This is a genomic window from Streptomyces sp. NPDC047043 (assembly GCF_040644055.1).
GTDB lineage: Bacteria > Actinomycetota > Actinomycetes > Streptomycetales > Streptomycetaceae > Streptomyces.
In genome coordinates, this window is the sequence record NZ_JBEYVO010000016.1 from 204344 (window position 1) to 252990 (window position 48647).

Annotated in this window: 46 protein-coding genes; 21 read left to right on the top strand and 25 right to left on the bottom strand. The window is 70.7% G+C overall.

Annotated elements, in window-relative coordinates:
• Positions 1-297 precede the first annotated feature (297 nt).
• The 5 genes from ABZ880_RS25760 to ABZ880_RS25780 all read right to left on the bottom strand — a co-directional run bounded on the left by ABZ880_RS25760 (position 298) and on the right by ABZ880_RS25780 (position 5436).
• A complete protein-coding gene (locus ABZ880_RS25760; RefSeq protein WP_361267022.1) occupies positions 298-1566 on the bottom strand; it encodes an NAD(P)/FAD-dependent oxidoreductase in 1269 nt (422 codons plus the stop codon).
• Entirely contained in the window at positions 1563-1970 is a 408-nt protein-coding gene (locus ABZ880_RS25765; protein ID WP_361267024.1) for a GtrA family protein, read from the bottom strand. The genes ABZ880_RS25760 and ABZ880_RS25765 overlap by 4 nt, the downstream gene beginning before the upstream one ends.
• Complete coding sequence (locus ABZ880_RS25770; RefSeq protein ID WP_361267026.1) at positions 1960-2982, bottom strand: glycosyltransferase family 2 protein; 1023 nt, start codon at positions 2980-2982, stop codon at positions 1960-1962. The genes ABZ880_RS25765 and ABZ880_RS25770 overlap by 11 nt, the downstream gene beginning before the upstream one ends.
• Positions 2983-3112: 130 nt before the next feature.
• Positions 3113-4450 carry an alpha-2,8-polysialyltransferase family protein gene (locus ABZ880_RS25775; protein ID WP_361267028.1) on the bottom strand — a complete coding sequence of 446 codons (1338 nt, stop codon included), beginning with the start codon at positions 4448-4450 and terminating at the stop codon, positions 3113-3115.
• Positions 4450-5436: a glycosyltransferase family 2 protein gene (locus ABZ880_RS25780; RefSeq protein WP_361267030.1), complete on the bottom strand. Its 987-nt coding sequence runs from the start codon at positions 5434-5436 to the stop codon at positions 4450-4452. Before ABZ880_RS25780 ends, ABZ880_RS25775 begins: the two co-directional genes overlap by 1 nt.
• A gap of 198 nt (positions 5437-5634) precedes the next feature.
• Here ABZ880_RS25780 and ABZ880_RS25785 point away from each other — a divergent pair, with 198 nt between their 5' ends.
• From ABZ880_RS25785 to ABZ880_RS25800, 4 genes are all read left to right on the top strand, one after another.
• Complete coding sequence (locus ABZ880_RS25785) at positions 5635-6978, top strand: DUF6716 putative glycosyltransferase (RefSeq protein WP_361267032.1); 1344 nt, start codon at positions 5635-5637, stop codon at positions 6976-6978.
• Between the two features lie 296 nt (positions 6979-7274).
• The gene (locus ABZ880_RS25790; protein ID WP_361267034.1) at positions 7275-8540 is read left to right on the top strand and encodes an N-acylneuraminate cytidylyltransferase; all 1266 of its coding nucleotides are present in this window, start codon (positions 7275-7277) and stop codon (positions 8538-8540) included.
• Between the two features lie 14 nt (positions 8541-8554).
• Positions 8555-9493 (top strand): N-acetylneuraminate synthase family protein, encoded by a 939-nt coding sequence (locus ABZ880_RS25795; protein WP_361267036.1) that lies wholly within the window; start codon positions 8555-8557, stop codon positions 9491-9493.
• Between the two features lie 31 nt (positions 9494-9524).
• Positions 9525-10595 (top strand): hypothetical protein, encoded by a 1071-nt coding sequence (locus tag ABZ880_RS25800; protein WP_361267038.1) that lies wholly within the window; start codon positions 9525-9527, stop codon positions 10593-10595.
• Here the strand turns inward: ABZ880_RS25800 and ABZ880_RS25805 are convergent.
• Entirely contained in the window at positions 10579-11256 is a 678-nt protein-coding gene (locus ABZ880_RS25805; RefSeq protein WP_361267040.1) for a class I SAM-dependent methyltransferase, read from the bottom strand. The genes ABZ880_RS25800 and ABZ880_RS25805 overlap by 17 nt on opposite strands.
• Positions 11257-11502: 246 nt before the next feature.
• Between ABZ880_RS25805 and ABZ880_RS25810 the strand changes: the two genes are divergently transcribed.
• The 7 genes from ABZ880_RS25810 to ABZ880_RS25840 all read left to right on the top strand — a co-directional run bounded on the left by ABZ880_RS25810 (position 11503) and on the right by ABZ880_RS25840 (position 19984).
• The gene (locus ABZ880_RS25810; protein WP_361267128.1) at positions 11503-12723 is read left to right on the top strand and encodes a M20 family metallopeptidase; all 1221 of its coding nucleotides are present in this window, start codon (positions 11503-11505) and stop codon (positions 12721-12723) included.
• A 288-nt stretch (positions 12724-13011) separates the two neighbouring features.
• A complete protein-coding gene (locus ABZ880_RS25815; RefSeq protein ID WP_361267042.1) occupies positions 13012-14070 on the top strand; it encodes a BMP family ABC transporter substrate-binding protein in 1059 nt (352 codons plus the stop codon).
• A 201-nt stretch (positions 14071-14271) separates the two neighbouring features.
• Complete coding sequence (locus tag ABZ880_RS25820) at positions 14272-15807, top strand: ABC transporter ATP-binding protein (protein WP_361267130.1); 1536 nt, start codon at positions 14272-14274, stop codon at positions 15805-15807.
• Positions 15804-16931 carry an ABC transporter permease gene (locus ABZ880_RS25825; protein ID WP_361267044.1) on the top strand — a complete coding sequence of 376 codons (1128 nt, stop codon included), beginning with the start codon at positions 15804-15806 and terminating at the stop codon, positions 16929-16931. Before ABZ880_RS25820 ends, ABZ880_RS25825 begins: the two co-directional genes overlap by 4 nt.
• Positions 16931-18217: an ABC transporter permease gene (locus ABZ880_RS25830; protein ID WP_361267046.1), complete on the top strand. Its 1287-nt coding sequence runs from the start codon at positions 16931-16933 to the stop codon at positions 18215-18217. Before ABZ880_RS25825 ends, ABZ880_RS25830 begins: the two co-directional genes overlap by 1 nt.
• Complete coding sequence (locus ABZ880_RS25835) at positions 18214-18615, top strand: cytidine deaminase (RefSeq protein ID WP_361267048.1); 402 nt, start codon at positions 18214-18216, stop codon at positions 18613-18615. Before ABZ880_RS25830 ends, ABZ880_RS25835 begins: the two co-directional genes overlap by 4 nt.
• Positions 18616-18706: 91 nt before the next feature.
• Positions 18707-19984, top strand: coding sequence for a thymidine phosphorylase (locus ABZ880_RS25840; protein WP_361267132.1), 1278 nt, complete (start codon positions 18707-18709; stop codon positions 19982-19984).
• 63 nt (positions 19985-20047) lie between these two features.
• Here the strand turns inward: ABZ880_RS25840 and ABZ880_RS25845 are convergent, their stop codons facing one another.
• The gene (locus ABZ880_RS25845) at positions 20048-20968 is read right to left on the bottom strand and encodes an AEC family transporter (RefSeq protein ID WP_361267050.1); all 921 of its coding nucleotides are present in this window, start codon (positions 20966-20968) and stop codon (positions 20048-20050) included.
• Between the two features lie 147 nt (positions 20969-21115).
• On the opposite strand from ABZ880_RS25845, the gene ABZ880_RS25850 reads away from it, so the two are divergent.
• On the top strand, positions 21116-21505 hold the full coding sequence (locus tag ABZ880_RS25850; RefSeq protein ID WP_361267052.1) for an STAS domain-containing protein: 390 nt from the start codon (positions 21116-21118) through the stop codon (positions 21503-21505).
• Here the strand turns inward: ABZ880_RS25850 and ABZ880_RS25855 are convergent.
• Both ABZ880_RS25855 and ABZ880_RS25860 read right to left on the bottom strand, forming a co-directional pair.
• Complete coding sequence (locus ABZ880_RS25855; protein WP_361267054.1) at positions 21389-22411, bottom strand: sigma-70 family RNA polymerase sigma factor; 1023 nt, start codon at positions 22409-22411, stop codon at positions 21389-21391. The genes ABZ880_RS25850 and ABZ880_RS25855 overlap by 117 nt on opposite strands.
• A gap of 174 nt (positions 22412-22585) precedes the next feature.
• Positions 22586-23866, bottom strand: a complete 1281-nt coding sequence (locus ABZ880_RS25860; protein WP_361267056.1) for an MFS transporter — start codon at positions 23864-23866, stop codon at positions 22586-22588.
• A gap of 63 nt (positions 23867-23929) precedes the next feature.
• Here ABZ880_RS25860 and ABZ880_RS25865 point away from each other — a divergent pair, with 63 nt between their 5' ends.
• On the top strand, positions 23930-24892 hold the full coding sequence (locus tag ABZ880_RS25865) for a LysR substrate-binding domain-containing protein (RefSeq protein WP_361267058.1): 963 nt from the start codon (positions 23930-23932) through the stop codon (positions 24890-24892).
• A 114-nt stretch (positions 24893-25006) separates the two neighbouring features.
• Here ABZ880_RS25865 and ABZ880_RS25870 read toward each other — a convergent pair whose 3' ends face one another.
• Positions 25007-25768 (bottom strand): alpha/beta hydrolase, encoded by a 762-nt coding sequence (locus ABZ880_RS25870; protein ID WP_361267060.1) that lies wholly within the window; start codon positions 25766-25768, stop codon positions 25007-25009.
• Positions 25769-25881: 113 nt separating this feature from the next.
• Between ABZ880_RS25870 and ABZ880_RS25875 the strand changes: the two genes are divergently transcribed.
• Positions 25882-27045, top strand: coding sequence for an adenosine deaminase (locus tag ABZ880_RS25875; protein ID WP_361267062.1), 1164 nt, complete (start codon positions 25882-25884; stop codon positions 27043-27045).
• Between the two features lie 138 nt (positions 27046-27183).
• Positions 27184-27528 (top strand): ATP-binding protein, encoded by a 345-nt coding sequence (locus tag ABZ880_RS25880; RefSeq protein WP_361267064.1) that lies wholly within the window; start codon positions 27184-27186, stop codon positions 27526-27528.
• 75 nt (positions 27529-27603) lie between these two features.
• On the opposite strand, the gene ABZ880_RS25885 is transcribed toward ABZ880_RS25880, so the two are convergent.
• The 5 genes from ABZ880_RS25885 to afsQ1 all read right to left on the bottom strand — a co-directional run bounded on the left by ABZ880_RS25885 (position 27604) and on the right by afsQ1 (position 31371).
• The gene (locus tag ABZ880_RS25885) at positions 27604-27807 is read right to left on the bottom strand and encodes a PspC domain-containing protein (RefSeq protein WP_266520687.1); all 204 of its coding nucleotides are present in this window, start codon (positions 27805-27807) and stop codon (positions 27604-27606) included.
• 94 nt (positions 27808-27901) lie between these two features.
• Positions 27902-28453 carry a VanZ family protein gene (locus tag ABZ880_RS25890; RefSeq protein ID WP_361267066.1) on the bottom strand — a complete coding sequence of 184 codons (552 nt, stop codon included), beginning with the start codon at positions 28451-28453 and terminating at the stop codon, positions 27902-27904.
• 82 nt (positions 28454-28535) lie between these two features.
• Positions 28536-29138: a hypothetical protein gene (locus ABZ880_RS25895; protein WP_361267068.1), complete on the bottom strand. Its 603-nt coding sequence runs from the start codon at positions 29136-29138 to the stop codon at positions 28536-28538.
• Positions 29138-30697, bottom strand: coding sequence for a HAMP domain-containing sensor histidine kinase (locus tag ABZ880_RS25900; RefSeq protein WP_361267070.1), 1560 nt, complete (start codon positions 30695-30697; stop codon positions 29138-29140). The genes ABZ880_RS25895 and ABZ880_RS25900 overlap by 1 nt, the downstream gene beginning before the upstream one ends.
• Complete coding sequence (afsQ1, locus tag ABZ880_RS25905) at positions 30694-31371, bottom strand: two-component system response regulator AfsQ1 (RefSeq protein ID WP_020141253.1); 678 nt, start codon at positions 31369-31371, stop codon at positions 30694-30696. The genes ABZ880_RS25900 and afsQ1 overlap by 4 nt, the downstream gene beginning before the upstream one ends.
• Positions 31372-31601: 230 nt before the next feature.
• Here afsQ1 and ABZ880_RS25910 point away from each other — a divergent pair, with 230 nt between their 5' ends.
• Complete coding sequence (locus tag ABZ880_RS25910) at positions 31602-32345, top strand: SigE family RNA polymerase sigma factor (protein WP_361267072.1); 744 nt, start codon at positions 31602-31604, stop codon at positions 32343-32345.
• A 203-nt stretch (positions 32346-32548) separates the two neighbouring features.
• Here the strand turns inward: ABZ880_RS25910 and ABZ880_RS25915 are convergent, their stop codons facing one another.
• Positions 32549-33184 (bottom strand): uridine kinase, encoded by a 636-nt coding sequence (locus tag ABZ880_RS25915; RefSeq protein WP_361267074.1) that lies wholly within the window; start codon positions 33182-33184, stop codon positions 32549-32551.
• A gap of 127 nt (positions 33185-33311) precedes the next feature.
• Between ABZ880_RS25915 and ABZ880_RS25920 the strand changes: the two genes are divergently transcribed.
• On the top strand, positions 33312-33713 hold the full coding sequence (locus ABZ880_RS25920; RefSeq protein ID WP_361267076.1) for a hypothetical protein: 402 nt from the start codon (positions 33312-33314) through the stop codon (positions 33711-33713).
• Between the two features lie 76 nt (positions 33714-33789).
• Here the strand turns inward: ABZ880_RS25920 and ABZ880_RS25925 are convergent, their stop codons facing one another.
• The 3 genes from ABZ880_RS25925 to deoC are packed head-to-tail and all read right to left on the bottom strand — an operon-like array spanning position 33790 to position 37080.
• A complete protein-coding gene (locus tag ABZ880_RS25925; protein ID WP_361267078.1) occupies positions 33790-34683 on the bottom strand; it encodes an aldehyde dehydrogenase family protein in 894 nt (297 codons plus the stop codon).
• Positions 34676-36112, bottom strand: coding sequence for an aldehyde dehydrogenase family protein (locus ABZ880_RS25930; RefSeq protein WP_361267080.1), 1437 nt, complete (start codon positions 36110-36112; stop codon positions 34676-34678). The genes ABZ880_RS25925 and ABZ880_RS25930 overlap by 8 nt, the downstream gene beginning before the upstream one ends.
• A gap of 5 nt (positions 36113-36117) precedes the next feature.
• On the bottom strand, positions 36118-37080 hold the full coding sequence (deoC, locus tag ABZ880_RS25935) for a deoxyribose-phosphate aldolase (protein WP_361267082.1): 963 nt from the start codon (positions 37078-37080) through the stop codon (positions 36118-36120).
• Positions 37081-37204: 124 nt separating this feature from the next.
• On the opposite strand from deoC, the gene ABZ880_RS25940 reads away from it, so the two are divergent.
• Complete coding sequence (locus tag ABZ880_RS25940; protein WP_361267084.1) at positions 37205-37912, top strand: PH domain-containing protein; 708 nt, start codon at positions 37205-37207, stop codon at positions 37910-37912.
• A 150-nt stretch (positions 37913-38062) separates the two neighbouring features.
• Positions 38063-39691, top strand: a complete 1629-nt coding sequence (locus ABZ880_RS25945) for a hypothetical protein (RefSeq protein WP_361267086.1) — start codon at positions 38063-38065, stop codon at positions 39689-39691.
• A gap of 7 nt (positions 39692-39698) precedes the next feature.
• Here the strand turns inward: ABZ880_RS25945 and ABZ880_RS25950 are convergent, their stop codons facing one another.
• From ABZ880_RS25950 to ABZ880_RS25965, 4 genes are all read right to left on the bottom strand, one after another.
• Entirely contained in the window at positions 39699-40793 is a 1095-nt protein-coding gene (locus ABZ880_RS25950) for a hypothetical protein (protein ID WP_361267134.1), read from the bottom strand.
• 259 nt (positions 40794-41052) lie between these two features.
• Complete coding sequence (locus ABZ880_RS25955; RefSeq protein ID WP_361267088.1) at positions 41053-42684, bottom strand: phospho-sugar mutase; 1632 nt, start codon at positions 42682-42684, stop codon at positions 41053-41055.
• Between the two features lie 311 nt (positions 42685-42995).
• On the bottom strand, positions 42996-43820 hold the full coding sequence (locus ABZ880_RS25960; RefSeq protein ID WP_361267090.1) for a purine-nucleoside phosphorylase: 825 nt from the start codon (positions 43818-43820) through the stop codon (positions 42996-42998).
• A 144-nt stretch (positions 43821-43964) separates the two neighbouring features.
• Positions 43965-44402: a gamma-glutamylcyclotransferase gene (locus ABZ880_RS25965; RefSeq protein WP_361267092.1), complete on the bottom strand. Its 438-nt coding sequence runs from the start codon at positions 44400-44402 to the stop codon at positions 43965-43967.
• A gap of 106 nt (positions 44403-44508) precedes the next feature.
• On the opposite strand from ABZ880_RS25965, the gene ABZ880_RS25970 reads away from it, so the two are divergent.
• Both ABZ880_RS25970 and ABZ880_RS25975 read left to right on the top strand, forming a co-directional pair.
• On the top strand, positions 44509-45957 hold the full coding sequence (locus ABZ880_RS25970; protein WP_361267094.1) for an NAD(P)H-quinone dehydrogenase: 1449 nt from the start codon (positions 44509-44511) through the stop codon (positions 45955-45957).
• Between the two features lie 190 nt (positions 45958-46147).
• Positions 46148-47083, top strand: coding sequence for a DeoR/GlpR family DNA-binding transcription regulator (locus tag ABZ880_RS25975; RefSeq protein WP_361267136.1), 936 nt, complete (start codon positions 46148-46150; stop codon positions 47081-47083).
• Positions 47084-47205: 122 nt separating this feature from the next.
• On the opposite strand, the gene ABZ880_RS25980 is transcribed toward ABZ880_RS25975, so the two are convergent.
• Complete coding sequence (locus ABZ880_RS25980; protein WP_361267096.1) at positions 47206-47775, bottom strand: TetR/AcrR family transcriptional regulator; 570 nt, start codon at positions 47773-47775, stop codon at positions 47206-47208.
• Positions 47776-47861: 86 nt separating this feature from the next.
• Positions 47862-48647: biotin/lipoyl-containing protein (locus ABZ880_RS25985; RefSeq protein WP_361267098.1), on the bottom strand; the 786-nt coding region annotated here is incomplete at its 5' end.

The window sequence follows — 48647 nt, forward strand, 5'->3', positions numbered from 1 at the left end:
GGGCGGGCGCGAGCGCCCCTCGGCCGGTGCCGGGCGGCACGGAGCCGTGCGCCTGCGACGGGATCGGCTGCCTCCAGGCCGAGTTGAGCGCGCGGACGCTGTGCCGGCGGGCGTCATGGCGGGCGGGAACCCCATGCGGTGGCGGCGGGCGACCTCTGGCCCCGGCCCGGCGGGGCGGGTGGCCCCCGTGGGCACGGCCACCTGTCGAGGGGTGCAGGGGACGCAGTCCCTGCCGGGGTTCGGGGCAGAGCCCCGGTGGTTTCCGGTCGACCGAGTCTGCCGGGCCAGTGGGCCGGGTCAGCGCAGGCCCAGCGACGCAGTCAGCTCGCGGGCCAGTTCCACCGAGTAGCTCTGGCCCCGGTCCTGCGGGTAGATCTGGGCCATCGTCGCCAGCGTGACCCGGCTCATCGGGGTCTCGTGGGCCGGGATCAGGGCGCGGTACGCGGGTGTCACCACCGGTTGTGCGAAGGGCGCCTTCGAGAAGTGCCAGTCCTGGATCCAGGAGGCGTCGAAGTCCGGGTTGACGCGCCGCAGATACGGCAGGAAACGGGTCAGCAGCTCGCCCGGTTCGGTCGTGAACCGCCAGTCGTTGCGCTCGACGTAGTTGCCGACGTAGAGGATGTGCCGGCCGCCGTAGACCGACGGGTCGATCATGCGCGTGTGCTCGACGACCGCGAGGAACGGGAAGTCCGGCTCGTTGATGTTGAGCCAGTAGTACGGGATCGCACTGCGGTCCAGCTCCAGCACGAAGCAGGTGGCGCCCAGGTACTGGTTCTTCCACACCGTGTCGTCGGCGGGCAGCCCGGCGGCCTTCGCGAAGGCCGGCTGCGGGGTCGTGACGATCAGCCGCTCGAAGTCGTACGACGAGCCGTCCGCGCACCGCACCACCGCGGGCGCGTCCTCGCCGTCCTGCCGTATCGACTCGACCGCCTTGCCGAACTCCACCTTGCCGCCGCGCTCCTCGACGCCGTCCCGCAGCGCCGCGTAGACCCGCTCGAACCCGCCGTCCACATAACCGAGTTCGAAGGTACGGCAGTGGATACGGGCCCACAGCCACGCCATCGACACCTGCTCGGCCCGGTCGCCGAACTTGCCTCGGAGGAGGGGCTCCCAGATCGCCGCCGTGGCCTTCCCGCCGGCCCAGCGGCGCAACCAGGCAAGGGCGGTGAGGTCGTTGAACCGCTCCCCGCCCCGCACCGCCTTGAGCAACGCCGACGAACCGGCGAAGCGTACGGCGTCGACGGGGGAGAACTCCGGGAAGCGGAGCATGTCGAAGGGCGTGGTGAAGTCGATGAGCCTGCCGCCCAGGTAGATGCCGGTCGTCGGCCTGTGGAAGCGCAGGGCGTCCCCGAGCCCCAGCTCCTCGATCAGGGCGATCATGGCCCTGTCACTCCGGAAGATGTGGTGGTAGTAGCGCTCCAGCGGGACGCCGCCCACCTCCAACGAGGCGGCTAGGCCCCCGAGTTCGTCGGCCGCCTCCAGGACGGTGACCTGGTGGCCGGCGCGTACGGCGTCCCAGGCGGCGGTCAGGCCCGTGGCACCCGCGCCGATGATGCCGAGGTTCATGCGAAGCTCCACTTTCTGTTGAGCGCGAACTGCAGCGCCAGGACCAGCGGCAGCGAACCCGCCTTGACGAGGCCCGCGTCGACTCCGAGTCCGTCGGTGAAGGCGAGGAAGAGCAGGTTCGTCAGCGCGATGCCGGTCAGGCCGACGGCGTAGAAGCGAAGGAAGCGGACGACGAGCCGGTCCCGGCGCTCGAAGGTGAACCGGGCGTTCAGCGCGAAGTTGTTGGCGATGCCGAGCGTGGTGCTGATCGCGTTGGCGAACTGCTCGTTCATCCCGGCGACGTTGTGCAGCAGCAGGAAGACGAGCAGGTCGAGGGCGACTCCGCTGCCGCCGATCAGGGCGTAGCTGATCAGCTGGCGCGACATGCGGGGAGCCACGGTGGTCGTCGTGGTCTCAGCGGTCACCGTCGCCGCCGATCACCTCGCGCACCAGGTACAGCGGTCGGCCCTGCGCCTCGCTGTAGATGCGCCCTATGTAGGTGCCGATGACCCCGAGCGACAGCATCTGCGTGCCGCCGAGGAACAGCACGACGCACATCAGCATCGTCCAGCCGGAGACGGTGATGTCGGGGCGGAAGAACTTCATGCCGAGCGCGTAGAGGATGCCGACCAGCGACAGCGCGAGCACCGCGAAACCCAGCCGGGTGATCATCTTCAGCGGGGCGGTGGAGAAGCTGGTCATCCCGTCGACGGCCAGCCGGGCCATCTTGCGCAGCGGGTACTTCGTCTCGCCCGCGAACCGCTCGTCCCGGTCGAAGACCACCTCGGCCTGGGCATACCCCATCGAGGCGACGATCCCGCGCACGAACCGGCTCCGCTCCCGGTATCTGCGCAGCTCGTCGGCGACCCTGCGGTCCAGCAGCCTGAAGTCCCCGGTGTCCAGCGGGATGTCGACCTCGGTCGAGGCACGCAGCAGGCGGTAGTACAGATGCGCGGTGGCCCGCTTGAACGCGGTGTCCCGGCGGCTGCGGCGGCGCGCGTGCACGATCTCCGCGCCCTCGAGCCAGGCGTCGACCAGTTCCAGGCTGACCTTCGGCGGGTCCTGCAGGTCGGTGTCCATGACGATCACCGCGTCGCCCACGGCCAGGTCGAGCCCGGCGGTGATGGCGAGCTGGTGCCCGAAGTTGCGGGCGAAGTCGACCACCCGGACCCGGGAGTCCTGCTCCGCGAACCCCTTGAGCAGCGCCAACGACCCGTCCGTGGAACCGTCGTTGACGTAGACCAGCTCGAAGTCGAGCTCCGGGCGGGCGTCGAGCGCCGCGGTGAGCTCGTCGTGGAACGCGGTGATGCCGTCCTGCTCGTTGAAGACGGGCAGGACGTACGAGACGAGCGCCCGCCCGGTCGCCCCCGGTTCCACGGCCGCGAGCGCGACCGGTGCCGGAGCCTGGGCGGGCGGACGTATGTCCTGCTGGGTCATCTCGGCCCACCCGGGACGCCGGTGGGTCTGGAGACGAAGAGTGCTGTTTGCGCCATTCGGGGAAGCTATGGAGGCTCTGTGAACCCCACCCCAACAACCCGCGTCGGAAGGAGGTCTTCCCCGTTGCGCTTCACTTCGTGACGGCCTTCTTCAACGCCCTCGCCCGGCGTACCACCCGGCGGGCCGTGGAGTTGCGCGGGAGGAACGCCAGGCGTTCCGGGATACCGCCGGGGAGGCCGAGGGCGGTGAGGCGCTTCCGCTTGAAGTACCGCTTGGTGCGCGTGCCGAGCTGCTGCGAGAGGTATCGCTCCGCCGCCCGGCGCAGACTCGGGTAGATCTGCGGCTGCATGGTGAAGCTGAGCGCGTCGAGCAGGCCGTCCAGCGTGTCCGCGGCGACTACGGCCTCGCCCTTGCGCTCCTCCAGGTCGGGGACCAGCGCGTCGGCGAGGACGGCCGGGACCCGGTTGCTGTTCTGGTACGGGGTGAGCCGGTCCAGGAGGGGCTCGGTGCCGATGCGGGCGACCGGGAGGCCGTAGAACGCGGACGCCGTGAACAGCGCCGTGGAGAAGCAGCCGACGACCAGGCCGGGCGGGGACTTCTCGAAGAGCACCTCGGCGAGCACCGGCACATCGAGGACAGTGAGGTCGACGCCCAGCTTGTCGGCCTCCTTCTCCAGCGCGCGGCTGTAGCGGGCCGGTGCGGTGGGGTGCGGCTTGAAGACGATGGCGCGGTGGCCGCGCTCGACCGCCCCGCGCATCATCCGCACATGCAGGTCCTCCTCCTCCTCGGGGGAGAGGATGTTCAGCGCGGAGAGGTACTGGCCGAGCAGCAGCGCCGAGTTCTCCGGCAGCACCGGCAACTCCGGGAGGGAGGCGGTGAGTTCGCCCAGCACCTTCAGGAAGGCCTCGGTCGGCAGTATCTGCGCCGGCACCTCGAACTCGGTCAGCAGCCGCGGCGTGAGCCCCGGCACCAGGTCCAGGTGGAGCAGCCGCCGTACGCGCGTGCCGACCAGCGGGTCGATCTTGTTGCGGGTCGGGCCGTAGCTCATCAGACCGTCGGCGTACACGTCGACGGGAGCGTCGGTGAACAGCTGGGCCACGGTGAGCGCCGGGGTGACCTGGATGGACTCCAGGACCAGCTCCACCCGGTCCTCGCCCAGCTCCCACAGCAGCCGCAGATAGCGCTCGAAGAGGGGGATGTCGTCCTGGCGCGGGGTCCAGGCGCCCGGGTGGAAGGGGCGGATGGCCTCGTTCCAGGACAGCACCGCGTCGAAGTGGTCGCGCAGCGGCTCGAAGCCGGGCATCTCGTCGACCGGCGGCGTGGTCTCCGGCGTCGCGGAGTTGTTGAACACCAGCAGCAGCCGGCGGTCCCCGTCCCGCTCCGTGAAGGAGCCGGAGTCGATCGCGGCGGCCAGCGTCGCTGCGCCGTACAGCGTCGAGACGCAGAAGATACGGGTCGTACGGGACATCAGGCGGCCGCCTTCGCTGTGGTCACCCGGCGCCTGAGCCGCCGGAGCTTGGAGGAGCGGTGCATGTCCATGGTCTCCAGCACGTCGCCGAGCATGTCCTGCGGCAGGCGCTGGATGGCGGCCGCGGCCCTCGCCCGCAGCTGCTTGTACACGGACGGCTCCCACTTGTCCTCGTCCGAGACGTGGTGGGCGATGATCGCGCAGTACGTGCGCACCGCCTTCGGCAGCAGCTGGTCGGCGTCCGGGTCCTTCCGCGTCTCCTCGATCACCTGGTCGAACGCGCGGATGAAGTCGAGCTGGCGGACGTCGCCGATCTGGGTCAGCGAGGAGGCGACCCCGCGCCGGTAGAAGACCCCGAGCAGGCTCACCACGGCGAACGACTCCGCCTCGCGGTGCAGCCGCCAGATCCACGGCCGGTCCTCGGCCGTGCGCAGCCCGTCGGTGAAGTGCAGCAGACCCTTGTCGAGGAGACGGCGGTGGTAGGCGCCGGCCCACGCGTACGCGTAGTCCACGGAGGTCGAACGGTCGGCGGGAAGGATCGCCTCGCGCGGGTTGAAGACCTCCCAGCGGCGCCCGATCGGGACCCGGTGCACACTGCGCGCGCGGGCGGTCGCCTGCACATGGTCGGTCCGCACGAAGTCGCAGCCCAACTCGTCGATGGCGCCCACCAGTTCGGCGAAGTAGCCGGGGGCCAGCCAGTCGTCGCCGTCCAAGAAGGTGAGGTACTCGCCCTGCGCCGCGTCCAGGCCGGTGTTGCGCGCGGTGGCGAGTCCCCCGTTCTTCTCATGGCGGATGTAACGCACCTGCGCGACATCGGAAAGCTCGTCGGCCGCGCGTTCGAGAATGGCCGGAGTTTCGTCCTTCGAATGGTCGTCGACCAGTACGAACTCGAAATCCCGTTGCGCGTTCAATCGAAGGCTTCTGAGGGTGTCAGGGGCGTATTGCTGCACGTTGTAGAACGGCACGATCACGGAAAGCTTTGGCACATACGGAAGCCTAGGAGCCGGCCCGGCTGCGTAACTTTCCGGTGCCCGTACAGGGGGTGAACTCAATGTGTCGGAACGGTGCATCCCCTGTACTTCCTGAGAATTGGCGGCCCAGTTCGGCTCTCGGCGAGGTGTTGTTAACTTTTTGTTGAGGTGCGGTTGGGCCGCTCCTCGGAATTGCTTCCTAGCGTCTTCGTCGTGCCACCAAGTACAACGAAGCCCACGCGAATCGCCGTACTCGCGGACTCCGACACCCGCTGGAAATGGGGTGCGTTGACCGCGGCTCGTGTCGCCCCGGGCCCGTCCATGGAAGCCGCACTCCGCGAGGACGCGCAAGTCGGCCTCGAGCTGAGCGGATTCCTGCTGCGCGGGCGGGCGACGCCGACCGCCCGCCAGCTCGCGGAGGTCGGGGTGCGCGCCGACTCCCTCAAGGAGGTCACCTCCGTCGAGTTCCTGCGCGCCATGGCGGAGGAGGAGTACGACGTCGTCGTGCTCGCCCTCGTCGGCGGCGGCGTACAGGCGATGCTGCACGGCCTGGCGCGCCTCTGGGAGGGCCGCTCCAGGCGGCCCGTCGTGGTCACCGGCTATGTCGGCGTCGTCTACGAGAAGCTCGCCGACGGCCTGCTGCTGCGGCACGGCGCGGACCTCGTCCTCGCCAACTCCCGCCAGGACGCGGAGCGTTTCCGCGCGGTGTACGAGGGCGTGGGCGCCGACGCCTCGTCGGTGACGGAGGTGGCACTCCCGTTCCTCGGCGGCGCGGCCTACGAGGGCGAACACGACCCCTACACCGTGGTGTTCGCCGTCCAGCCGTCCGTGCCGGACAGCCGCAGGGACCGTACGTACCTGCTCGACCGTCTGGTCCAGCACGCCCGGAAGCACCCCGAGCGCGAGGTGCTGCTGAAGCTGCGCTCCCGGCCCGGCGAACACACCACGCACATCGAGGAACTGCCCTACCAGAAGCTGGTCCAGCGGCTCGACCCGCCGGCCAACTTCCGCCTGGTGTACGGGAACATGGGCGAGGTCCTCGACCGCACCGACCTGCTGGTCACCATCAGCTCGACGGCCGCCCTGGAGTCGCTGCACCGCCGTATCCCGACAGTCGTTCTGACCGACCTCGGGGTGCGCGAGGTGCTGGGCAACCACCACTTCGTCGGCTCCGGGTGCCTCGCCTCCTGGGACCAGCTGGACGCCGGACACCGGCCGACCCCCGACGAGGAGTGGGTGGCCCGGCAGGGCGTCGTGGCCGACGGGTCCTACGAGACGGCCTTCGACGCGGCGCGGGAGCGCATCGCCAAGCTGCTGGCCGCGCCCGAGCTGCCCCCGCTGACCCCGTACTACACACCCGAGACGGCGCCCGGCTATCTGCCCGGCATCCTCGCCCGTCACCACCTCGGCCCCGACGGCAGCCCGCTGCCGGGAGCGCCCGCCGCCGACAAGGAGCCGGGCCCGGTCCGCCAGATAGTGCGCCGGGCGGCACGGGGTGCCTACCGGCACGGGGTGCAGCGCGTGGCGCCCGTCATCCGGCGGATGGGGGAGCTGTGAGCACCGACCGGACGACCGGCGTGCAGGCCGCGGGCGCCGCGGAGGCGGCGGTCGCCCGAGCCGTGTCCGCCGCGAGGGCGGATGCGCTGCAGCCGACCGGCGCGCGGGCCGCGGGTGTTTCGGGCTCGACCGGAGTCCGAGCCGTCGGCGACGCCGCGGACACCGCGGGGGTGCGAGCCGCGGGCCCGGCCGCCTCGGCCCCGACGGGCCTGCCGGCCCCGGCCGCCCCAGAACCCACAGGAGCGCGAGCCGCAGTCGCGCCGATTCCTCCGCAAGGAGCCCAAGGAGTGGAGCCCATGTCCAACCCGCAAGCGGGCCAAGGCGCTTCGGTGCGCCGGGTGCTCGCGGTGATCCCCGCGCGCGGCGGCTCCAAGGGCGTGCCCGCGAAGAACCTCGCCCCCGTCGGCGGTGTGCCGCTGGTGTCCCGGGCGGTGCGCGAGTGCCTGGCGACCCGCCTGGTGACCGACGTCGTGGTGTCCACCGACGACCAGGCGATCGCCGCCGCGGCCCGCGAGGCCGGCGCGGAGGTCGTGCTGCGTCCGGCCGCGATCGCCGGCGACACCGCCACCTCCGAGGCGGCCGTGCTGCACGCCATGGACGCCCACGAGGCGCTGCAGGGCGCGTCGGTCGACGTGGTGGTGTTCGTGCAGTGCACCAGCCCGTTCATCGTCCGCGAGGACATCGACGGGGTGGCGGCCGCGGTCGTCGAGAACGGCGCCGACACCGCCGTGACCGTGGCTCCGTTCCACGGCTTCATCTGGCGCGACGCCGAGGACGAGATCGCCCCCGGCACCGTCTCGGAGGCCGACGCGGCCACCGGCGGCGGCTACGGCGTCAACCACGACAAGTCCTACCGCCCCCGCCGCCAGGACCGCCCCCAGGACCTCCTGGAGACCGGCGCCGCCTACGCCATGGCCGCCGAGGGCTTCCGCAAGCACCAGCACCGCTTCTTCGGCCGTACGGAACTCGTCCGCACGGACCCCGCCCGTGTGCTGGAGATCGACGACCCGCACGACCTCGCGCGGGCCCGCGCCCTCGCGCCCCTCTTCGACGCGGACCGCCCCGGTTCGCTGCCGACCGCCGACGACATCGACGCGGTCGTACTCGACTTCGACGGCACCCAGACCGATGACCGGGTGCTGATCGACGCCGATGGAAAGGAGTTCGTCTCCGTGCACCGCGGAGACGGCCTCGGCATCGCGGCGCTGCGCAAGAGCGCGCTGAAGATGCTGATCCTCTCCACGGAGCAGAACCCGGTCGTCGCCGCCCGCGCACGGAAGCTGCAGATTCCCGTGCTGCACGGCATCGACCGCAAGGACCTCGCACTGAAGCAGTGGTGCGAGGAGCAGGGCATCGCGCCCGAGCGCGTGCTCTACGTCGGCAACGACGTCAACGACCTCCCGTGCTTCGCCCTCGTGGGCTGGCCCGTGGCGGTCGCGAGCGCCCACGACGTGGTACGCGGCGCCGCACGTGCGGTCACCACCGTCCCCGGTGGCGACGGCGCGATCCGAGAGATCGCCAGCTGGATCCTCGGCCCCTCTCTCGATTCCCTAACCAAGTAAGGACAGTTCCTGCCATGAGCACCAACTCCCGTCTGCGCACGTTCGGTTCGAAGACCGCCGGCCCGGGCCAGCCCGTGTACGTCGTCGGCGAGATCGGCATCAACCACAACGGCGAGCTCGAGAACGCCTTCAAGCTGATCGACGCGGCCGCCGAGGCCGGCTGCGACGCCGTCAAGTTCCAGAAGCGCACCCCGGAGATCTGCACCCCGCGCGACCAGTGGGACATCGAGCGCGACACCCCCTGGGGCCGGATGACCTACATCGACTACCGCCATCGTGTGGAGTTCGGCGAGGACGAGTACCGTCAGATCGACGAGTACGCCAAGACCAAGAACATCGACTGGTTCGCCTCCCCGTGGGACACCGAGGCCGTCGCCTTCCTGGAGAAGTTCGACGTCCCGGCCCACAAGGTCGCCTCCGCCTCCCTCACGGACGACGAGCTGCTGCGCGCCCTGCGCGCGACGGGCCGCACGGTCATCCTGTCCTCCGGCATGTCGACCCCGAAGCAGATCCGCCACGCGGTCGAGGTCCTGGGCAGCGACAACATCCTGCTCTGCCACGCCACTTCGACGTACCCGGCGAAGGCCGAGGAGCTGAACCTCCGCGTCATCAACACCCTGCAGGACGAGTACCCGAACGTCCCGATCGGCTACTCCGGCCACGAGACCGGCCTGCAGACCACCCTCGCGGCGGTCGCCCTCGGCGCCACCTTCGTCGAGCGCCACATCACCCTCGACCGCGCGATGTGGGGCTCCGACCAGGCCGCCTCCGTCGAGCCCCAGGGCCTCACCCGCCTGGTGCGCGACATCCGCACCATCGAGGCCTCCCTCGGCGACGGCGTCAAGAAGGTCTACGACTCCGAGCTCGGCCCGATGAAGAAGCTGCGCCGCGTCACGGGCGTCGTCGCCGAGGCGGAGATCGCCGCCGCCGCGGGCGAGCCGGTCGCGGTCTGACGCACAACCAACAGGGGACGGTCATACGTCGATGAGCCGCCGCGCCGGATCCGCCGGCAGCACCTCCACTCTCGCGTTCGTCGAGAGTCCGGTACAGCTTCTGAACGTGCTGGAGTGGGCGCACGCCCAGGCGCCCGGCGCGGCGCTCACCCTCGTCGTCCTGTCCCCGACCGACCCCATGACCCGCGGCCAGCTGCGCCGCATGGCCGAACTCGCCCGCGACGAGGGCCACACGGTCCGCTGGGAGGAGGCCCGCGGCGGCCCCGCGGCCCCCTTCCAGACCATCGGCGGCCTGACCGGCACGCTCCGCAGGGCCGACCGCATCGTCCTGGGCGACCCCTTCTCCCGCTATGTGCAGCTGCTCCTGACCATCACCAAGGCCCGCGACCTCGTCGTCGTCGACGACGGCACGGCCACGATGGAGTTCGTCGCCCAGCTGGCCCGGGGCGAGCGCCTCGTCCGCTGGCACCGCAAGGGCGGCCGCCCGGGCGCCCGGGACCTGATCTTCGCGCCGGTGTCCGCCAAGGCCCGCCGCCGCCTCACCCCGAGCACCAAGCGCAAGGTGGCGATCTTCTCCTCCATGCCCATGGACGAGACCCCGCCCGGCGTCACCGTCCACGCCAACGACTTCTCCTGGACCCGCTTCCGCTTCGGCCCGCCGCGCATCACCAAGAGCGCCGACATGGTGGGCACCTCGCTGGTGGAGACCGGTGTGGTGGACGGCGACCGCTACCTGGAGGCCGTCCGCACCCTCGCGAAGGCCCACGGCGCCACGCGCTACTTCGCGCACCGCCGCGAGAGCACGGACAAGCTCCACCGCCTGGCGGTCGAGACGGGCCTGGAGATCGTCCGCCCGGACCTCCCCCTGGAGCTGATCGCCCGCCGCGGCCCGGTCGGCCGCACCATCCTCAGCTTCCCCTCCACCGTCGTGCACACCCTGCCCCTCGCCCTGGCCGGCACGGACGTCAGGGTCGCCGTCTGCGACATCGACCCCGCCTGGCTGACGGAACACGCCTCACCGCGCGCCCAGGGCTTCCTGTCGGGCGTGACGGGGACGGCCCGGGACGTCACCCGCCTCCAGACCGTCAGCGCGGTCGGCTGACCTTCTGCGCCAGCAGATACGCCCGCGGCCGCGTCTCGTCCTCGTCCGGCTCGCGCAGCACGCGTGCGTGCAGCCGCAGGCCCGCCTTGACCAGCATCTCGACGACGGTGTCCGGCGTACGCCAGTGGTAGTCGAGCGAGATCTCCTGACCGAACCGCTCCGACAGGTGCAGCCGGTCCTCCTCGTCGCCGCTCTGGAAGCCGAGCAGGACATGGCCGCCGGGGACCAGGACGCGGTGGAACTCGGCGAAGGCCGCCGGCAGGTGGTCGTCCGGGACATGGATGACCGAGTAGAGGGCGAGGACCCCGCCGAGCGTCTCGTCCGGCAGGTCGAGCGAGGTCATCGAACCCACATGGAAGCGCAGGTGCGGGTGCGCCTCCCGGGCCAGCGCCACCATCCGCGGCGACACGTCCACCCCGAACGCCGGCACCCCGAGCGCGTCCAGCCGGGCGGTGACATTCCCGGGACCGCTCCCGACGTCGGCGACCGGCGCCGTACCGCCCTGCCGGACCAGCTCCGCGAAGGCGGTGACCAGGGCCAGATCCAGCGGTCTGCCGCTCAGCCAGTCGGCGAGCTGCTCGGAGTAGGGTCGCGCGATCGCGTCGTACGCGGCCCGTGTGTCGTTCAGGAATCCCGGTGCACCCGGTATCTCGGAGCTCACGGCCCCGCACCCTACTAGCGGACGTCGTACTGTGCCGGTCCTCACACAGAGTTGTTCCGACAGATGAACAGAACCGACAGGGGAGTGCGGAGCGTGGTATGCGTAGAGAAAGGAGAGGTTTACCCATCTCAACCCACACCCATGCGTCGAGCGGCCAGATTTTCTTCCCCTGAGGGGTTGAACTTTTGTTGATCGAGGGTCAGTTGGCCACCCCGGCGTCCTACCCTTCAGAGGGTGAAGCAACTGATGTCACTGGAGTCCGAGGTCGATCTTCCCGGGGAAGCCGTGCTCCCCGGCACGCTGGGCGAGGAACTGTTCGCCGAACTCGTGGCGTTCCGGCGCGACTTGCACATGCACCCGGAACTCGGCAACCAGGAGTTCCGCACGACCGCCGCGATCAAGGAGCGCCTCGAGCGGGCCGGCCTGCGGCCCCGCGTGCTCGCCACCGGCACCGGCCTGGTCTGTGACATCGGGGAGTGGGACGGCGGCCGCCCCATGCTCGGCCTGCGCGCCGACATCGACGGCCTGCCCATCCCGGACACGAAGAGTGACTGCCCCTACCGCTCCACGGTCCCCGACCGCGCCCATGCCTGCGGCCACGACGTGCACACCACCGTGGTCCTGGGCACCGGCCTCGTCCTGGCCGAACTGCACCGGCAGGGCCGCCTGCCCCGCCCCGTGCGTCTCCTCTTCCAGCCGGCCGAGGAGGTGCTGCCCGGCGGCGCCGCCGACGCGATCGACTGCGGAGTGCTGGAGGGGGTGGGCCGGATGCTCGCCGTGCACTGCGACCCCCGGGTCGACGCCGGCCGTATCGGCCTGCGGCAGGGCGCCATCACCTCCGCCTGCGACCGCCTCGAGGTCTCGCTCGACGGCCCCGGCGGCCACACCGCCCGGCCGCATCTGACCACCGACCTGGTCACCGCCGCCGCCCGCGTCGCCATCGACGTGCCCGCGCTCGTCGGCCGCCGCGTCGACACCCGCGCCGGGCTCGCTGTGACCTGGGGCCGCATCGAGTCCGGCCATGCCCCGAACGTCATCCCGCAGCACGCCGAGCTCTCCGGGACCGTCCGCTGCCTCGACCTCGACACCTGGCGGCAGTCCCCGGACATCGTCGTCGCCGCCATCGACGAGGTCGCCAATCTGCACGGCGCCAAGTCGGAGATCAACTACGTGCGCGGCGTCCCGCCCGTGGTCAACGACCCGGACGTGACCGACCTGCTGCGCGACGCGATGACCGCCCGGCGCGGTCTGCAGTCCATCGAGGACACCGAGCAGAGCCTCGGCGGCGAGGACTTCTCCTGGTACCTGGAGCAGGTGCCCGGCGCCATGGCCCGCCTCGGCGTCCGCACGCCCGGCGAGCGGACCGTGCGCGATCTCCACCAGGGCGACTTCGACGCCGACGAGTCGGCGATCAAGGTGGGCGTGGAACTGTTCACGGCGGCGGCGCTGCTGGACGCGGCCGAATGACGCGAGCGTGACGAGCGGCCCCCTCGGGGGCCGCTGAGCCGTCCGGCGCAACATGGTCGTAAGCCAATCGTGCACTCTTCGAAATCCGCGCGTGTGAGGGCTCCAGACGCCGAGTTCAGACGCCGTTTGCCTCGAATCGATAACGGCTTTGGAAGAGGTCTTTTTCTGACATCTACGCGCGTTACGATGCCGCGAAGCCGACGCCGCAGGGGCGTGCAGGCCCGAGCACTGGCATGGTGCTCACATGAAGCGCCGACAAGGCGCTCAGGTCAGGTGAAGGAGCCTCCCGTGCGCCGGGTAGCCAAGCTTTCCGCTGCGTGTATCGCCACCGCAGCTCTTGCACTGACTGCCACTGCCTGTGGCAGCACCTCGTCCGAGAAGGACAGCTCGTCCTCCTCCGCCTCCGCCGGCGGAGGCAAGGGCATCAAGATCGGTCTCGCCTACGACGTCGGTGGCCGTGGTGACCGTTCCTTCAACGACTCCGCCGCGCGCGGTGCCGACAAGGCCGAGAAGGAGTTCGGCGGTTCCATCAAGGAGCTGACCGCCAAGAGCTCCGACACCGAGGCCGACCGCGAGCAGCGCCTGACCGACCTGGCGGACGCCGGCTACAACCCCATCGTCGCCGTCGGCTTCTCCTACGCCACCTCGGTCGACAAGGTCGCCGCCAAGTACCCGAAGGTCAGCTTCGGTCTCATCGACTCGGTCGCGACCGCCAAGAACGTCGACAGCATCACCTTCACCGAGGAGCAGGGCTCCTACCTGGCCGGTGTCGCCGCGGCGCTGAAGACCAAGAAGGACCACGTCGGCTTCATCGGCGGCGTGGACACCCCGCTGATCAAGAAGTTCGCGGCGGGCTACGTCCAGGGCGTCAAGGACACCAACTCCAAGGTCAAGGTCGACGTCCAGTACCTGACCCACGGCTCCGACCTGTCCGGCTTCGCCAGCCCCGACAAGGGCAAGGAGGCCGCGTCCGGCATGCTCGACAACGGCGCCGACGTGATCTACGCCGCGGCCGGCTCCTCCGGCAACGGCTCGATCGAGGCCGTCTCCGGCGTCAAGGGCGCCTGGGCCATCGGCGTGGACTCCGACCAGTACAACATCCCGGGTCTGTCCAAGTACAAGAACTCGATCCTGACCTCGATGGTCAAGAACGTCGACGTCGGCGTCTACGACTTCGTCAAGTCCGTGCACGACGGCAAGCCGCTGACGGGCAACCAGATCTACTCCCTCGCCAAGGGCGGTGTCGGCCTGGCCACCAGCGGTGGCTTCATCGACGACATCAAGACCCAGCTGGACGCCGCGAAGAAGAAGATCGTCGACGGCACCGTCAAGGTCAAGACCAGCTGACCTGACGGTTCCCGCGGGAACCCGGGCTCGGCGAGGGGGGCTCGACAAACCCCCTCGTCGAGCCATAACAATGTGTCAACTCTACGCGTGTAGCACGGAGTTGCCGCGCTAGCGTCGCCGACGCCTGCCCTCCCCTACGCAGCCCCTTTTCCCCGAGGAGAGTGCGCCATCAACGCGTCCAGCCCTCCCGCTGCCGTCGAACTGCGCGGCATCACCAAGCGATTCCCCGGTGTCGTGGCCAACAAGGACATCGACATCACCGTCCGCACGGGCACCGTCCATGCCCTGTGCGGTGAGAACGGCGCCGGCAAGTCCACCCTGATGAAGATCCTCTACGGCATGCAGCAGCCGGACGAGGGCACCATCACGGTGAACGGCGAGACGGTCACCTTCCACAACCCCGCCGACGCCATCGCCCGCGGCATCGGCATGGTGCACCAGCACTTCATGCTCGCCGACAACCTCACCGTCCTGGAGAACGTCGTCCTCGGCGCGGAGAAGCTGTACGGCATCGGTGCCAAGGCCCGCACGAAGATCAAGGAGATCTCGGACGCGTACGGCCTGAACGTCCGCCCCGACGTCCTGCTGGAGGAGCTCGGCGTCGCCGACCGCCAGCGGGTGGAGATCCTCAAGGTCCTCTACCGCGGCGCCAAGACCCTCATCCTCGACGAGCCCACCGCCGTGCTCGTGCCGCAGGAGGTCGACGCGCTCTTCGACAACCTGCGCGAGCTCAAGGCCGAGGGCCTCACCGTCATCTTCATCTCCCACAAGCTGGGCGAAGTCCTCTCCGTGGCCGACGAGATCACCGTCATCCGCCGCGGCACCACCGTCGCCACGGTCGAGCCGGCCGGCACCACCCCCAAGCAGCTCGCCGAGCTGATGGTCGGCAGCGAACTGCCCACGCCGGAGACCCAGGAGTCGACGGTCACGGACGTCCCGCTGCTCAAGGTCGACAAGCTGCACCTGAGCCAGCTCGACCTCGACGGCGTCGAGCGCGTCATCCTCGACGCGATCTCCCTCACCATCCACAAGGGCGAGGTCCTCGGCATCGCCGGCGTGGAGGGCAACGGCCAGTCCGAGCTGGTCGAGGCGATCATGGGCATCCGCGACCCCGACGCGGGCGTCATCACCCTCGACGGCACCGACATCTCCCACGCCCCCACCCGCGACCGCCGCGAGGCGGGCGTCGGCTACATCCCCGAGGACCGCCACCGCCACGGCCTGCTCCTCGAGGCCCCGCTGTGGGAGAACCGCATCCTCGGCCATGTCACCGAGCGGCCCAACTCCCGCGGCCAGCTGCTCGACATCAAGGCGGCCCGCACCGACACCCAGCGCATCATCCAGGCGTACGACGTCCGCACGCCCGGCATCGACGTCACGGCCGCCTCCCTCTCCGGCGGCAACCAGCAGAAGCTGATCGTCGGCCGCGAGATGAGCCACTCGCCCAAGCTGCTCATCGCCGCCCACCCCACCCGCGGTGTGGACGTCGGCGCCCAGGCCGCGATCTGGGACCACATCCGCGAGGCCCGCCGCGAGGGCCTGGCCGTGCTGCTGATCTCCGCCGACCTGGACGAGCTCATCGGGCTCTCCGACAACCTGCGGGTGATGTACCGCGGCCGCCTGGTCGCCGACGCCGACCCCGCCACGATCACCCCCGAGGAGCTGGGCTCCGCCATGACGGGTGCGGCCACCGGCCACCTGGAGCACACAGAGGACGACGAGGACGACGCCCGATGAACAAGCTGACCCAACGCATCGACAAGGAGCGGCTGCTCCTCGGCATCGCGGCGCCGCTGCTGGCGATCGTCGCCGCGCTCGTCGTCACGGCCCTGGTCATCCTCGCCACCGGCAAGAACCCGGGCGACGCCTTCAGTGACATGATCACCTACGGCACCGCCAGCGACAGCCAGGTCTACATCCTGAACAAGGCGACGACGTACTACCTGGCGGGTGTCTCGGTGGCCATCGGCTTCCGTATGAACCTGTTCAACATCGGCGTCGACGGCCAGTACCGCATCGCCGCGTTCTTCGCCGCCGTCCTCGGCGGCGCGCTGACCGTGCCCGGCTGGATCGCCATCCCGCTGATCATCCTGTGCGCCATGGCGACCGGTGCCCTGTGGGCGGCCATCGCGGGTGTCCTCAAGGTGACGCGAGGCGTCAGCGAGGTCATCTCGACGATCATGCTGAACTCGATCGCGACGGCGATCATCGCCTACCTGCTGCAGCCCGGGAAGCTCGCCGAGCTGCAGAGCGGCGGCACGGTCATCTCCACCAAGCCGCTGCCGGAGTCCTCGTACTTCTTCCAGATCGACACCGGCGCGGCGGGCGAGCTGTGGGGCTTCATCGTCATCGCCGTGGTCATCGGTGTCGCGTACTGGTTCGTGCTCGGCCGCACCCGCTTCGGCTTCGACCTGCGCACCGTCGGCCAGTCCGAGAGCGCGGCCACCGCGAGCGGTGTCTCCGTCAAGAAGATGGTCGCCACCAGCATGGTCATCTCCGGTGCGGTGGCCGGTCTGATCGGCATGCCGACCCTGCTCAACGACAGCCACCAGTTCAGCAACGACTTCCCGTCGGGCATCGGCTTCACCGGTATCGCCATCGCGCTGCTCGGCCGCAACAACCCCGTCGGCATCGCGCTCGGCGCGCTCCTGTGGGGCTTCCTGGAGCGCACCACCAACCACCTGGAGTTCCAGGGCTACGACAAGGAGATCCTCGGCGTCATCCAGGGCGTCATCGTCCTGTGCGTCGTCATCGCCTACGAGCTCGTACGCCGCTACGGCCTCCGGCGCCAGCAGCAGCGGGTCGGCGCCGAGCTCGCCGCCCAGGCCGCCGCCCCGACCAAGAAGCAGGAGGTGGCGTGATGACTGCCACGATGACCGACACGCCGCCCCCCGCGGCTCCCAAGGCGGACACCGAACGCGGCCGCTCGGGCCGCTCGGTCGGCCAGATCCTCATGATCGTCGCCGGCGCGCTGCTGCTCGTCGCCGCGGTCCGCGTCATCACCGGCTCCAACCAGCTCACCTCCGAGGGCCAGGTCTCCGCCGCGCTCGGCCTCGCCGTGCCGATCGGTCTCGCCGGTCTGGCCGGCCTCTGGTCGGAGCGCTCCGGTGTGGTCAACATCGGCCTCGAGGGCATGATGATCCTCGGCACCTTCGGCGCCGGCTGGATCGGCTGGCAGTCCAACCCGTGGCTCGGCCTGCTGTGCGGCATCGGCTTCGGTGTCCTCGGTGGCCTGGTGCACGCGGTCGCGACCATCACCTTCGGCGTCGACCACATCGTCTCCGGTGTCGCGGTCAACCTGCTCGCACTCGGCACCACCCAGTACCTCGCCAAGATCTTCTTCTCGGAGGGCAAGGCGGCCGACGCCGGCGGCAACCCCAAGCAGTCCCCGCCGGTGGACTCGCTGCCCAACATCGACGTGCCGGGCCTGTCGGACGGCCTCAAGTCCCTCGAGAACCACCACTGGTTCCTGATCTCCGACATCGCCGGCATCCTCGGCGGTCTGGTCACCGACCTGTCCGTGGTGACGCTCTTCGCCGTGCTGCTGTTCATCGGCAGCTGGTGGCTGCTGTGGCGCACTTCGTTCGGTCTGCGGCTGCGCTCCTGCGGTGAGAACCCGATCGCCGCGGAGTCCCTCGGCGTCAACGTCTACCGGTACAAGTACGCGGCCGTCGCCGTCTCCGGCGGCCTGGCCGGCCTCGGTGGCGCCTTCCTCGCGCTGGTCACCTCGCACACCTACCTCGAGGCCCAGACCGGTGGACGCGGCTACATCGGTCTCGCCGCCATGATCTTCGGCAACTGGCGACCGGGCGGACTCGCGATGGGCGCGGGCCTGTTCGGCTACTCCGACGCGCTGCAGCTGCGCAACGGCGGCGAGACCGTCCACGCGCTGCTGCTCCTGCTGGTGGTGCTGCTCGTGGCGATGGCCGGCTGGAAGCTGTACAAGAAGGCGCACTGGCAGGGCGGGATCAGCCTCATGGTGGGCGCTGGTGTCCTGGTCTGGTACCTGGTCACCGACGAGGTCCCGAACGACTTCGTGGGCGCCACGCCGTACGTCGTCACCCTGCTGGTGCTGTCGCTGTCCGCGCAGCGCCTGCGGATGCCCAAGGCCGACGGCATGCGCTACCGGAAGGGCCAGGGCAAGTGACCACGCCGGCCGCCGTCGACTGGGAGGCACTGCGCGAGCTGGCCCGCGAGGCCATGTCCCACGCGTACGCCCCCTACTCGGGCTTCCCTGTCGGGGTCGCCGCCCTGGTCGACGACGGCCGCACGGTCTCCGGCTGCAACGTCGAGAACGCCTCCTACGGCCTCGGCCTGTGCGCCGAGTGCGGTCTGGTCTCGGAGCTGCAGCGCACGGGCGGCGGCCGCCTGACGCACTTCACCTGCGTCGACGGCCGGGGCGAGATCCTGGTCCCGTGCGGCCGCTGCCGTCAGCTGCTGTACGAGTTCGGGGGCCCCGACCTGCTGCTGGAGACCCCGGCGGGGATCCTGACGCTGTCGCAGATGCTCCCGCAGGCCTTCGGGCCGGAGCACCTCACCAAGTAACTCCCGTACGGCCCCTCCGAGTTGTTCAAGTGACCGGCTCAGAGGGGCCGTACGACTTCTGGAACCTTCGGAAGGAAAGCAAGCCATGGCCATGGACGCCATCTCCGTCATCCGCACCAAGCGGGACCGCGGCGAGCTCAGCGACGAGCAGATCGACTGGGTCATCGACGCGTACACCCGCGGGGAGGTCGCCGACGAGCAGATGTCCGCGCTCGCCATGGCGATCCTCCTCAACGGCATGAACCGCCGTGAGATCGCCCGCTGGACGGCCGCGATGATCGCGTCCGGCGAGCGCATGGACTTCTCGTCCCTGTCCCGCCCGACGGCCGACAAGCACTCGACGGGCGGCGTCGGCGACAAGATCACCCTCCCGCTGGCGCCCCTGGTGGCGGCCTGCGGCGCGGCCGTGCCCCAGCTCTCGGGCCGGGGCCTCGGCCACACCGGCGGCACGCTGGACAAGCTGGAGTCGATCCCCGGCTGGCGCGCGCTGCTGTCGAACGAGGAGATGCTCTCCGTGCTGGACGGCACCGGCGCGGTGATCTGCGCGGCGGGCGACGGCCTGGCTCCCGCGGACAAGAAGCTGTACGCACTCCGGGACGTCACCGGCACCGTCGAGGCGATCCCGCTCATCGCCTCCTCGATCATGTCGAAGAAGATCGCGGAGGGCACGGGCTCCCTGGTCCTGGACGTCAAGGTGGGCACGGGCGCCTTCATGAAGACGATCGAGGACGCACGGGAGTTGGCGTCCACGATGGTGGGCCTCGGCACGGACCACGGCGTGAGGACGGTGGCCCTTCTGACGGACATGTCCACCCCTCTGGGCCTCACCGCCGGAAACGCCCTGGAGGTCCGCGAGTCGGTGGAGGTCCTGGCGGGCGGCGGCCCGTCGGACGTGGTGGAACTGACCATCGCCCTGGCCCGCGAGATGCTCGACGCGGCCGGCGTGAAGGACGCCGACCCGGCGAAGGCCCTGGCCGACGGCTCGGCGATGGACGTCTGGCGCCGCATGATCGCGGCCCAGGGCGGCGACCCGGACGCCGAGCTGCCGGTGGCGCGCGAGCAGCACGTCATCAAGGCCCCGTCGAGCGGTGTCCTCACCCGCCTCGACGCCTACGACATCGGCGTCGCCGCCTGGCGCCTGGGCGCGGGCCGTGCCCGCAAGGAGGACCCGGTGCAGGCGGGCGCGGGCGTGGAACTGCACGCGAAGCCCGGCGACACGGTGACCGAGGGCCAGCCCCTGCTGACCCTCCACACGGACACCCCGGAGCGCTTCGAGTACGCGCTGCAGGCGGTGGAGGGCTCGTACGACATCGGGGCGGCGGGCACGGAGTTCTCGGCTTCGCCGGTGGTGCTGGAGCGCATCGCCTGACGTTGCCGCATGTTCTGCGAGGGGCCGTTCCCACGGGGCCGGCCCCTCCGGCTCGGGCGGGGGTCAGCCGAGCAGAGCCGCCACCACGACCAGCACCGGCACCGACAGCACCGTCGACAGCAGGATCGAGTCCCGCGCCAACCCCTCCGCCACCCGGTAGCGGCTCGCGTACGTGTACAGGTTCTGCGCCGCCGGCAGCGCCGACGTCACCACCACGTCGAGGAGTTGGTGGCCGTGCAGGCCGAACACCCCCGTCGCCAGCGCCCACGCAGCCACCGGCTGGCCCACCGCCTTGAGGGCCACCGAGAGGAACACCGGACCCCGGTCGGCGCCCCGCCCCGGCATCGTGCTGCCGCACAGCGAGATGCCGAAGGCCAGCAGGACCGCCGGGACCGACATGTTGCCGATGAGCGTCACCGGGTCCATGACCGGGTCCGGCACCCTCAGCCCGGTCGCCGCGACCGCGACGCCCGCGAGGGAGCCGACGGCGATCGGGTTCCGCAACGGCGTGAGCAGCCGCAGCCACAGCGGGCCCTTCTCGCCCTTGCCGGACAGGTCGAGGATCGTCAGGGCGATCGGGGTCAGCGCGATGATCTGGAACAGCAGCACCGGCGCCACCAGCGAGGCGTCGCCCAGCACATACACGGCGATCGGGATGCCGAGGTTGCCGGAGTTGACGTAACTGGAGCACAGGGCGCCGATAGTGGTGCGCCCGATGCCCCAGCCCCGTACGACACCGACGGCGACGAAGACCCCGGCCGCGGCGGCCGTGCTCATCGCCGTCACCAGGAGCCGGCTGGAGAAGATCACCGACAGGTCGGCCTTCGCGAGCGTCGTGAACAGGAGCGCCGGGGAGGCCACATGGAAGGCCAGCTTGGTCAGGACCTCGCGGCCGTGTTCGCCGAGGTGCCCCTGCCGTCCGATGACATAGCCCACGCCGATGACGACCACGATGACCGCGAAGCCCGTCAGCACCCCCTGCACGGCGCCCCCTCGACGGGATGGAGGAGGCCGTCGGGTAACCAGGGCGGTGCTGATGCTTGGGGCATACACCCAACCCTCTTGGGAACGAGGGGAGCGGGTCAATGTGATCCCGGTCCGCGGACACGCCCGGTGTTCGGGCGGGCCGCGATGAGTTCCGTCCGTCCGCCCGGTCTACCGCTCGTGGACGCCCCTATGACACCCGCCGTACTCGTGCTGCCCGGCCCCGTCACCCGTGACGAGGTGACAGGGCTGTGCGAGGACGTGCGCGCGCTGCTGGAGTCCACCGGGGCCGCGGTCGTGGTGGTGGACGTCGCCGCGATCGGGCCACCGGGACTCGGGGCCGTGGACCTGCTCGCGCGGCTGGAGCTGGCCGCCCGGCGGGCCGGAGGCCGTGTCCGGCTGCGCGACCCGGCCCCCTCCCTACGCGCCCTCCTCGACCTGGTCGGACTCCGCTTCGAGGTGGAGGGGCAGGCCGAACAGCGGGAACCACCGCTTCGTGTCGAGGAAGAAGTGGAACCCGGTGAGCCGGCCGTCTGATATCTCCAGCACCTGCACCGCCCACGGGGTGTAGCCGCCCTCCTCCGGGTCCGGCTTGTACTGGGCGAAGCCCGGCAGTCCGTTGACCTGCACCGGGACCAGTCGTGAGCCCTCGCAGGCGGAGCCCAGCGTCGTCATGAAGCCGGTGATGTCGTCGTGGCCCGTCAGCCACAGGTCGAACGGCGGCATCGTCATCACGGCGTCCTCGTGCAGCAGGGCCGTGAGCGCCGTCATGTCGTAGCCCTCGAAGGCCGCGACGTACCGGTCGAGCAGCTTCTGCTGCTCCGGGTCGAGCGGGTCGGAGACGGCGGCGCCGGAGGCCTTCTCGGTGTCCCGTTCGGCGAGCGTGGCCCGGGCCCGCTGCAGTGCGCTGTTGACCGACGCGACCGAGGTGTCGAGCAGTTCGGCGACCTCGCTCGCCTTCCACGCCAGCACCTCGCGCAGGATCAGCACGGCGCGCTGCTTGGCCGGCAGCTGCTGCAGCGCAGCCATGAAGGCGAGCCGCACTGACTCCTTGGCCACGGCGGCCTCCGCGGGGTCCTCGACGGTCGGCAGGACACGGGCGTCCGGCATCGGCTCGAGCCAGGTGTTGTCGGGCCGGGGCGAGAGGGCGGCCTGAGCGAGGGGCGTGGACTCGCTGAGGTCCATGGGCCGGGCGCGCTTGTTGCCCGCGGTCAGCATGTCCAGGCACACATTGGTCGCGATCCGGTACAGCCACGACCGCAGACTCGAGCGGCCCTCGAACTTCTCGTAACTTCGCCAGGCGCGGACCATCGTGTCCTGCACCGCGTCCTCGGCCTCGAAGGAGGAGCCGAGCATGCGGTAGCAGTACCCGGTCAGCTCGACGCGGTGCTTCTCCAGCCTGACGTCGAGATCCGCTGTCGTAGTCGCCGTACCGTCGCTCATCGTCCACCCACCCCTGTGGCCGTTCTGTGTCGCGCCTTTGCGCCCCAGCACGTCCGAAGCTAGCGCAGCCCACTGACAACGGCCCCCGGAGCAGAAGAACACCCAGGTGGAAAGGGCAGTCCCCCTGGCCGACCGACCTCGGCCAGGGGGAAGAAGGGGGAGGGAACGTACGGCTCAGGCCGTCAGGAGCCGCTGCTGGGCCCGAGCCGCACGCGTTCCGAGGACGGTGATCGTCACGACGCCCAGCACCGCCAGCAGCCCGACCCCCACCGTCCCGGCCCAGCCGCCGGCGTGGAAGGCCACCGCCCCGACCGTGGAGCCCGCGCTGGACCCCACGTAGTACGCCGACTGGTACAGCGCCGAAGCCTGCGCACGCCCGCTCGTGGCCGTCTTGCTCACCGCCGACGAAGCCACCGCGTGCCCCGCGAAGAAGCCCGCAGTGATCAGCACCAGCCCCAGCAGCACCGGCACCAGAGACCGGGCCAGGGACAGCACCAGCCCCGTCGCCGTCGTACCGCCCGCCAGGTACAGCGCCCCACGGCGGCCCAGTCGGCCCACCAGCCGCCCCGCCGTGGACGCCGACACCGTACCCACCAGGTACACCAGGAAGATCGACCCGATGACACCCTGCGGGAGCGAGAACGGCGCCTCCGTCAGCCGGTAGCCGATCACCGTGTAGACGCCGCCGAAGACCGTCATGAACAGCGCACCGATCGCGTACAGCCGGCACAGCAGCGGGTTGGAGAGGTGGTCACGGACCGTCCGCGCGAGCACCCGCGGCCGCAGCGACCCCGCGACGAAGTGCCGCGGCGCCGGCAGCAGCAGCCGGAACGCCACCGCACACGCCACCGCGATCGCACCGATCACGCCGACGGCGACCCGCCAGCCCCACTCCTGCGCGACCCATCCGGTGATGACCCGGCCGCTCATGCCGCCGACACTGTTGCCCGCGACGAACAGCCCGATCGCCGTGACCAGCGCCTTCGGCCGGACCTCCTCGGCGAGATACGCCGTCGCCGACGCCGGCAGCCCCGCCAGCGCCGCACCCTGCAGCCCGCGCAGCACCACCAGCACGCCCAGCGAAGGCGCGAAGGGAACCAGCAGCCCCACGGTCACCGCGACCGCCAGCGAGCCGGTCATCACCGCACGGCGTCCGAACCGCTCCGACAGCGCGCTCATCGGCAGCACGAACAGCGCCAGCCCACCGGTCGCCGCCGCCACCGTCCAGCTCGCCTCGCTCGCCGCCACCCCGAACTCACCCGAGATCAGCGGCAGCAGAGCCTGCGTGGAGTACAGCAGCGCGAAGGTCGCCACGCCCGCGAGGAAGAGCGCGAAACTCATCCGCCGATAGCCGGGCCCACCAGGAGCCATGCGCGCATCGGCGGCCGAGTCGGAGGCGGAAGGGGACGATACGGCGCCCACGACGGTGGACGCCCCGGTACTGGCGGGAGACATGCCTCGAAGCTACGTACGCTCCCGCTCATCCGTCCAATGCATGGAATCGCCATAATCGTTCCCATGGTGCATCAACACAGCTCACAGCCTCGACTGTCACCGTCCAGTGACACAGAAGACATGGCGGACATGGCGCGGCTGCTCGCCCCGCGCCTCGCGCACTTCGCCGGTGTGGCCCGCACCGAGCACGTCACCCGGGCCGCGCAGGAACTCCAGGTCCCCCAGTCGACCCTCTCCCGCGCGATGGTCCGCCTCGAACAGGACCTGGGCGTCGACCTGTTCGCCCGCCGCGGCCGCACGGTCTCCCTCACCCCGGCCGGCCGCACCTTCCTCACCCACGTCGAACGCGCCCTCGCCGAGATCGAGCGCGCCGCCGAGGAGGTCCGCGCCGACGCCGACCCGGCCACCGGCAAGGTCGCCTTCGGCTTCCTGCACACGATGGGCGCGGAAACCGTCCCGGGCCTCATCCAGGCCTTCCGCGTCGACCACCCGCGCGTCCGCTTCAGCCTCGTCCAGAACTACGGCGAGGCGATGCTGGAGAAGCTCCGCGCAGGCGAACTCGACCTCTGCCTCACCTCCCCGGTCCCCGACGCCCCCGACCTCGTGGCCCGCCGCCTGGACGAACAGAAACTCCGCCTGGTCGTCCCCGCCGACCACGCCCTCGCCACCCGCCGCCGCATCCGTCTCGCGGAAGCCGCCGAAGAAACCTTCGTCACCCTCGAACCGGGCTACGGCCTGCGCCGCATCACGGACGACCTGTGCCGGGAGGCCGGCTTCAAGCCTCGTATCGCGTTCGAGGGCGAGGAAGCGGAGACCCTGCGAGGCCTGGTTGCAGCAGGCCTGGGCGTAGCCCTCCTCCCCCCACCGGCCTTCCCCCGCCCGGGAGTTGCGGAACTGACGGTCACGGCTCCGAGAGCGGCACGCGAGATCGGCGTGGCCTGGCTGGACGGCCACCCGGACACACCCCCGGTGGCAGCCTTCAAGAAGTTCCTGCTCTCGAGAAGAGGCAACTTGCTACCCACCTGAGCGGCGGCAGGCTTTTTTGGGGGCGCGGGGCTGTACCGATCTGCGGCTCCGCCGCGTGGGCGCGAGCAACCACGAACAACCCGCAGACCGGCGACGATCCACACCCCAACGGCGCTACCGACGCAACGACTTCCCGAACCCCGCGGCCAAGGGCATCCGCAACCCCAACGGCGGCGGAGCCGCCAACGCATCTTCAACAGGCCGCGCAAAAGCCCGCCCGAACAACGCCCCCATCACGAAGTCCTCAGCGAGCGCATGCACTTCCCCCCGGTACTGATGCAACCCGTGCCCGTCCGCATGCACTTCGAACCGACACACATCCCGGTTCGCCTTCTTCGCCCGAGCCGCCAGCCGAAACGACAACTCCGGATCGGTCCGCTCGTCATTCGTACCGTGAATGATGAGCACGCGCCGCCCCACCAACTGCTTCACCGGTTCCGGCGAAGCCGCCACGTCCTCCTCCGGCAGCCAAGGAGCGATCGCCAGCACGGAGTTGACGGCCTCGTGCCCGCCCGCGTGCAGCGCGGCCCGCCCGCCCATGTCGAGCCCGGCGAGACAGACGGGCACGTCCCCGTACAGCCGTACGGCCTCGTCGGCGGCCCAGGACGCATCGCGCGCGAGGTGCGCCTCGGCGCCGTTCCAGCCCCGGTAGCGGTAGTGGACGACATGGGTGGCCAGGCCCTCGTCACGGCCTGCCCGGGCCAGGCGGCGGCCCAACGCCCTTACGGATGCCGTCGCCAGCATGGGGGACGGTCTGCGGGCCGACTCCTCGTCACCGCCGGGGAGCAGCAGCACCACTCCGCTCACCGCCGTCGGCTCCGGGCCGAGTGCCCTCCCCAGCCGGGCCCGTCGAACCGGCGTCGCTTGGTGTGCCATGACAGAACAGTGTCAGAAGCGCCGGTGTACGCCACCCCTACTTGCGGTCACCGTTACGTATCGACGGAGTTGTACAACGCGCGATCTACGCGCGTAGGAGTTAGAGTGCGGAAATGACGAGCCAGACTGCCCCGCTGGGGAACACCCCGAGCTCGGATCAGATCCGCCGGGCGCCCAAGGTTCTGCTGCACGACCACCTCGACGGCGGCCTCCGTCCGGGGACGATCGTCGAACTCGCCCGCGAGACGGGCTATGACCGCCTTCCCGAAACCGACCCCGACAAGCTGGGCATCTGGTTCCGGGAGGCCGCCGACTCCGGTTCGCTGGAGCGGTACTTGGAGACCTTCTCCCACACCGTCGGCGTCATGCAGACCCGGGACGCGCTCGTCCGGGTCGCCCGCGAGTGCGCCGAGGACCTCGCCGCGGACGGTGTCGTCTACGCCGAGGTCCGGTACGCCCCCGAGCAGCACCTCGAGAAGGGCCTGACCCTCGAGGAGGTCGTCGAGGCCGTCAACGGGGGCTTCCGGGAAGGGGAGCGGCTCGCCAGGGAGAACGGCCACCGCATCCGCGTCGGCGCCCTGCTCACCGCCATGCGGCACGCCGCCCGCGCCCTGGAGATCGCCGAACTCGCCAACCGCTACCGGGACCTGGGGGTGGTCGGCTTCGACATCGCGGGCGCGGAGGCCGGTTACCCGCCCACCCGGCACCTCGACGCCTTCGAGTATCTGAAGCGCGAGAACAACCACTTCACCATCCACGCCGGCGAGGCCTTCGGGCTGCCCTCCATCTGGCAGGCCCTGCAGTGGTGCGGCGCCGACCGCCTCGGACACGGCGTGCGCATCATCGACGACATCCAGGTGCACGCCGACGGCTCGGTGAAGCTCGGGCGGCTCGCCTCGTACGTACGGGACAAGCGCATTCCACTGGAGCTGTGCCCGAGCTCCAATCTGCAGACCGGCGCGGCGTCCTCGTACGCCGAACACCCGATCGGGCTGCTGCGCCGACTGCACTTCCGTGCGACCGTAAATACGGACAACCGTCTCATGTCCGGCACGAGTATGAGCCGGGAATTCGAGCACCTTGTCGGCGCATTCGGTTACACGCTCGACGACATGCAGTGGTTCTCCGTCAATGCGATGAAATCAGCGTTCATTCCTTTCGATGAACGACTGGCGATGATCAATGACGTCGTCAAGCCCGGATATGCCGAGCTGAAGTCCGAATGGCTGTTCCAGCAGACCGCCTCCACCAGCGGTTCTGTGATCTCGGAGGACTGATTCGAGAAATTGGGGTGCATGGAATGCGGACGGGTATTCACAACCCGTCCGCATTTCGATGTTTGCCGCGGATGGGCTCGCATGTTTACGGTCGGGTACCGCTCACATCCCCGTAACCCATTTTCGAGGACGCATTTTATGAAGCAGTCTGCTGCCAAGACCCTCGGTGTCGCCGCGCTCGGTGCCGCCTTCGCCGCCACGGGCGCGGGCGCCGCGAACGCGGCCCCGGCGGTCCCGGACGCAACCGGCACGCTGAACACCGTCACCCAGGCGCTCCCGGGGGAGGGCCTCACGCACGCGATGCCGGCTGCCCAGCAGGCGGTGACGCAGGGCAAGCCCGCGATCGAGCGTGGCCTCGCGTCCGTGCAGCCGTCCGCCCGCAAGGCGCTCGCCGACGGTCCGACCATGCCGGTCTCCGGGCTCCTCGGCGGCCTGCCGATGCAGCCCGGTCTGCCCCAGGTGAACGGTGCACCGGTCGGCTGACCCGCCCCTGAACGCGCCGATGGGGCGCACCCCTTGGACACGGGGTGCGCCCCATCGGCGTGTCTGTGCAGGCGATCACCAGGCGGTGCGCGCGGCCTTGTCCTCGGAGGGCAGCAGGATCCACAGCGCTATGTAGAGCAGGAACTGCGGGCCCGGCAGCAGGCAGGAGAGCAGGAAGATCACCCGCATCGTGGTCGCGGAGGTGCCGAAGCGCCGCGCCAGCGCTGCGCACACTCCGCCGATCATGCGGCCGTTGGTGGGGCGGGCAAGGGCGGACATGTGCGGCTCCTTCGTGAGCGTCGAAGAGAGGCGGCCCGTGTGGCTTCCTCATCTGCCTGCAACGCTACGGAGACGAAGGGCGCAAAGCGTCGCTCTACGGTGCGATCCCGACCCTGGGAAACGTCGGGGTTCGACCCTGAGTCGCTTCCTCCTGGCGTACGGCGGCGCTTGCCCGGCGCTCGGACCTGCGGCGCAGCCACGCACGGGCGGCCGGGACGACGGCGAGATGGGCGAGGGCCACGCCCACGGTGTTCATCAGCAGCGAGTCGATGTCCGGGGCGCGGCCCGGCACACCGGTCTGCAGAAGCAGGATGCCGAGCGAGACCAGCGCACCGGCTGCGACCGTGCGGACCAGGGAGGCGAGCGGGAAGGCCCACAGCCGGCCGTGGACCGCCGGGAGCAGCACGCCCAGCGGCGCGAGCAGGCCGACGCTTTCGGCGATACGGCGGGCCGCCTCCGGCCAGCCCAGGGCCAGGTCGGCCCGGATGCCGGCAAAGGGATGCAGGTTGGGCGGCAGCACCCAGGGCACGTCCAGCGGCCGCAGTGTGAGCCAGGCGACGAACGCGAGGTGTGCGACGAGGAGGACACCCCCTGTCGCACGGATGCGGATCGCGGCGCTGCCGCCGATGGAGCCTTGACGCTGCACGCCCCCCTAGACGCGGCCTGCGGCAGGATCGGTTCCGGCTCGCCCGTACGTACCTGTATGAGGCTTCCGCCACACCGGTACGTCAGCCGCCCGTAACCTGGCCCGACGGCGGCTGCTCCGTCCCCGGCCGGGAGCGGACCTCGTCCGTGCACTCGTAGCGGCGCAGCGGTTCCTTGCCGGGGCCGCCGAGGATGACCGAGCCGTCGCCCTCGGCCGCCGCCGAGCCGGAGAACGTACAGACGACCTGGGCGAGCGCGTAGGACGTGAGGTCCTCGGGCGGGCTGCTCAGCCGCAGCGTGTCCTCCGGGTCGCCGTGGCGCGGGCCGCTGACGTTCATGCCGCCCCGTACGTCCGTGGTGTACCCGGCCTCCTTCTCGGCCGCCGACGGCGTCGCCGCGAGCTGGTCGAGCAGCCCCTGGGCCACCAGCACCCGCCGCTGGGAGTCCGCGGTGCCGTCCGGGACCCGTACCGTCCGGTCGACGGCGACCAGCGACGAGCCGCACAGCAGGAACACCTGCACCGGCAGCCCGCGCGAGGCCTGCGTGGAGACGTCCGGCTCGGCCAGCGAGCACAGCACCTTCGAGGGCGCCGCCCCGGCGTCCGTGGGCACCTCCGTGGCCCGGATCCCGCAGCCGGCCAGGAGTACGGCGAGCAGGGGCAGCGCGGCCAGTCGGCGTACGTTCATCAGGCGTCCCCCTTCTTTCCCTCGCCGTCGGCCTCCTCGGTCAGGGAGGACGCGTCCCGCGGCAGCCGCAGCGTGAACACCGCACCTCCGTCGGGGGAGTTGGCGGCGGTGATCTCGCCGCCGTGGATGTGGGCGTTCTCCAGGGCGATGGACAGGCCCAGGCCGCTGCCCTCGGAGCGCGGCCGGGAGGCGCTCGCCTTGTAGAACCGGTCGAAGACGTGCGGCAGGACGTCCTCGGGGATGCCGGGCCCGTGGTCGCGCACCTCGATGACGATCTCCTCGTCCGCCACCCGCACCGCCACCCGCACCGGCGACCCGCCGTGCTTGAGGGCGTTGCCGATGAGGTTGGCGAGGATGACGTCCAGGCGGCGCGGGTCGAGGCGGGCGTGGATGCCGCGCTCGGCGTCCAGGTCCACCGCGTCCAGCCAGGCGCGGGCGTCGATGCAGGCGGTGATCTGGTCGGCGATGTCGACGTCGTCCAGGACCAGCCGGGCGGTGCCCGCGTCGAAGCGGGTGACCTCCATGAGGTTCTCGACGAGGTCGTTCAGCCGCCGGGTCTCACTGACGACGAGCCGTACGGCCGGCTCGATCATCGGGTCCATCGACCCGGACTCCGCCTCCAGCTCCTCTTCCAGGATCTCGGTCACCGCGGTGATCGCAGTGAGCGGCGTACGGAGTTCATGGCTCATGTCCGCGACGAAGCGCCGCGACGCCTCGTCCCGCGTGGCCATGTCGTCGACCCGCTTCTCCAGCGCCTCGGCCGCGTCGTTGAACGTCCGTGACAGATCGGCGAGTTCGTCGGTCCCGGACACCCTGAGCCGGGTGTCGAGCTTGCCCTCGCCGAGTCGGCGGGCGGCGACACCCAGCCGCTGCACCGGCTTCAGTACGGTCGAGGCGGCGGCCTGCGCGAGCAGCGCCGAGCCGACCAGCGCGAGACCGGTGGCGATCCCCAGCGACCAGGCAAGGGAGTTGAGGTCCTTGGCCTCCGGCTCCAGCGACTTCACCATGTAGCCGGTCGCCCCGCCGGCGATCACCTTCGCACCGGCCACCAGATACGGCGTGCCGTGGTCGACGACGCGCTGCCAGTACAGGTGGTACGGGTACTTGTTGCCGGAGTCGACCGTCTGCTGCTTGGTCACCGCGGCGCGCAGCGACTTGGGCACGTCCTGCAGCGAGAAGCCGTCGAGCCCGCCCGAACTGCCGTAGACCGTCTTGCCTTCGGGGTTCCGGGCGACGAGCAGCACGCTGAAGCGCTGGCTGCTGTTCGCCATCTGGCCCGCGGTGTGCTGCAGTTCGTCCTGGGTCGGGTGTGTGGGCAGGGTGCCCGCGCGGGTCTGCATCGCCTGCCGGAAGTCGGCGAGCACCGCGTCCTGGGTGCGGGAGAGCACCGCCTCGCGGTTGAGCCAGTAGGCGATCCCGGACGCGGACACGGCCGCGGTGAGCGCCACCAGGCCGAACACGACGACCAGGCGGAGCCGGAGACTGGTGAAGCGCAGCCGTGAAATATGTCCCTTGCGAGTCGCGGCCCAGCCGCGAACCCCCCCTTGCGCTTCGGTCACTGAGGCGTGTCCAGCCGGTAACCCACGCCGCGCACGGTACGGATCAGCGTCGGGGACGACGGCACGTCCTCGACCTTGGCGCGCAGCCGCTGCACACACGCGTCCACCAGCCGGGAGTCGCCGAGGTAGTCGTGCTCCCACACCAGCCGCAGCAACTGCTGCCGGGAGAGCGCCTGGCCGGGCCGCCGGCTCAGCTCCAGCAGCAGTCTGAGCTCGGTCGGCGTGAGCTGCAGGTCCTCGCCGTTCTTCGTCACGGTCATCGCGGCGCGGTCGATGACCAGGCTGCCGAAGCTCGCCGCGTCGGTCGACTCCCGCTCGCCGCGCCGCAGCACGGCCCGGATCCGGGCGTCCAGCACCCGCCCCTGGATCGGCTTGACCACATAGTCGTCCGCGCCGGACTCCAGCCCGACCACCACGTCGATGTCGTCACTGCGCGCGGTCAGCAGAATGATGGGCAGCTGGTCCGTGCGCCGGATGCGCCGGCACACCTCGAACCCGTCGATGCCGGGCAGCATCACGTCCAGCACGATCAGGTCCGGCCGCTGCTCGCGCAGGAGCTTCAGACCGTCCTCACCGGTGGCAGCGGTGGCAACCCGGTGTCCCTGGCGCGTAAGAGACAGCTCCAGGGCCGTACGGATGGCGTCGTCGTCCTCGATCAGCAACAGGGAAGGCACGGGGCTCATTCTGGCCCATCAGGGGGTGTGTTTCGACACCTGTACGGCTACGTGCACATACGGCTCCTCTCTGTGAGCGGACTGTGCTTCCGATACGACCGACCCCTGTGACAGGTCTGTGACAGTCGGCGGACACGGCCATGAAGGTGCGAGGGCAAGCTTTTCGGCACAGGCAAGGAAGCACCGCCTGAGCAAGCCGAACACCGGAAGTCCACGACGGGGGGCGCGAGATGAACACGCTGCACAGCACCAGCACTAGCGCAGTGATCACGCGTCTCCACGACGTGAACGGGGGCCGGGGTTCCGAGAAGTCCGGTGCCGTGAGCGGGCGGGGGTGCGCTCGCGGCGCCGGGCGTCAGCACACCGCGTACATGACGGTGGTTGACGGTTTCACGGGGGAACCGCACGGGGGAAGCGCGTACAGGGAGGACACGGGGGAACGTCGTTCGCTGTCGGAGGCGGAGTTCACCGCCTACGTCCAGGAGCGCCGCGCCTCCCTGTACGCAACCGCCTACCACCTGACCGGTGACCGCTTCGAGGCCGAGGACCTGCTGCAGAGCGCGCTGTTCTCGACGTACAAGGCCTGGGACCGGATCAGCGACAAGGCCGCGGTCGGGGGCTACCTCCGCCGCACCATGACGAACCTGCACATCAGCGCGTGGCGCCGCCGCAAGCTGAACGAATACCCGACCGAGGAACTGCCGGAGACGCCCGGCGACACGGACGCGATGCGCGGCACCGAACTGCGCGCGGTCCTGTGGCAGGCGCTGGCCCGGCTGCCCGAACTCCAGCGCACCATGCTGGTCCTTCGCTACTACGAGGGCCGCACGGACCCGGAGATCGCGGAGATCCTCGACATCAGTGTCGGCACGGTGAAGTCCAGCATCTGGCGCTCCCTGCGCCGGCTGCGCGAGGACGAGGTCCTCAGCTTCGGCCGTGACGAGGAGGACGCCTTCGGGGAGCTCGTCGCCTGAGGGTCGGGGGGGAGCAAGTAACACGGGGGAAGCAAGTAACGGGGGAAACACGGGGTACTGCGGGGGAGCGGTACCGGGGGGGATCAACGGGGTCACGGGGGACCACGGGGGTCACGGGGGAAGCACCACCACGGGGGAGCACAAAAGAAGCGGGACTGGAGGGCCGGGGGGTCCATCCAGTCCCGCTTTTCGTTGTGCGCGGCTCAGCTCGTGGGCGTGGCCGCCGGGCGCCGGCCCACCGCTGCCGCCGCGAGGCGGCTCAGGGCCTCGTCACGGTCGCAGGCGTGGGCGCCGAGGGCGGTCTGGCGGGCGACGATTCCGCGTTCCAGGCGCATCAGGCGCCAGCCGCGGCGGAGCAGGAAAGGCACCGACTTGCGCCCCTCCTTGAGGTCCCGCACAAAGCGGCGGCGGAACGTCCTGACCGGACCGCGGCTCAGGCACAGAGCATCCGCCAGCAGCCCCAACTCCCGGCAGCGCCCGACTATCTCGGCCGCGAACACGCCCTCCGCGACGAACAGCGGCGTCCGGCCGATGTCGACGCTCGCCTCGCCGGTGCGGGCGCTGAGCGAGATGTCGTAGACGGGGATCTTCGTACGGCCCGTGCGGCACAGTTCGGCTATCGCGGCGACCGCGACGTCCGTGTCCCAGGAGTCCGGGTGGTCCCAGTCGATGTCGGAGCTCCCCGCCACCAGTGGCAGCGTCGGGTCGTCACCCTCCTTGTAGAAGTCGTCGAGGCGCAGCACGGGGAGGCCGGAGCGGGCGGCGACGAGGGACTTGCCCGAGCCCGAGGGGCCACAGAGCAGCACGACGCGGGCGGGGGAGGGGAGATGGATGCTCACGGGACACCAGTTTGACGTATTCCGTACGCCCTGCCGACCCTGCGGGTCGGCTTTGGAGTGCGCATCACACCTCAACTACCCTTCGTGTCGACCCGATTACCCAGCGCATCAGAAGGTGGCATCAGCCATGGCTCGACACGCGTCCCCGATCAACCCCACCGCCCAGCGCGCCCTGATCGCCCTCGCAACCGCATCGGCGGCGCTCGGCGCGGGCGCGGCGACGGCTTCCGCCGGCACGGAGCCGTCGGTGGACGTGATGGGCATCCGCCCGACCTCGCTCAGCAAGATCGACCAGAACAGCATTGCGGAGCCGACCCGTTACGTCACCGGCTCCCGCCACGGCCTCAAGAGCGCCCCGGCCACCCGCGGCGCCGCCGACCCGAAGAACCCCGGCTTCGACGTCCCGCTCACCGGGCTGACCGGCCCGGTCACCCAGACTGGTCCGGTCGGCGCCGTCCCGACCCTGGAGCAGTTCGCGAACCTGCTGGGCGGGGGCAGCGGCGAGTCCGCGGTCGGTTCGTTCAGCTGACGGCGCAGCGCACGAGAGAGAGCCGCGTCTTCCCCGGACGGAGGGAGGACGCGGCTCTCGGTCTGTTGGCTGCCGGTCAGTACGACGAGCCGGACGCGCCCAGTGAACCCGTCGGGTGCCAGACCGTCTTCGTCTCCAGGAACGCCGTCATGCGGTCGATCCCCGGCGTCGCCGACCAGCCGGCTTCATCCACAGGCTGTGGACGGAGAACCCGCTTCAGGTTGTCCGCCGCCGCGATCTCCAGCTCCTTCGCCAGTACGTCGTCGGCGCCGGCCAGGTCGATCGCGTTGACGTCCTGGTGCGCGGCCAGCGGCGCCGCGAGTTCCGCCGTACGGCCGGACAGGATGTTCACGACACCGCCGGGGACGTCCGAGGTGGCCAGGACCTCGCCCAGGGACAGGGCCGGGAGCGGGGCCTTCTCGGACGCGATCACGATCGCCGTGTTGCCGGTCGCGATGACCGGGGCGACGACCGAGACGAGGCCCAGGAAGGACGACTCCTGGGGGGCGAGGACCGTCACGACTCCCGTCGGCTCCGGGCTCGACAGGTTGAAGTACGGGCCCGCCACCGGGTTCGCGCCGCCGATCACCTGGGCGATCTTGTCGGTCCAGCCCGCGTACCAGACCCAGCGGTCGATCGTCGCGTCGACCTGGTCGGCCGCCTTGGACTTCGACAGGCCTTCCGCCTCGGCCACCTCGCGCACGAACTGCGTCTTGCGGCCCTCCAGCATCTCGGCGACGCGGTAGAGGATCTGACCGCGGTTGTACGCCGTCGCGCCCGCCCAGCCACCGAACGCCTTGCGCGCGGCGACCACCGCGTCACGGGCGTCCTTGCGGGACGAAAGAGGCGCGTTCGCCAGCCAGTTGCCCTTCGAGTCCGTCACCTCGTACACCCGGCCGCTCTCGGAACGCGGGAACTTCCCGCCGACGTACAGCTTGTAGGTCTTGAAGACACTCAAACGGTCAGACATCGAGGTACGCCTCCAGGCCGTGCCGACCGCCCTCGCGGCCGAAGCCCGACTCCTTGTAGCCGCCGAACGGCGAGGTCGGGTCGAACTTGTTGAACGTGTTGGACCAGATCACGCCCGCGCGGAGCTTGTTGGCGACGGCGAGGATGCGTGAACCCTTCTCCGTCCAGATGCCCGCCGACAGGCCGTACTGGCTGTTGTTGGCCTTCGCGACCGCCTCGTCCGGCGTGCGGAAGGTGAGGACCGACAGGACCGGGCCGAAGATCTCGTCGCGCGCGATCCGGTGCGCCTGGGTGACGTTCGTGAAGAGCGTCGGCGCGAACCAGTAGCCGGAGGTGGGAATTTCGCAGGCCGGCGACCAGCGCTCGGCGCCCTCCGCCTCGCCCTGCTCGACGAGGGTGGTGATGCGCGAGAGCTGCTCCTCGGAGTTGATCGCGCCGATGTCCGTGTTCTTGTCGAGCGGGTCGCCGAGGCGGAGCGTCGACAGACGGCGCTTGAGCGAGTCCAGCAGCTCGTCCTGGATCGACTCCTGGACGAGGAGGCGGCTGCCCGCGCAGCAGACCTGGCCCTGGTTGAAGAAGATCCCGTTGACGATGCCCTCGACGGCCTGGTCGATCGGGGCGTCGTCGAAGACGATGTTGGCGCCCTTGCCGCCCAGTTCGAGGGTGAGCTTCTTGCGGCTGCCCGCGACCGTCTTCGCGATCTCCTTGCCGACGGCCGTGGAACCGGTGAACGCGACCTTGCTGACGTCCGGGTGTGCGACGAGTGCGGCGCCCGTGTCGCCGTATCCCGGAAGGATGTTGACGACACCCTTGGGGAGGCCGGCCTGGCGGCAGATGTCCGCGAAGAACAACGCCGACAGCGGGGTGGTCTCCGCCGGCTTCAGGACGACCGTGTTGCCCGTCGCCAGCGCCGGGGCGATCTTCCACGCCAGCATCAGGAGCGGGAAGTTCCAGGGAATGACCTGGCCCGCGACGCCGAGTGGGCGCGGGTTCGGGCCGAAGCCGGCGTGGTCGAGCTTGTCGGCCCAGCCCGCGTAGTAGAAGAAGTGCGCGGCGACCAGCGGGAGATCGGCGTCGCGGGTCTCCTTGATCGGCTTGCCGTTGTCCAGCGTCTCCAGGACCGCCAGCTCACGGCTGCGCTCCTGGATGATCCGGGCGATGCGGAACAGGTACTTGGCGCGCTCGGCGCCCGGAAGCGCCGACCACTTCTCGAAGGCCTTGCGGGCGGCCTTCACCGCGCGGTCGACGTCCTCGGAACCGGCCTGGGCGACCTCGGACAGCACTTCTTCGGTGCTGGGGCTGACGGTCTTGAAGACCTTGCCGTCGGCCGCCTCCACGAACTCGCCGTCGATGAACAGGCCGTAGGAGGGCGCGATGTCGACGATCGAGCGGGACTCGGGTGCCGGCGCGTATTCGAATGCGGATGCCATGGTGATCAGTCCACCGTCACGTAGTCGGGGCCGGAGTAGCGGCCGGTGGCCAGCTTCTGACGCTGCATCAGCAGGTCGTTCAGGAGCGAGGAGGCGCCGAAGCGGAACCAGTGGTTGTCCAGCCAGTCCTCGCCGACGGTCTCGTTGACCAGGACGAGGAACTTGATCGCGTCCTTGGAGGTGCGAATCCCGCCGGCCGGCTTCACGCCGACCTGTACCCCGGTCTGGGCGCGGAAGTCGCGGACGGCCTCCAGCATCAACAGGGTGTTGGCGGGCGTGGCGTTGACCGCGACCTTGCCCGTGGACGTCTTGATGAAGTCGGCGCCCGCCAGCATGCCGAGCCAGCTCGCGCGCCGGATGTTGTCGTACGTGGAGAGCTCGCCGGTCTCGAAGATGACCTTGAGGCGGGCCGCGGGCCCGCAGGCCTCCTTCACGGCGACGATCTCGTCGTAGACCTTCATGTAGTTCCCCGCGAGGAACGCCCCGCGGTCGATGACCATGTCGACCTCGTCTGCGCCCGCGGCGACCGCGTCGCGCACGTCGGCCAGCTTCACCGGGAGGGCGGCGCGGCCGGCCGGGAAGGCGGTGGCGACCGAGGCGACCTTCACGGTCGAACCGGCGACGGCCTCCTTGGCGGCGGGCACCATGTCGGGATAGACGCAGACGGCCGCGGTCGCGGGGGTCGTGCGGTCGGTCGGGTCGGGGTGGACCGCCTTGGCGCCGAGCGCCCGGACCTTGCCCGGGGTGTCCGCGCCTTCCAGCGTCGTCAGGTCGACCATCGAGATGGCGAGGTCGATGGCGTACGCCTTCGCTGTCGTCTTGATGGAACGGGTGCCGAGAGAGGCGGCGCGCGCCTCCAGGCCGACCGCGTCGACGCCGGGCAGCCCGTGGAGGAAGCGGCGCAGCGTGCTGTCGGACGAGGTGACGTCCGAGAGTGTGTGAGCTGCGTTGGGTGCAATGGTGGGCATGGTCACCAGACGAGCATATCTACGCGCGTAGCGGCTGTACACCCCCGGAGAACCCCTGGATGCTCATCCGTTACTGCGCCACCGCGTACGAGCGCTGTCCGCGGCGTCGGGCAGAATCGGGACCATGACGACGCCCGAGCCCCAGTCACCCTCGCCGCAGTCCCCGGCAGCCCAGTCCAAGGACCGGGTCTACCGGTCGCCCGCGGGCATTGTCGGCGGTGTCCTGCTGCTCGCCATCGCGGGCTGGCTCGGCATCGACGCGATCGTCAAGGGGCACGGCCGCACGCCGTGGCTGGCGCTCGCCACGCTGATCCTGGTCGTGCCGCTGGTCGCCGCCCTCACCCTGCGCCCGGCCGTCTACGCCAACGAGGAGCGGCTGCGCATCCGCAACCCGTTCCGCGTGATCGTGGTGCCTTGGGGCCAGATCGCCTCGCTGCGGTCCGGTTACTCCAACGAGGTCGTGGCGAAGTCCGGCAGCAAGTACCAGCTGTGGGCCGTCCCGGTCTCGCTGCGGGCCCGCAAGAAGGCGGCCCGGCGGGCGTCCCGGGCGGCGGCGGACGCGCGGCGGGGCGACCGCGGCGGACGTGGCGGTCTGGGCGGCGGCTTCGGCCTCGGCGGCCTCGGCGGCGGGTTCTCGCGCAGCGACACCGACGCCGACGGCCCGATGCGCGCCGAGTCCGACAAGGTCATGGACGACCTGCGCGAACTGCTGGAGAGCCGCGAGCAGGCGGAGACGGCGCAGGGCGAGGTGACGGTGCGCTGGGCGTACGAGATCGCGGGCGCCGCGGCGGCCGGGGCGGTACTGCTGGCGATCCTGCTGGCGACGGGCTGACGCGGGGAGACCTGACCACCTGGCTACCGCTTCACAGCTTCGTTGGGCATGATCGGCGTTCACACCTCGGGCACGACGGCACCCCCACCCCCCACCCGGACGGAACCGAGGACCGCTGCCACCTCTGTGGTCCTGAGTGTCTGGGAAACGATGAGCCCGAGCCCTCGAGCGCTGCCCCCTGCCGCGATACCCGACGGATGCCCTCCCTGGGACGGCGAGCAGACGCGCCGCTGGACGCAGGCGCTGGCGCCGCGCTGGGTGCCGGTGCGGGTGCCCAGGCGGGTGGTTCTGCTGGTGGACCTCTGCGCCCTGCTCGCCGCCTGCGGACTGGCCGACTTCGGGGTGCAGCCCTTCGTCGCGGCTTTCGTCGCGCTCCAGGTGGTGTGGCTGCTGGTGCGCCCCGAGGTCGTACGGATCACGGCGGCGATGCAGGTCCTCATGGTCGCCGCACCGTCGGCGGGGCCGTCCGTGTGGGTGCTGCCCGGTGGCATCCTGCTCGCGGGCGTCTGCGCTCGGGCCGCGCACCTGCGCCTGGCGGCCCGGCAGCGGCAGTCGGACGCGGCGCTGGCGGCGTCCGACGGTGTGACGGCCCCCCTGCCGGAAGCGCCGCTGTGGCGCGGGAGGATCTTCACTCTGGTCGGGCTCGTGCTGGTGGTGGCGGGGGCCGCGCTGGCCGTCGTCGCCACCGGCGCCGATGCCGCCGACGACCGGCAGGTGGGGCCCGCGGCCGGGTTCTTCCTCGTCGGACTCGGCCTCACCGCGCTGCTCTCCGGGGTCCTGGGCCGCCGCAGGTCCGCCGCGCTGCGCCGGGAGCCGGCGCCCGTCCTGCGCGTGCTGGTGCGCGACAGCGGGATGGTGGACACGGAGGTGTTCGCCGCCGACGACCTCGGGGCGCTGCGACCGCTGTTCACGGTCTCGTTGACCGAGGTGGACGAGGACGACGACGAGGACCTCGACGACGAGGAGGCCGAGGAGCTCGTCGACCGGCCGGACAGCGACGATCCCGGCCCGCTGTGTGAGGCCGTTCTGTACGGGACGCCGTACGAGGGCGCCGAGCTGCTGCTGGTCCGCGCCGCCGAGAAGCCGGGCGAGGAGCCGACGGTGGAGCGGTCCGTCGGGCCCGTACGGCCGCTGTCCGACCCCCACGTCCGGCGCGAGCTGCGCGCGGAGAAGGGCAGGGCGACCCGCGACGCGGTGTACGCGGAACGCAGCCGCGCGGCCACCGAAGCCGTCGCCAGGGCTCCGTACGTCGTGGCCGGCAAGGGCGTACGGCGGTGGCGTTCGGGGTGGCCGGACTGGCTGACCGCCGCCGGTGCGGTGGTGTGGGCCGTGCACTTCGCCTGGGACGAGGACGACGTGTGGTGGTACGGCGCCGGCGGCCTCCTGGGGATCGTCGCCGTGCTGATGCTGCCGAAGTGGCTCGCCTGGCGCATCACCGCCGACCGGGACGGCCTGTGGTTCAACGGGCTGCGCCGCGCCCGGCACATCGCCTGGGACGACATACGGCTCGTCAGGTGCAAGGGCCAGGAGCTGAAGATCGACAGCCGTCGGGCCTCCTTCGACGAGTGGTCGGCGTTCGGCTTCCGGTGGCCCTGGCTGGAGCGGAAGCTGGGCTTCATCCACCCCTACGAGCGGGCGGCCGCCGAGATCACGGCGATGTGGCGGGAGCCCGCCTACCGGCCGTTCGCCGCAGCCGGCGAGCGGGAGCGCAGGCGGCTGCTGTGGCCTGTGGCCGTGCTCGTGGCGCTCGTCTGGACCGCGGGTCTGATGCTTTTGTAGGCACGTCTCACGGCGCGCTCGGCCACAGCAGGATCATGTTCGCGCTGCAGTACGCCGAGCCGAGCACCGCCGCGGTGAGCACCAGCGCGCGGTGGCGGCGGGAAGCGCGGTGCAGGTGCAGGGCCACCGGCAGCAGGAGCGGGAAGCCCGGCAGGAGGAAGCGGGCGCGGGGGAAGTAGACGCCACCGCTGCACAGGACGATCACCAGCAGGATGCCGGTGAAGACGAGCAGGGGGAACGGCTGGCGGTCCCACACCGACAGCACGAACAGCACCGCCGACACGATCAGCGTGCACGTCACGATCACCATGAACAGGTGCGGCCGCGGGTCGACCCCGAGGGTCTCCTTGATCCGGCGCACTGTCTCCTCGCCGCCGTCCAGCTCGTTGTGCCACAGCCGCTGTACGGCGAAGTAGCCGTCCCAGCGGCCGAGGCGCAGGCCGACCCAGCCGACGTACAGGCACCAGCCGAGCGGGGCCAGGGCGGCGGCCGCGAGGAGGCGGGTGTCGCGGGGACGGTGGCGGAGGGCGAGCAGTGCCCGGACGGTGACCGCGGCGGCCACCGCGATGCCGGTCGGGCGGGTCAGGCCGGCGAGCGAGGCGAGGGTCGCGGCGAGGAGGGGGCGGTCGGTCAGTACGGCGTACAGCGCCCAGGCCGCGAACGCCGTGAACAGGGACTCGGTGTAGCCCATCCACTGCACCAGGCTCACCGGGAGCGCGGCCCACAGGACGGTCAGCAGGACGCCGACCCGGCGGCCGTGCAGCCGGTCGCCGACCGCGAAGACGCCCCAGGCGGCGAAGAACGAGGCGAGGACGGCGATGCCGAGGCCGGTGGAGGCGCGGCTGCCCGGGGTGAGTACCGCGACCGCCTTCATCAGGTACGGGTACAGCGGGAAGAAGGCCAGGTTGTTCGCGTCGTACGCGGTGCCGAGCGTATGGGTGTAGCCGTGGTCGGCGATGCCGAGGTACCAGTCGGCGTCCCACTGGATCGCCAGGAGGGGCCAGAGGCCGTGGTGCCGGCGGTGGGCCCAGAGGGTGAGGACGAGCAGGCCCGTCAGGCGTACGGCGAGATAGGCGAGGAGAGCGGGGACCGCGCGGCGCAGGAGGGACGCGGCGGCCCGGGGCTGTGGTGAGCCCGGGGGTGCGGCGGTCGCTCGGGGTTTCGGCCGGAATGCGGTCGAGGACACGGCGGCGGCTCCAGGGCTGGCTCGGCGGTGCGGTTGCCGTTCCACCGTTGCCCGGGCGCCCCGGCGGGGCGTGGAGCCCAGGTCAACAGCCCTGGGTAAATCACCCGATGGGGTGCCCCGCGTCTGGCGGAACGGGGGCACCCCGGCGAGTAAGAGGCTGTGTCTCCAAGGATCCTCAGATGCCGGCTGCGGCCGAGAGGTCCCGCTTGATCGCTGCGAGCAGGTCGGCGGCGGTCGCGTGGGCCGCCGGGAGGTCGGCGCGTGTGGCCACGGGGACCACCACCTCCAGGTAGCACTTCAGCTTCGGCTCCGTGCCGCTCGGGCGGACGATGACGCGGGCGCCGTCGAGGGTGTAGCGCAGGCCGTCGGTGGGCGGGAGTTCCTCGGTGCCCTGTGTGAGGTCCTCGGCCTTGGTGATCGCCAGCCCTGCGAGCTCGGTCGGGGGCTGCTCGCGGAGCTGTTCCATGGCGCGGGCGATGACCGAGAGATCCTCCACGCGGACCGAGAGCTGGTCGGTGGCGTGCAGGCCGTGCTCGACGGCGAGGTCGTCGAGGAGGTCGAGGAGTGTGCGGCCCTGCTCCTTGAGCTCGGACGCCAGCTCGGTGATCAGCAGGGCGGCCGTGATGCCGTCCTTGTCGCGTACGCCGCCCGGGTCCACGCAGTAGCCGAGGGCCTCCTCGTAGCCGTAGCGCAGGCCCTCTACGCGGGCGATCCACTTGAAGCCGGTGAGGGTCTCCTCGTACGGCAGGCCCGCCTTTTCGGCGATACGGCCGAGGAGGGAGGAGGAGACGATCGACTCGGCGAAGGTGCCGCGCGCTCCGCGGGCGACCAGGTGCGCGGCGAGCAGTGCGCCGACCTCGTCGCCGCGCAGCATGCGCCAGTCGGCGCCGTCCTTCACGGCTACGGCGCAGCGGTCGGCGTCCGGGTCGTTGGCGATGATCAGGTCGGGGTCGGTCGCGCGGGCCTGGGCGAAGGCCAGGTCCATGGCGCCGGGCTCTTCCGGGTTGGGGAAGGCGACCGTGGGGAAGTCCGGGTCGGGCTCGGCCTGTTCGGCGACGACGACGGGCTCGGGGAAGCCGGCGCGGGCGAAGGCGGCGAGCAGGGTGTCCTTGCCGACGCCGTGCATCGCCGTGTAGACGGTGCGGGCCGTGCGCGCGGAGCGTCTGGCGAGTACGGCGTCGGTGCGGGCGAGGTAGGCCTCGAGGACCGACTCGTCGAGGGTCTCCCAGCCGGAGTCCGGGCGCGGGACGTCGTTGAGCGAGGCGATCGCGTCGATCTCGGCGGCGATCTCCGCGTCGGCGGGGGGCACGATCTGGGAGCCGTCGCCGAGGTAGACCTTGTAGCCGTTGTCGCGGGGCGGGTTGTGGCTGGCGGTGACCTCCACGCCGGCTACCGCGCCCAGGTGCCTTATGGCGTACGCCAGGACGGGGGTGGGGAGGGGGTGGGGGAGTACGGCGGCGCGGAGGCCGGCGCCGGTCATCACGGCGGCCGTGTCGCGGGCGAAGTCGGCGGACTTGTGGCGGGCGTCGTAGCCGATGACGACGAGGCCGCCGCGCTGTCCCTTGGCGTTCAGGTACGCGGCGAGGCCGGCGGCGGCGCGGATGACGACCGAGCGGTTCATGCGCATGGGGCCGGCGCCCAGTTCGCCGCGCAGGCCTGCCGTGCCGAACTGGAGCGTGCCGCTGAAGCGGTCGGTGAGTTCGGTGACGTCTCCGGCCTCGATGAGCTTGGAGAGCTCGTCGCGGGTCTCCGGGTCGGGGTCCTCCGTCAGCCAGGTCTTGGCCCGGGCGATGAGATCGTCGTGCACGGTCGGTCCAGCCTCTCGTGTGGTCTGAGGGGATGCCTGCGGCGCATCTGCGGATTGGTGGGGGTGCGTGTAGCGCCTGCGGTTCGATTGTGGTCGGGGCCGCGCCGGGGGTGTCCGTCCTCGGTCGGGCGGTTGCTGTGTCGTGGGGCTGCGCTCGGCGGTGGACGCCGCTGCGGGCGGACACCCCCCGGCACGTCCCCTTCTCGTCGTACGCGGGTGCAGCGCGCCCCAAAGGGGCGCGGGGAACTGCGCGATCAGGCGCTACGGACCTGCAGTCGCACTACGACATTCCGCGGCACCCCCTGTCGCGTTCAGAGCCGGCCGAGTACCTGGGCGAGCAGCGAGCCCATCCGTGTTGCCGAGTCGCGGCCTGCCTGGAGGACCTCCTCGTGGTTGAGGGGTTCGCCGGTCATGCCTGCCGCAAGGTTGGTGACCAGGGAGATGCCGAGGACCTCGGCGCCCGCCTCGCGCGCGGCGATGGCTTCGAGGACCGTCGACATGCCCACCAGGTCCGCGCCGATGACTCGGGCCATGCGGATCTCGGCCGGCGTCTCGTAGTGCGGGCCGGGGAACTGGGCGTAGACGCCTTCCTCCAGGGTCGGGTCGATCTCCTTGCACAGGGCGCGCAGGCGCGGGGAGTAGAGGTCCGTCAGGTCTACGAAGTTGGCGCCGACGATCGGGGACGTCGCCGTCAGGTTGATGTGGTCGCTGATCAGGACCGGCTGGCCGGGGCGCATGCCCTCGCGGAGGCCGCCGCAGCCGTTGGTGAGGATGATCGTCTTGCAGCCGGCCGCGACCGCGGTGCGGACGCCGTGGGCCACGGCCGCCACGCCACGGCCCTCGTAGTAGTGGGTGCGGCCCAGGAAGACCAGGGCCCGCTTGTTTCCGATCTTGTACGAGCGGATCTTGCCGCCGTGCCCTTCCACCGCCGGCGGCGGGAAACCGGGCAGCTCGGTGACCTGGAGCTCGGCGTCGGCTGCGCCGAGGGCGTCCACGGCCGGTGCCCAGCCGGAGCCCATCACGAGGGCGACGTCGTGGGTCTCGGCGCCGGTCAGTTCGCGCAGGCGCGCGGCGGCGGCGTCGGCGGCGGCATGGGGGTCGCCCTGGATGTCGTCCGGAAGAAGAGATGCGTTCACGCGACTGAGGGTAGCCGGTTTGTGCCTACGCGCGTAGATGACAGAGCTCACGGGATGGCGATCGTTGTCTTGTCGTTTCCAACGAAGAGTGAGACGCAACGGGAGCTATGTGGTGCCTGTGTACAACCTGGGTGTCCGCTGTGATCAGCAGGGGCGCTTTCGCAGCTCCATCACGTAGTCGTGCGGGGCTCCCGCGGACTCGGCGGCGTCCGCGATCTCGCCCAGGTACCGGGCCGACGGGAGGCCGCCCTCGTAGCCGTCGAGGACGTACAGCCAGGCCGACTCCTCGCCCTCCAGTGTGTGCACCCGGGCCCGCATCCGGCGGTAGACGCCGAGACCTACGCCCTCCCAGCGGTCCATGGACTCCTCGTCCAGCGGTGCGATGTCGTACAACGCGACGAAGACCTGCGAGAACGGGTCCTCGACGATCGTCGCCAGCGCGCCCTCCCAGCCCATGTGCTCGCCCCCGAACGTCAGCCGCCACCCGTTCAGCCAGCCCGTGGCGCGCATCGGCGAGTGCGGGGCGCGGCGGGTCATCAGCCGCGCGTCGAGGTTGCCGGCGTACGCGGCGTAGAGCGACATGCGTCGAGGGTACGGCAGTCCGCACACGAGCCCCTGCGGTATCAGGGGCCCCTTGCCAACCCATTGCCCCGCCCCCGGGCAGTGGCACCTTGAACCGTGCGGGACAATGGGGTACGTGACTCGGATCGTGATCATCGGTGGCGGACCCGGCGGATACGAAGCGGCGCTGGTGGCCGCTCAGCTCGGCGCGGAGGTGACCGTCGTCGACTGCGACGGTCTGGGCGGAGCGTCGGTGCTGACCGACTGCGTGCCGTCGAAGACCCTTATCGCTACGGCCGAGGTGATGACCACCTTCGACTCGTCGTACGAGGAGCTGGGGATCATCGTCGCGGACGACACCCCACCCCTGGAGCAGGCAGCCCGGGTGGTGGGCGTGGATCTGGGGAAGGTCAACAGGCGGGTCAAGCGGCTTGCCCTCGCCCAGTCCCACGACATCACCGCCTCCGTCACCCGCGCCGGCGCCCGGGTCATGCGCGGCAGGGGCCGCCTCGAGGGCATGCAGGCCCTCGACGGGTCGCGGAAGGTGATCGTGGCGGCTGCCGACGGTTCCGAGGAGACCCTCACCGCCGATGCCGTGCTGATCGCGACCGGCGGCCACCCGCGCGAGCTGCCCGACGCCCAGCCCGACGGCGAGCGCATCCTCAACTGGACGCAGGTGTACGACCTCACCGAGCTGCCCGAGGAGCTCATCGTGGTCGGGTCGGGTGTGACCGGTGCCGAGTTCGCCGGTGCCTACCAGGCACTGGGGTCCAAGGTGACGCTCGTGTCGTCCCGGGACCGCGTGCTGCCGGGTGAGGACCCCGACGCCGCCGCCGTCCTCGAGGACGTCTTCCGCCGCCGTGGCATGAACGTCATGGCCCGGTCGCGGGCCTCCGCCGCCAAGCGGGTCGGGGACCGGGTGGAGGTCACCCTGTCCGACGGGCGGGTCATCGCCGGCTCCCACTGCCTCATGGCCGTCGGCGCCATCCCGAACAGCGCGGGCCTCGGCCTGGAGGAGGCCGGCGTCAAGCTCCGCGAGTCCGGGCACATCTGGACCGACAAGGTGTCCAGGACCACGGCCCCCGGTGTGTACGCCGCCGGTGACGTGACCGGCGTCTTCGCCCTCGCGTCGGTGGCCGCCATGCAGGGACGTATCGCCATGTACCACTTCCTGGGCGACGCGGTGGCTCCGCTGAACCTGAAGACCGTGTCGTCCAATGTGTTCACCGATCCCGAGATCGCGACCGTCGGGTACACGCAGGCCGATGTCGACGGGGGCAAGATCGACGCGCGGGTCGTGAAGCTTCCGCTGCTGCGGAACCCGCGCGCCAAGATGCAGGGCATCCGCGACGGCTTCGTGAAGTTGTTCTGCCGACCGGGTACGGGCATTGTCGTGGGCGGTGTGGTCGTCTCCCCGCGCGCATCGGAACTGATCCATCCGATCTCGATCGCCGTCGACAACAATCTGACGGTCGAACAGATCGCGAACGCGTTCACCGTCTACCCGAGTCTTTCGGGGTCGATCGCCGAGGTCGCGCGTCAGCTCCACACGCGCAAGTCCGGCGGCGAGGTCTGACGGCCGAAACCGACTCCCCGCTGGTCACGGGGAGTTGTCGAGCATGCGTACGGCATAGGCGGGACGGGTAGGCCCTATACCACTTCCCGCCCTCCTGTGCGAACAACTTCTGCTATTCGGCGCAAACAGCTGAAAGCAGACGGTCGTTGGGGTTACTGTCAGTTTCGTGTTCGCTGCAGAACGTCGCCAATTGATCCTCGAAATGGTGCGAGCGAATGGGGCCGTGTCGCTCCGTGAGCTCGCCCGCGTCGTCCAGACCTCCGAAGTGACCGTACGGCGGGACGTGCGCGCACTGGAGGCAGAAGGACTCCTCGACCGCCGGCACGGCGGTGCGGTACTGCCGGGCGGGTTCACGCGGGAGTCCGGCTTTCCGCAGAAGTCACATCTCGCGACCGCCGAGAAGACGGCCATCGCCGACCTCGCCGCCAACTTCGTGGAAGAGGGCGAGGCCATCGTGGTCGGGGCGGGTACCACCACCCAGGAGCTGGCGCGCCGGCTCGCCCGGGTGCCCGGGCTGACCGTTGTCACCAACTCCCTGTTGGTGGCCCAGGCGTTGGCCCATGCCAACCGCGTGGAGGTCGTGATGACCGGCGGCACCCTGCGTGGCTCCAACTATGCGCTGGTGGGCAGCGGGGCCGAGCAGTCCCTGCAGGGCCTCAGGGTCTCGCGGGCCTTCCTGTCCGGGAGCGGGCTCACCGCCGAGCGGGGGCTGTCCACGTCCAACATGCTGTCGGCGTCCGTCGACCGGGCGTTGGTGCAGGCCGCCGCGGAGGTCGTCGTGCTCGCCGATCACACCAAGCTCGGTACGGACACGATGTTCCAGACCGTGCCGACGGATGTGATCACGCGGCTGGTCACCGATGAGCCGCCGCCGCATGACGATCGGGCGGCGACGGAGTTGCAGGCGCTGGCCGACCAGGGCGTGCAGATCGCTGTCGCCGGGGCGTCGGGGAACTCGGGCGGTGATTCCGTCCCCCCGCGCCAGGCGCGCCGGGACGTCGCCCTTCCGGGGCCTCGCCGCGGCCAGGGGCCCGGGGCGGTCCCGGGGCTTCGGACGGCCACGGTTCTCGGTGAGACCTCGGCGGGGGCGGAGCGGGCGCGGGTTGCTGATCTGCGGCGGCGGTAGGGTCACCCGATCGCCGTGGGGCTTACCTTGCCGGGCGAGTACAGGTCCCTTGTGGCTGGTCGCGCCCACGCGGCGGAGCCGCATGTCAGACCCAGCCCCGCGCCCCTCAAAAGCCGCTGCACTCACGTGTCTTTCAAGCCCCTCAGCGTCAAGAGCAGCAAGCGGTCCGCCAGTTCCGGGTCGCCCGGTGACTCCTCCGCCGCCAGTGCGATCGCGTGGGTCAGTTGGAGCAGGTCGCCGATCGCCACGTCGGTGCGGACCGTGCCCGTCTCCTGAGCCCGCGCCAGCAAGGCGCCGCCCGCCTCCCGGATGGGTCCGCTACAGCGGGCCAGTGCCGAGGTGTTGTCGGTCGTGACCGACATCAGGGCATGAGCCAGGCCTCGGTACTCGCCTGCGTGCCTGACGATTTCGCGCAGCCAGGTCACCAGTGCTGTGCAGGACTCGGGGGCGTTCAGGAGTTCTCGGGAGCGAGCCAGCAGGTCGCTCACCGCCTCCTCGAAGACCGCGCTCAACAGGGCGTGGCGGTTGGGGAAATGGCGGTACAGGGTGCCGATGCCGACGCCCGCTCGGCGGGCCACGTCCTCCAGGGACGCGTCCGTGCCGTGTGTCGCGAAGGCGGAGCGGGCCTCGGTGAGCAGCCGCTCGTGGTTGCGGCGGGCGTCGGCTCGCATGCCTGCCGGCGGCTTGGTCATGGGTCTCACCTGCCCTCGTACGCTGCACGGAGGCGCCCGACGGACAGGCTGTTCCTGTCCGTCGGGCGCCTTCGGTGCTGTGTGGTTCAGTCCTTGATCTCGCAGATCGCGGCGCCGGACGTGATGGACGCGCCGACTTCGGCGGACAGGCCCTTGATGGTGCCGGACTTGTGGGCGTTCAGGGGCTGTTCCATCTTCATCGCCTCGAGTACGACGACCATGTCGCCCTCCTTGACCTCCTGGCCCTCCTCGACGGCGACCTTGACGATCGTGCCCTGCATGGGCGAGGCGAGGGTGTCGCCCGAGGCGACCGGGCCGGACTTCTTGGCGGCGCGGCGCTTGGGGCGGGCGCCGGCGGCGAGGCCGGTGCGGGCCAGGGACATGCCCAGCGAGGACGGCAGGGAGACCTCGAGACGCTTGCCGCCGACCTCGACGACGACCGTCTCCCGGCCCGGCTCCTCGTCCGTCTCCGCGTCGGCGGGGGCGGCGAAGGGCTTGATCTCGTTGACGAACTCGGTCTCGATCCACCGGGTGTGGACCGTGAACGGCTCGGCGGAGCCCGTGAGTTCCGGCGCGAAGGCCGGGTCCCTGACGACCGCGCGGTGGAAGGGGATTGCGGTGGCCATGCCCTCGACGGTGAACTCGTCGAGCGCCCGGGCGGCCCGTTCCAGGGCCTCCTTGCGGGTACGGCCCGTCACGATCAGCTTGGCGAGGAGGGAGTCCCAGGCCGGGCCGATCACGCTGCCGGACTCGACGCCCGCATCCAGGCGGACACCCGGGCCGGACGGCGGGGCGAACTCGGTGACCGTGCCGGGGGCGGGCAGGAAGCCTCGGCCCGGGTCCTCGCCGTTGATGCGGAACTCGAAGGAGTG

What these genes read in the sequence shown, in the direction of transcription:
- ABZ880_RS25760 (WP_361267022.1), bottom strand. Translation starts at nt 1,566, where the DNA reads ATGAACCTCGGCATCATCGGCGCGGGTGCCACGGGCCTGACCGCCGCC.
- ABZ880_RS25770 (WP_361267026.1), bottom strand. Translation starts at nt 2,982, where the DNA reads ATGACCCAGCAGGACATACGTCCGCCCGCCCAGGCTCCGGCACCGGTC.
- ABZ880_RS25775 (WP_361267028.1), bottom strand. Translation starts at nt 4,450, where the DNA reads ATGTCCCGTACGACCCGTATCTTCTGCGTCTCGACGCTGTACGGCGCA.
- ABZ880_RS25790 (WP_361267034.1), top strand. Translation starts at nt 7,275, where the DNA reads ATGTCCAACCCGCAAGCGGGCCAAGGCGCTTCGGTGCGCCGGGTGCTC.
- ABZ880_RS25795 (WP_361267036.1), top strand. Translation starts at nt 8,555, where the DNA reads ATGAGCACCAACTCCCGTCTGCGCACGTTCGGTTCGAAGACCGCCGGC.
- ABZ880_RS25800 (WP_361267038.1), top strand. Translation starts at nt 9,525, where the DNA reads ATGAGCCGCCGCGCCGGATCCGCCGGCAGCACCTCCACTCTCGCGTTC.
- ABZ880_RS25810 (WP_361267128.1), top strand. Translation starts at nt 11,503, where the DNA reads ATGTCACTGGAGTCCGAGGTCGATCTTCCCGGGGAAGCCGTGCTCCCC.
- ABZ880_RS25825 (WP_361267044.1), top strand. Translation starts at nt 15,804, where the DNA reads ATGAACAAGCTGACCCAACGCATCGACAAGGAGCGGCTGCTCCTCGGC.
- ABZ880_RS25830 (WP_361267046.1), top strand. Translation starts at nt 16,931, where the DNA reads ATGACTGCCACGATGACCGACACGCCGCCCCCCGCGGCTCCCAAGGCG.
- ABZ880_RS25840 (WP_361267132.1), top strand. Translation starts at nt 18,707, where the DNA reads ATGGACGCCATCTCCGTCATCCGCACCAAGCGGGACCGCGGCGAGCTC.
- ABZ880_RS25850 (WP_361267052.1), top strand. Translation starts at nt 21,116, where the DNA reads ATGAGTTCCGTCCGTCCGCCCGGTCTACCGCTCGTGGACGCCCCTATG.
- ABZ880_RS25855 (WP_361267054.1), bottom strand. Translation starts at nt 22,411, where the DNA reads ATGAGCGACGGTACGGCGACTACGACAGCGGATCTCGACGTCAGGCTG.
- ABZ880_RS25860 (WP_361267056.1), bottom strand. Translation starts at nt 23,866, where the DNA reads ATGTCTCCCGCCAGTACCGGGGCGTCCACCGTCGTGGGCGCCGTATCG.
- ABZ880_RS25865 (WP_361267058.1), top strand. Translation starts at nt 23,930, where the DNA reads ATGGTGCATCAACACAGCTCACAGCCTCGACTGTCACCGTCCAGTGAC.
- ABZ880_RS25870 (WP_361267060.1), bottom strand. Translation starts at nt 25,768, where the DNA reads ATGGCACACCAAGCGACGCCGGTTCGACGGGCCCGGCTGGGGAGGGCA.
- ABZ880_RS25875 (WP_361267062.1), top strand. Translation starts at nt 25,882, where the DNA reads ATGACGAGCCAGACTGCCCCGCTGGGGAACACCCCGAGCTCGGATCAG.
- ABZ880_RS25880 (WP_361267064.1), top strand. Translation starts at nt 27,184, where the DNA reads ATGAAGCAGTCTGCTGCCAAGACCCTCGGTGTCGCCGCGCTCGGTGCC.
- ABZ880_RS25885 (WP_266520687.1), bottom strand. Translation starts at nt 27,807, where the DNA reads ATGTCCGCCCTTGCCCGCCCCACCAACGGCCGCATGATCGGCGGAGTG.
- ABZ880_RS25895 (WP_361267068.1), bottom strand. Translation starts at nt 29,138, where the DNA reads ATGAACGTACGCCGACTGGCCGCGCTGCCCCTGCTCGCCGTACTCCTG.
- ABZ880_RS25910 (WP_361267072.1), top strand. Translation starts at nt 31,602, where the DNA reads ATGAACACGCTGCACAGCACCAGCACTAGCGCAGTGATCACGCGTCTC.
- ABZ880_RS25920 (WP_361267076.1), top strand. Translation starts at nt 33,312, where the DNA reads ATGGCTCGACACGCGTCCCCGATCAACCCCACCGCCCAGCGCGCCCTG.
- ABZ880_RS25925 (WP_361267078.1), bottom strand. Translation starts at nt 34,683, where the DNA reads ATGTCTGACCGTTTGAGTGTCTTCAAGACCTACAAGCTGTACGTCGGC.
- ABZ880_RS25930 (WP_361267080.1), bottom strand. Translation starts at nt 36,112, where the DNA reads ATGGCATCCGCATTCGAATACGCGCCGGCACCCGAGTCCCGCTCGATC.
- deoC (WP_361267082.1), bottom strand. Translation starts at nt 37,080, where the DNA reads ATGCCCACCATTGCACCCAACGCAGCTCACACACTCTCGGACGTCACC.
- ABZ880_RS25940 (WP_361267084.1), top strand. Translation starts at nt 37,205, where the DNA reads ATGACGACGCCCGAGCCCCAGTCACCCTCGCCGCAGTCCCCGGCAGCC.
- ABZ880_RS25945 (WP_361267086.1), top strand. Translation starts at nt 38,063, where the DNA reads ATGAGCCCGAGCCCTCGAGCGCTGCCCCCTGCCGCGATACCCGACGGA.
- ABZ880_RS25965 (WP_361267092.1), bottom strand. Translation starts at nt 44,402, where the DNA reads ATGTCGCTCTACGCCGCGTACGCCGGCAACCTCGACGCGCGGCTGATG.
- ABZ880_RS25970 (WP_361267094.1), top strand. Translation starts at nt 44,509, where the DNA reads ATGGGGTACGTGACTCGGATCGTGATCATCGGTGGCGGACCCGGCGGA.
- ABZ880_RS25980 (WP_361267096.1), bottom strand. Translation starts at nt 47,775, where the DNA reads ATGACCAAGCCGCCGGCAGGCATGCGAGCCGACGCCCGCCGCAACCAC.